At 41.7% G+C, this 57,671-nt stretch carries 65 protein-coding genes and 1 tRNA gene (1 of these 66 running past the window's edge); 34 read left to right on the plus strand and 32 right to left on the minus strand.

Annotation, left to right across the window (positions count from 1 at the left end; genetic code table 11):
- Positions 1-72: 72 nt before the first annotated feature.
- Genes QZZ23_RS07800 through QZZ23_RS07810 form a run of 3 tightly spaced genes read right to left on the minus strand, consistent with a single transcriptional unit; the run spans position 73 to position 2,918 of the window.
- Positions 73-435 (minus strand): response regulator, encoded by a 363-nt coding sequence (locus QZZ23_RS07800; RefSeq protein WP_292468561.1) that lies wholly within the window; start codon positions 433-435, stop codon positions 73-75.
- Positions 436-448: 13 nt separating this feature from the next.
- The gene (locus QZZ23_RS07805) at positions 449-895 is read right to left on the minus strand and encodes a response regulator (protein WP_292468564.1); all 447 of its coding nucleotides are present in this window, start codon (positions 893-895) and stop codon (positions 449-451) included.
- Positions 879-2,918: an ATP-binding protein gene (locus QZZ23_RS07810; protein ID WP_292468567.1), complete on the minus strand. Its 2,040-nt coding sequence runs from the start codon at positions 2,916-2,918 to the stop codon at positions 879-881. Before QZZ23_RS07810 ends, QZZ23_RS07805 begins: the two co-directional genes overlap by 17 nt.
- Before the next feature lie 408 nt (positions 2,919-3,326).
- Between QZZ23_RS07810 and QZZ23_RS07815 the strand changes: the two genes are divergently transcribed.
- Both QZZ23_RS07815 and cysS read left to right on the plus strand, forming a co-directional pair.
- A tRNA-Cys gene (locus tag QZZ23_RS07815) sits at positions 3,327-3,399 on the plus strand.
- Between the two features lie 24 nt (positions 3,400-3,423).
- The gene (cysS, locus tag QZZ23_RS07820; RefSeq protein WP_292468569.1) at positions 3,424-4,860 is read left to right on the plus strand and encodes a cysteine--tRNA ligase; all 1,437 of its coding nucleotides are present in this window, start codon (positions 3,424-3,426) and stop codon (positions 4,858-4,860) included.
- Positions 4,861-4,904: 44 nt separating this feature from the next.
- On the opposite strand, the gene QZZ23_RS07825 is transcribed toward cysS, so the two are convergent.
- Positions 4,905-5,108, minus strand: coding sequence for a hypothetical protein (locus QZZ23_RS07825; RefSeq protein ID WP_292468572.1), 204 nt, complete (start codon positions 5,106-5,108; stop codon positions 4,905-4,907).
- A 102-nt stretch (positions 5,109-5,210) separates the two neighbouring features.
- Positions 5,211-5,873, minus strand: coding sequence for a B12-binding domain-containing protein (locus QZZ23_RS07830; protein ID WP_292468574.1), 663 nt, complete (start codon positions 5,871-5,873; stop codon positions 5,211-5,213).
- Positions 5,874-6,289: 416 nt separating this feature from the next.
- Between QZZ23_RS07830 and arsM the strand changes: the two genes are divergently transcribed.
- Positions 6,290-7,324, plus strand: coding sequence for an arsenite methyltransferase (gene arsM / locus QZZ23_RS07835; RefSeq protein ID WP_292468578.1), 1,035 nt, complete (start codon positions 6,290-6,292; stop codon positions 7,322-7,324).
- A gap of 3 nt (positions 7,325-7,327) precedes the next feature.
- Positions 7,328-7,795, plus strand: coding sequence for a (2Fe-2S)-binding protein (locus QZZ23_RS07840; protein WP_292468580.1), 468 nt, complete (start codon positions 7,328-7,330; stop codon positions 7,793-7,795).
- A 36-nt stretch (positions 7,796-7,831) separates the two neighbouring features.
- Here QZZ23_RS07840 and QZZ23_RS07845 read toward each other — a convergent pair whose 3' ends face one another.
- The gene (locus tag QZZ23_RS07845) at positions 7,832-8,023 is read right to left on the minus strand and encodes a hypothetical protein (RefSeq protein WP_292468583.1); all 192 of its coding nucleotides are present in this window, start codon (positions 8,021-8,023) and stop codon (positions 7,832-7,834) included.
- A 5-nt stretch (positions 8,024-8,028) separates the two neighbouring features.
- On the opposite strand from QZZ23_RS07845, the gene QZZ23_RS07850 reads away from it, so the two are divergent.
- Positions 8,029-8,181 carry a transcriptional regulator FilR1 domain-containing protein gene (locus QZZ23_RS07850; RefSeq protein ID WP_292468726.1) on the plus strand — a complete coding sequence of 51 codons (153 nt, stop codon included), beginning with the start codon at positions 8,029-8,031 and terminating at the stop codon, positions 8,179-8,181.
- 48 nt (positions 8,182-8,229) lie between these two features.
- Here QZZ23_RS07850 and QZZ23_RS07855 read toward each other — a convergent pair whose 3' ends face one another.
- From QZZ23_RS07855 to mer, 3 genes are read right to left on the minus strand one after another with little or no spacing between them, the layout of a single operon-like run.
- The gene (locus QZZ23_RS07855) at positions 8,230-8,748 is read right to left on the minus strand and encodes a nicotinamide-nucleotide adenylyltransferase (protein WP_292468585.1); all 519 of its coding nucleotides are present in this window, start codon (positions 8,746-8,748) and stop codon (positions 8,230-8,232) included.
- Positions 8,749-8,760: 12 nt separating this feature from the next.
- Positions 8,761-9,789, minus strand: coding sequence for a F420H2 dehydrogenase subunit FpoF (fpoF, locus tag QZZ23_RS07860; protein ID WP_292468587.1), 1,029 nt, complete (start codon positions 9,787-9,789; stop codon positions 8,761-8,763).
- Positions 9,790-9,812: 23 nt separating this feature from the next.
- The gene (gene mer / locus QZZ23_RS07865) at positions 9,813-10,796 is read right to left on the minus strand and encodes a 5,10-methylenetetrahydromethanopterin reductase (protein ID WP_292468589.1); all 984 of its coding nucleotides are present in this window, start codon (positions 10,794-10,796) and stop codon (positions 9,813-9,815) included.
- Between the two features lie 378 nt (positions 10,797-11,174).
- Here mer and QZZ23_RS07870 point away from each other — a divergent pair, with 378 nt between their 5' ends.
- The 8 genes from QZZ23_RS07870 to afpA all read left to right on the plus strand — a co-directional run bounded on the left by QZZ23_RS07870 (position 11,175) and on the right by afpA (position 15,692).
- Entirely contained in the window at positions 11,175-11,414 is a 240-nt protein-coding gene (locus QZZ23_RS07870; RefSeq protein ID WP_292468591.1) for a DUF2180 family protein, read from the plus strand.
- Between the two features lie 8 nt (positions 11,415-11,422).
- Entirely contained in the window at positions 11,423-11,641 is a 219-nt protein-coding gene (locus QZZ23_RS07875) for a DUF2180 family protein (RefSeq protein WP_292468594.1), read from the plus strand.
- A 35-nt stretch (positions 11,642-11,676) separates the two neighbouring features.
- Entirely contained in the window at positions 11,677-12,051 is a 375-nt protein-coding gene (locus tag QZZ23_RS07880) for a carboxymuconolactone decarboxylase family protein (protein ID WP_292468596.1), read from the plus strand.
- Positions 12,052-12,138: 87 nt separating this feature from the next.
- The gene (locus tag QZZ23_RS07885) at positions 12,139-13,542 is read left to right on the plus strand and encodes a multiheme c-type cytochrome (RefSeq protein ID WP_292468598.1); all 1,404 of its coding nucleotides are present in this window, start codon (positions 12,139-12,141) and stop codon (positions 13,540-13,542) included.
- A 21-nt stretch (positions 13,543-13,563) separates the two neighbouring features.
- A complete protein-coding gene (locus QZZ23_RS07890; RefSeq protein WP_292468601.1) occupies positions 13,564-13,755 on the plus strand; it encodes a ferredoxin family protein in 192 nt (63 codons plus the stop codon).
- Positions 13,756-13,775: 20 nt separating this feature from the next.
- Entirely contained in the window at positions 13,776-14,396 is a 621-nt protein-coding gene (locus QZZ23_RS07895; protein WP_292468603.1) for a flavodoxin family protein, read from the plus strand.
- Positions 14,397-14,406: 10 nt separating this feature from the next.
- Positions 14,407-15,105, plus strand: coding sequence for an FAD-binding oxidoreductase (locus QZZ23_RS07900; RefSeq protein ID WP_292468606.1), 699 nt, complete (start codon positions 14,407-14,409; stop codon positions 15,103-15,105).
- 41 nt (positions 15,106-15,146) lie between these two features.
- Positions 15,147-15,692 (plus strand): archaeoflavoprotein AfpA, encoded by a 546-nt coding sequence (gene afpA, locus QZZ23_RS07905; RefSeq protein WP_292468608.1) that lies wholly within the window; start codon positions 15,147-15,149, stop codon positions 15,690-15,692.
- On the opposite strand, the gene QZZ23_RS07910 is transcribed toward afpA, so the two are convergent.
- Positions 15,689-16,516 (minus strand): hypothetical protein, encoded by an 828-nt coding sequence (locus QZZ23_RS07910; RefSeq protein ID WP_292468611.1) that lies wholly within the window; start codon positions 16,514-16,516, stop codon positions 15,689-15,691. The two genes, afpA and QZZ23_RS07910, sit on opposite strands and share 4 nt — an antisense overlap.
- 13 nt (positions 16,517-16,529) lie before the next feature.
- The gene (locus QZZ23_RS07915; protein ID WP_292468614.1) at positions 16,530-17,633 is read right to left on the minus strand and encodes an inositol-3-phosphate synthase; all 1,104 of its coding nucleotides are present in this window, start codon (positions 17,631-17,633) and stop codon (positions 16,530-16,532) included.
- Between the two features lie 273 nt (positions 17,634-17,906).
- Here QZZ23_RS07915 and QZZ23_RS07920 point away from each other — a divergent pair, with 273 nt between their 5' ends.
- The 11 genes from QZZ23_RS07920 to QZZ23_RS07970 all read left to right on the plus strand — a co-directional run bounded on the left by QZZ23_RS07920 (position 17,907) and on the right by QZZ23_RS07970 (position 28,291).
- On the plus strand, positions 17,907-18,395 hold the full coding sequence (locus tag QZZ23_RS07920; RefSeq protein WP_292468616.1) for a ferritin family protein: 489 nt from the start codon (positions 17,907-17,909) through the stop codon (positions 18,393-18,395).
- Between the two features lie 20 nt (positions 18,396-18,415).
- Positions 18,416-19,627: an FprA family A-type flavoprotein gene (locus QZZ23_RS07925; protein WP_292468618.1), complete on the plus strand. Its 1,212-nt coding sequence runs from the start codon at positions 18,416-18,418 to the stop codon at positions 19,625-19,627.
- A 44-nt stretch (positions 19,628-19,671) separates the two neighbouring features.
- Positions 19,672-19,947 carry a ferredoxin-thioredoxin reductase catalytic domain-containing protein gene (locus tag QZZ23_RS07930; protein ID WP_292468620.1) on the plus strand — a complete coding sequence of 92 codons (276 nt, stop codon included), beginning with the start codon at positions 19,672-19,674 and terminating at the stop codon, positions 19,945-19,947.
- Positions 19,948-20,034: 87 nt separating this feature from the next.
- Positions 20,035-20,553 (plus strand): CBS domain-containing protein, encoded by a 519-nt coding sequence (locus QZZ23_RS07935; RefSeq protein WP_292468622.1) that lies wholly within the window; start codon positions 20,035-20,037, stop codon positions 20,551-20,553.
- A gap of 6 nt (positions 20,554-20,559) precedes the next feature.
- Positions 20,560-21,732, plus strand: a complete 1,173-nt coding sequence (locus QZZ23_RS07940) for a cation:proton antiporter (protein ID WP_292468624.1) — start codon at positions 20,560-20,562, stop codon at positions 21,730-21,732.
- 65 nt (positions 21,733-21,797) lie between these two features.
- The gene (locus QZZ23_RS07945) at positions 21,798-22,328 is read left to right on the plus strand and encodes a PAS domain-containing protein (RefSeq protein WP_292468627.1); all 531 of its coding nucleotides are present in this window, start codon (positions 21,798-21,800) and stop codon (positions 22,326-22,328) included.
- 62 nt (positions 22,329-22,390) lie between these two features.
- Positions 22,391-23,269, plus strand: a complete 879-nt coding sequence (locus QZZ23_RS07950) for a PfkB family carbohydrate kinase (protein WP_292468728.1) — start codon at positions 22,391-22,393, stop codon at positions 23,267-23,269.
- A gap of 54 nt (positions 23,270-23,323) precedes the next feature.
- Complete coding sequence (locus tag QZZ23_RS07955) at positions 23,324-25,990, plus strand: cation-transporting P-type ATPase (RefSeq protein ID WP_292468629.1); 2,667 nt, start codon at positions 23,324-23,326, stop codon at positions 25,988-25,990.
- Positions 25,987-27,333, plus strand: coding sequence for a hypothetical protein (locus QZZ23_RS07960; RefSeq protein WP_292468631.1), 1,347 nt, complete (start codon positions 25,987-25,989; stop codon positions 27,331-27,333). The genes QZZ23_RS07955 and QZZ23_RS07960 overlap by 4 nt, the downstream gene beginning before the upstream one ends.
- A gap of 122 nt (positions 27,334-27,455) precedes the next feature.
- Positions 27,456-27,863, plus strand: coding sequence for a bacteriohemerythrin (locus QZZ23_RS07965; RefSeq protein ID WP_292468633.1), 408 nt, complete (start codon positions 27,456-27,458; stop codon positions 27,861-27,863).
- A 59-nt stretch (positions 27,864-27,922) separates the two neighbouring features.
- The gene (locus QZZ23_RS07970; RefSeq protein ID WP_292468635.1) at positions 27,923-28,291 is read left to right on the plus strand and encodes a metalloregulator ArsR/SmtB family transcription factor; all 369 of its coding nucleotides are present in this window, start codon (positions 27,923-27,925) and stop codon (positions 28,289-28,291) included.
- Between the two features lie 3 nt (positions 28,292-28,294).
- On the opposite strand, the gene nikR is transcribed toward QZZ23_RS07970, so the two are convergent.
- Complete coding sequence (gene nikR / locus QZZ23_RS07975; RefSeq protein WP_292468640.1) at positions 28,295-28,717, minus strand: nickel-responsive transcriptional regulator NikR; 423 nt, start codon at positions 28,715-28,717, stop codon at positions 28,295-28,297.
- Positions 28,718-28,868: 151 nt separating this feature from the next.
- Here nikR and purC point away from each other — a divergent pair, with 151 nt between their 5' ends.
- The gene (purC, locus tag QZZ23_RS07980) at positions 28,869-29,582 is read left to right on the plus strand and encodes a phosphoribosylaminoimidazolesuccinocarboxamide synthase (protein ID WP_292468642.1); all 714 of its coding nucleotides are present in this window, start codon (positions 28,869-28,871) and stop codon (positions 29,580-29,582) included.
- A gap of 31 nt (positions 29,583-29,613) precedes the next feature.
- Positions 29,614-31,062 carry an NAD(P)/FAD-dependent oxidoreductase gene (locus QZZ23_RS07985; RefSeq protein ID WP_292468730.1) on the plus strand — a complete coding sequence of 483 codons (1,449 nt, stop codon included), beginning with the start codon at positions 29,614-29,616 and terminating at the stop codon, positions 31,060-31,062.
- A 12-nt stretch (positions 31,063-31,074) separates the two neighbouring features.
- Here the strand turns inward: QZZ23_RS07985 and QZZ23_RS07990 are convergent, their stop codons facing one another.
- The 7 genes from QZZ23_RS07990 to yciH form a co-directional block, all read right to left on the minus strand.
- Positions 31,075-31,767: a TIGR00153 family protein gene (locus tag QZZ23_RS07990; protein ID WP_292468644.1), complete on the minus strand. Its 693-nt coding sequence runs from the start codon at positions 31,765-31,767 to the stop codon at positions 31,075-31,077.
- Positions 31,764-32,801 carry an inorganic phosphate transporter gene (locus tag QZZ23_RS07995; protein ID WP_292468647.1) on the minus strand — a complete coding sequence of 346 codons (1,038 nt, stop codon included), beginning with the start codon at positions 32,799-32,801 and terminating at the stop codon, positions 31,764-31,766. Before QZZ23_RS07995 ends, QZZ23_RS07990 begins: the two co-directional genes overlap by 4 nt.
- A gap of 105 nt (positions 32,802-32,906) precedes the next feature.
- Positions 32,907-34,130: an Nre family DNA repair protein gene (locus QZZ23_RS08000; RefSeq protein ID WP_292468649.1), complete on the minus strand. Its 1,224-nt coding sequence runs from the start codon at positions 34,128-34,130 to the stop codon at positions 32,907-32,909.
- A complete protein-coding gene (locus QZZ23_RS08005; protein WP_292468651.1) occupies positions 34,127-34,489 on the minus strand; it encodes a transcriptional regulator in 363 nt (120 codons plus the stop codon). The genes QZZ23_RS08000 and QZZ23_RS08005 overlap by 4 nt, the downstream gene beginning before the upstream one ends.
- 21 nt (positions 34,490-34,510) lie before the next feature.
- Entirely contained in the window at positions 34,511-34,864 is a 354-nt protein-coding gene (locus QZZ23_RS08010) for an iron-sulfur cluster assembly scaffold protein (RefSeq protein WP_366931330.1), read from the minus strand.
- 31 nt (positions 34,865-34,895) lie between these two features.
- On the minus strand, positions 34,896-36,053 hold the full coding sequence (gene nifS / locus QZZ23_RS08015) for a cysteine desulfurase NifS (protein WP_292468653.1): 1,158 nt from the start codon (positions 36,051-36,053) through the stop codon (positions 34,896-34,898).
- Positions 36,054-36,176: 123 nt separating this feature from the next.
- Complete coding sequence (gene yciH / locus QZZ23_RS08020) at positions 36,177-36,485, minus strand: stress response translation initiation inhibitor YciH (RefSeq protein ID WP_292468656.1); 309 nt, start codon at positions 36,483-36,485, stop codon at positions 36,177-36,179.
- 85 nt (positions 36,486-36,570) lie between these two features.
- Between yciH and QZZ23_RS08025 the strand changes: the two genes are divergently transcribed.
- Together QZZ23_RS08025 and purL are read left to right on the plus strand one after the other, a co-directional pair.
- Entirely contained in the window at positions 36,571-36,930 is a 360-nt protein-coding gene (locus tag QZZ23_RS08025) for a DUF192 domain-containing protein (protein WP_292468657.1), read from the plus strand.
- Positions 36,931-37,063: 133 nt separating this feature from the next.
- Complete coding sequence (gene purL / locus QZZ23_RS08030; protein WP_292468659.1) at positions 37,064-39,211, plus strand: phosphoribosylformylglycinamidine synthase subunit PurL; 2,148 nt, start codon at positions 37,064-37,066, stop codon at positions 39,209-39,211.
- Between the two features lie 47 nt (positions 39,212-39,258).
- Here the strand turns inward: purL and QZZ23_RS08035 are convergent, their stop codons facing one another.
- Positions 39,259-39,909 carry a flavodoxin family protein gene (locus QZZ23_RS08035; protein WP_292468661.1) on the minus strand — a complete coding sequence of 217 codons (651 nt, stop codon included), beginning with the start codon at positions 39,907-39,909 and terminating at the stop codon, positions 39,259-39,261.
- 126 nt (positions 39,910-40,035) lie between these two features.
- Positions 40,036-40,245, minus strand: coding sequence for a TRAM domain-containing protein (locus QZZ23_RS08040; RefSeq protein ID WP_292468663.1), 210 nt, complete (start codon positions 40,243-40,245; stop codon positions 40,036-40,038).
- A gap of 262 nt (positions 40,246-40,507) precedes the next feature.
- Between QZZ23_RS08040 and QZZ23_RS08045 the strand changes: the two genes are divergently transcribed.
- Both QZZ23_RS08045 and QZZ23_RS08050 read left to right on the plus strand, forming a co-directional pair.
- Positions 40,508-42,745, plus strand: a complete 2,238-nt coding sequence (locus QZZ23_RS08045) for a CDC48 family AAA ATPase (RefSeq protein WP_292468735.1) — start codon at positions 40,508-40,510, stop codon at positions 42,743-42,745.
- 48 nt (positions 42,746-42,793) lie between these two features.
- Positions 42,794-43,069 carry a PRC-barrel domain-containing protein gene (locus tag QZZ23_RS08050; RefSeq protein ID WP_292468665.1) on the plus strand — a complete coding sequence of 92 codons (276 nt, stop codon included), beginning with the start codon at positions 42,794-42,796 and terminating at the stop codon, positions 43,067-43,069.
- Positions 43,070-43,129: 60 nt separating this feature from the next.
- On the opposite strand, the gene QZZ23_RS08055 is transcribed toward QZZ23_RS08050, so the two are convergent.
- From QZZ23_RS08055 to radA, 3 genes are all read right to left on the minus strand, one after another.
- Positions 43,130-43,810 (minus strand): phosphoglycolate phosphatase, encoded by a 681-nt coding sequence (locus tag QZZ23_RS08055; RefSeq protein WP_292468667.1) that lies wholly within the window; start codon positions 43,808-43,810, stop codon positions 43,130-43,132.
- A 35-nt stretch (positions 43,811-43,845) separates the two neighbouring features.
- Complete coding sequence (locus tag QZZ23_RS08060; protein ID WP_292468669.1) at positions 43,846-44,853, minus strand: hypothetical protein; 1,008 nt, start codon at positions 44,851-44,853, stop codon at positions 43,846-43,848.
- Between the two features lie 139 nt (positions 44,854-44,992).
- Complete coding sequence (gene radA, locus QZZ23_RS08065) at positions 44,993-45,970, minus strand: DNA repair and recombination protein RadA (protein WP_292468671.1); 978 nt, start codon at positions 45,968-45,970, stop codon at positions 44,993-44,995.
- A gap of 147 nt (positions 45,971-46,117) precedes the next feature.
- Here radA and QZZ23_RS08070 point away from each other — a divergent pair, with 147 nt between their 5' ends.
- Genes QZZ23_RS08070 through QZZ23_RS08080 form a run of 3 tightly spaced genes read left to right on the plus strand, consistent with a single transcriptional unit; the run spans position 46,118 to position 47,788 of the window.
- Entirely contained in the window at positions 46,118-46,588 is a 471-nt protein-coding gene (locus QZZ23_RS08070) for a phosphopantetheine adenylyltransferase (protein ID WP_292468673.1), read from the plus strand.
- A gap of 31 nt (positions 46,589-46,619) precedes the next feature.
- Positions 46,620-46,952: a hypothetical protein gene (locus QZZ23_RS08075; RefSeq protein WP_292468675.1), complete on the plus strand. Its 333-nt coding sequence runs from the start codon at positions 46,620-46,622 to the stop codon at positions 46,950-46,952.
- On the plus strand, positions 46,952-47,788 hold the full coding sequence (locus tag QZZ23_RS08080; RefSeq protein ID WP_292468676.1) for a TIM barrel protein: 837 nt from the start codon (positions 46,952-46,954) through the stop codon (positions 47,786-47,788). The genes QZZ23_RS08075 and QZZ23_RS08080 overlap by 1 nt, the downstream gene beginning before the upstream one ends.
- A gap of 20 nt (positions 47,789-47,808) precedes the next feature.
- Here QZZ23_RS08080 and QZZ23_RS08085 read toward each other — a convergent pair whose 3' ends face one another.
- From QZZ23_RS08085 to mutL, 8 genes are all read right to left on the minus strand, one after another.
- Positions 47,809-48,495, minus strand: a complete 687-nt coding sequence (locus QZZ23_RS08085) for a sulfite exporter TauE/SafE family protein (protein WP_292468678.1) — start codon at positions 48,493-48,495, stop codon at positions 47,809-47,811.
- Positions 48,496-48,953: 458 nt separating this feature from the next.
- Entirely contained in the window at positions 48,954-50,291 is a 1,338-nt protein-coding gene (locus tag QZZ23_RS08090; RefSeq protein ID WP_292468737.1) for an ATP-binding cassette domain-containing protein, read from the minus strand.
- Positions 50,292-50,300: 9 nt separating this feature from the next.
- Positions 50,301-51,083: a cobalt ECF transporter T component CbiQ gene (cbiQ, locus tag QZZ23_RS08095; RefSeq protein ID WP_292468680.1), complete on the minus strand. Its 783-nt coding sequence runs from the start codon at positions 51,081-51,083 to the stop codon at positions 50,301-50,303.
- A gap of 281 nt (positions 51,084-51,364) precedes the next feature.
- Positions 51,365-51,661: an energy-coupling factor ABC transporter substrate-binding protein gene (locus tag QZZ23_RS08100; protein WP_292468683.1), complete on the minus strand. Its 297-nt coding sequence runs from the start codon at positions 51,659-51,661 to the stop codon at positions 51,365-51,367.
- Complete coding sequence (locus QZZ23_RS08105; RefSeq protein ID WP_292468684.1) at positions 51,658-52,353, minus strand: energy-coupling factor ABC transporter permease; 696 nt, start codon at positions 52,351-52,353, stop codon at positions 51,658-51,660. Before QZZ23_RS08105 ends, QZZ23_RS08100 begins: the two co-directional genes overlap by 4 nt.
- 303 nt (positions 52,354-52,656) lie before the next feature.
- The gene (locus QZZ23_RS08110) at positions 52,657-53,238 is read right to left on the minus strand and encodes a cobalt-precorrin-7 (C(5))-methyltransferase (protein WP_292468686.1); all 582 of its coding nucleotides are present in this window, start codon (positions 53,236-53,238) and stop codon (positions 52,657-52,659) included.
- A 2-nt stretch (positions 53,239-53,240) separates the two neighbouring features.
- On the minus strand, positions 53,241-54,251 hold the full coding sequence (locus tag QZZ23_RS08115) for a cobalt-precorrin-5B (C(1))-methyltransferase (RefSeq protein ID WP_292468688.1): 1,011 nt from the start codon (positions 54,249-54,251) through the stop codon (positions 53,241-53,243).
- Positions 54,252-54,292: 41 nt separating this feature from the next.
- Positions 54,293-56,305, minus strand: a complete 2,013-nt coding sequence (gene mutL, locus QZZ23_RS08120) for a DNA mismatch repair endonuclease MutL (RefSeq protein ID WP_292468690.1) — start codon at positions 56,303-56,305, stop codon at positions 54,293-54,295.
- A gap of 211 nt (positions 56,306-56,516) precedes the next feature.
- Between mutL and QZZ23_RS08125 the strand changes: the two genes are divergently transcribed.
- Positions 56,517-57,671: the 5' portion of a multidrug effflux MFS transporter gene (locus QZZ23_RS08125; protein ID WP_292468692.1), read on the plus strand. 27 nt of this gene lie beyond the right edge of the window; 1,155 of the gene's 1,182 nt are visible here — the first part of the coding sequence; it begins with the start codon at positions 56,517-56,519; the stop codon falls past the right edge of the window.

Here is a 57,671-nt window from a genome sequence, read left to right on the forward strand (position 1 = left end):
TTAAATTCAAAATATTAGTGCATAACCTTGACAGGTATGTCAAGGTTATGCTTGTCGTCAAAATGAGGTTTTCTACAGAGCCGAAAATGGAAGTCTTTTTATGCGGTCCTTGAGAACATAATCAGTAGCTCCTGCTTTCATACACGTTACTGCAGTTTCCTCATTCAGAGAACCGGTTAAAATTATAAAAGGTATGCTATCATCGAAATCAAGCAGTATCTTTAGTGCCTGCATACCATCGAATACGGGAAGACTATAGTCCGATATCACAATATCAGGAGAAAACTCTTCGAGCTGTTTTGAAAACTCCTCTATTGTTTCTACCCTCATGGATTCAAATTCTATATCCTGCTTGAAAAGTGCCCTTTCTGCCAACTCTGTATCAGATGGAATATCCTCAACAAACAAAATGCGCAGACCAGAATCTTTTACCATTGTATTTTGTCCTCTAGCAACTTTTGAATTCATTCATAAGCAACCAGTAGAAACCAATCTTGTTAATAGCTTCCACAAAATTATCAAAATCAACTGGTTTTACTATGTAACTGTTCACACCCAGACGATAGCTTTCCACAATATCACATTCCTGCTTTGAAGAAGTCAGCATAACAACCGGAATGGATTTTGTATTCATATCACTTTTTATTACTTTCAGGACTTCCAGACCATCTACCTTCGGAAGCTTCAGATCAAGAAGGATCAAACGAGGATGAGAGTTTATATCTCTGCCCTCATATTCCCCACGACAGTATATGAAATCAAGGGCCTTTTCACCATCCTCAAGGACAACTATACTGTTTGCAATGTTGTTCTTTTTCAAAGCCCTGAGAGCCAGTTCCACGTCATTTAGATTGTCTTCCACAAGTAATATTTCAACTTCATTCTCCGCACACATGCTCTTCCTCCTTTAATGGTAATGAAAAATAAAATGTAGCACCTTCGCCAAGCTTCCCTTCCGCCCATATCTTGCCACCATGCCTGTGAACAATACGCTGGACAATGGCAAGTCCCACGCCTGTTCCCTCAAATTCTTTTTCATTATGCAGGCGCTGGAAGATTCCAAAGAGTTTTTTGCTATACTTTGGATCAAAGCCCACACCATTATCCTTTATATAGTAGACATTCATACCGTTTTCAGCATATGCATCCACCTCGATTTTGCTATCTTCCCCTTTCATACTAAATTTTATAGCATTTGAAAGAAGATTTATCCATAACTGCCTGATTAAAGTAGAATCTGCACAAATATGCGGCAGATCAGCAACTGTAAATACGAAATTATTTTCCTCTTTGTACATCACAAGATCAATGAATATTGACCTAACCATAGAAGTCATATCAATCTCAACACAATTCATCTCATTCTTTCCAATCCTCGAAAGAGAGAGCAGATCTGTAATGAGTTTATCCATCTTTTTTGTGTTTGTCCTGATAATTTCAAAAAGGCGTTTGGCCTCATCATCAAAAACACTTTCATAGTCTTCTGTAAGGATCCGTGAAAAACCATCAATTGCACGTAGAGGAGCACGCAGGTCATGGGATACAGAATATGTAAAAGCTTCTAGTTCCTTGTTAGCTGCTTCTAGCTGAGAGGTACGCTCAATGACACGTTGCTCAAGTTCAGCATTAAGTTTGCGAATCTTTTCTTCAGCCTTTTTGAGTTCAGTTATATCCTGTATTGAACCGGTCAACTTCACAACCTTACCATTCTCAATTACAGGTTGACCAAGTGACCGTACCCATTTACGAACACCCTTTGCTGAAACAATTTCTAGTTCAAGGTCGTAAGGCATTCCATTATCGATGGCATTTCGGAAGGCTTTCTCGATAGTATGGCGGGAAGCAGGAAGATAGAAGTTCATACAGAATTCTACATTCGGATCAATATCCGGATCAACGTCATGAATCCGAGCCATCTCAGGTGTCCATGTACTCTTGCCGGAAGAGATATCAATATCCCAACCACCAATATGAGCAATACTGCTTACTTCATTGAGAGAAACTGTACGTTGTCGTACTTTGGATTTGAGAGAGCCGTAATGATTAAGGAGAATATAGACAAGTAGCGATAGTAGAAGTACAATTACAAATCCACCTTTTTGAAAGATACTTAATGGTTCCTTAATGGAAGCCGACCAACCAGCAGCAGGAACAGCAGCAAGTTCCAGGCTGCCTTCTGGCAGACCTATGTTGTAGGTCCTTGGTCCAATCTCAAAAGTATCACGAGAACCAACAAACATCTGACCGGAACTTGCACGTAAAGCAATATTCATATTTTCAGGAGTATCATACAATCCGGCATTCCTCAGCAAAGGCTGCATGTCAATGGCTATGACAGCAATACCCCATAGTGAATCCTCAATGTAAATAGCCTGCATGGCTACCAGAACAGTACCGCCTTCTTGAAGATCATATGGCCCGCTTATTGTTATTTGGCGCGTCTGAATGGCTCTCTGCACATCAGCACGAACCTTGAATCCTTCATTATTGATAAGATAATCATAACTATTTCCCATAAAAGACATATTATCGGAACCAGGATAGACATACACCTCATTAGATGTTGGAAACAGTTGTATGGAATAGATACTATGTGCACCGGAATACAAACCAAAAGCAAATAAATCAAAATCATTATATAAATGGTATTTCGAAGGGTTTTCCTGGACAAAAGTATCCACCCCTTCAAGATAAGTAATATCCTGACTTATGTGGTTTGTCAATGTATTTCCATAAGAGAACAATTGCATTTCAACCTGTGACTGCTGTTCTGCCATCAGATTATCCTGATATATAATACTGAATTGCCATAAAATCAACGTCAATATTGCAAAAGTTATCACTGCACCTAAAAATGCCATATAATTCTGCTTACCATAAGGCAAAATGTCCAGTGTCTGCCGAGGTCCAACATCCATCCCTAAATAACACTCCTGGAAAGCTTTTTGCGTTATACCCTTAACTTGAGACCATTAACCATGAGAAAAATGCCAATTAATATAATTCTGGAATTTATCTATGCTTTAGAATAACTCAAGTACTGAATATACAAACATCTGCCGTCCTTTCATCCGATATTAGAAATATTAAATCTCAATGAAAATTGATTTAGGAGATAGTATAAATAGATATCGGATTTATTGAAATGACCTTAAGAGGATATCTAATTAGCTCCAAAGCCATCATTTTCTAATTAGACAGTTCTACAGCCAATTGAGTGCAACACCCGAAAATAGCATCAATATTTGCCGCAAACACAGGTTTTTAAAGAGAACAGATAAATAAAGTAAGTAGAAGTACAAGTTACATCATTTTGCTTTCCTCATGCCGAGGTGACAGAGTGGCTAATGTGACCGCCTGCAGAGCGGTTTTTCGGGAGTTCGAATCTTCCCCTCGGCATCCTACCCATAAAGGAGTTTTACTGTGGCATTAAAAGTATACAATACATTGACAAGGGACATGGAGGATTTTGTCCCCTTCCAAGGGAAAAAAGTGAATATGTACGTTTGCGGTCCCACCGTATATGACCACTGCCACCTGGGACATGCCAGAAGCTACGTTTCTTTTGATGTGATAAGACGATATCTTATCTATAGAGGATATGATGTTAACTACACCTCCAATATAACTGATGTGGATGACAAGGTAATAAACCGGGCAAAAGAAATAGGAGAAGACCCTTTTATCCTGTCCCGTAAGTTCACGGAGTCATTCATAGAGGATATGGAAACTCTCGCGGTGTTGCCCCCGGATACCCGTCCAAAAGTCACGGAACACATTACCGAGATTATCCAAACCGTGGAAACACTGATAGAAAACAGTGCTGCTTACGTAACTCCTAAAGGCAATGTCTACTATGACCTCACAAGGTCCGAAGGTAGGATAGGCATACTGAGCCACCAGACCGTAGAAGGACTTCTTGAAGGCTCAGGAAACAGAGTCGAAGTAGAATACGATAAAAGATATCAGCTTGATTTCGTCCTCTGGAAATCTGCTCCAGAAGGCGAACCCGGATGGAATAGTCCATGGGGGTGGGGCCGCCCGGGCTGGCATATAGAGTGCTCCGTAATGTCAATGAAGTATAGTTCAGGACAACTTGACATTCACGGTGGCGGTATGGATCTGATCTTCCCACACCATGAAGCTGAAATACACCAGTCAGAAAGCTGCAGTGGAAAGCATCCGTTCAGTAAGTACTGGATGCACAACGGCTTCCTTACAATTGACAGAGAGAAAATGTCAAAGTCCCTTGGCAATTTCTTCACCATTAAAGAGGTTCTCGACAAATTTTCCCCCGGAACTATCAGATTCTTCATAGTCTATACACACTACAGGAGTACTATCGATTTCAGCGAGGAGACTCTGGAAGAAGCTGGCAAGGCAAGGAAGAGATTGTTGAATACGATCTCGAACGTAAAGCATGACATGAAGGAAGCCCATGAAGAGAGAAATGATTGCGGACTTACGGAATTGGTAACTGAGACCAGAGAGGCATTTATCAATTCAATGGATGATGATTTCAACACAAGAGAAGCGATTGGAAGTCTTTTTGTGTTCTCCCGTAAAGTAAATTCCATTATTTCCAGCGAAAAGCCCGGTCGTGGAGCACTTGAAAACGTACTGAGGTTCTTTTCAGAGATTAACGACGTACTTGGCATATTTGCTGAAGATGAAAGCAATGCTTCAGAAAATATGAACAATGGCCTGTCGGAGGAAAATATTATGGAAATAATAAGACTTCGGGAAAAGGCCCGTAAAGAGAAGGACTGGGCAAAAGCCGATTCCATTCGGGATGAGCTTAAAGAGAAAGGGATTGTGATCGAAGATGGGAAAGATGGAGTCAGATGGAAACGGATGTAAGACTTAAAAGAAAACCATAAGTTACAGAATCATATCACAAACAGTTAATCAGCCATATATTTTGACTTTTTACATGAACTGTAGTGATTTAACCGCCCTTTTTTCAGGAGAATCTCATTTTCCATAAATTTGATGTGGCGGATAATATCCGCGTACGCTTGAGATGTTTCATGCATCTTGAATTCCCGGGATATTTTTAATAACAGTGACAGGTTTTCAAGTAGTTCGGTCGATTCTATCAGAACCATTTTTTCAATACTATGTGAGATAATTTCATTTTAATTTGTATCAATCTTAAATTAACAGATAGAGAGGTGCTTTAGTACATCTCCAAAAACTCCCCTCTGTACTTAGAACGGCCTTCGTGTAAATAATGCAGTAATCTTATTCACAGCATCTCCTGAATTCTCTGCATAAATGTCGGCGCCGATTCTGTCAGCCCACTCCTGAGTTACAGGTGCACCACCAACCATCGTTATGACGTTGTGCCTGAAACCTGCTTCATTGAGTTGCTCCTCTATACGCATCTGATTAATCATCGTAATGGTCATGAGTGCTGACGAGGCTACTATATCTGCATTAACTTCCCTTGCCTTTTCTACATAGCTCTCGATGGGCACATCGCTTCCAAGATCAACTACATTATATCCTGCGATCCTGAGCGCTGTTGCAACAATATCCTTTCCTATGGAATGGATATCACCTTCAATTGTACCTATAACAACTGTGCCTCTTGATTTGGTTTGAGCACCCATCTGTTCCATTTCAGGTAAAAGTATTTTAATTGCTGCCTGCATTGCATCGACTGCTGCAATAACATGTGGAAGGAACAATGTACCTGCTGCAAACTGTTCACCCACAATTGCCATTGCCACTGTGAAGCCTTCCTCAATGAGCTCTGCAGGATCAATGCCTGCAGCAAGAGCATCGCTAGCAACCTTTTTTGCTGCATCATCATCAAATTCCATGACAGCTGCTTTTGCCTTGGCAATAATTTCTTGCTTTTTGAGCATTGGAATTTCCTTTTTACTTTAGTCCTGCAACCTTCTAATGAAGATGAATGTAAAAGTAATCAATAAAATTACTACAAAGATAAGCCATATAACATAAACCGAATACAATGTGTTTATTGCATTTGAATGCAGAAAAGATTAAGTAATATACAATTTTCTTTGCAATATTACAGTGCGCTTGTAATAATGCAGTTGGATTCTGTGCAGTGCCGATGAAAATGCTATTGTATGAGCAAATGATATGTTTGAATATTACAAAGGTATCTCAAAGCCATTGTTTGAAAAATAACACAGTTATACCCAAACTGCAAAGATAGTAACCGTTCTTGAGGGAAATCTACTGTCAGGATGAAGTTGTCAAACACAAATATGTCTTGCAATAGTATATATGCATAAATGCACATATATGCAAATATATGCAAGGGAATAAAGCAAAGTTCTTCAAAGCCCTGGGTGACAAAACACGACTTACTATCGTAGGATGCCTATTAAAGCAGGACCACTGTGCATGTGACTTCTCTACTACAACAGGAAAGGACCAGACTACCGTATCCCGACATCTGAAGATACTCTGTGAAGCAGGCATCCTGAGATATAAAAAGGATGGAAGATACGTAATTTACAGCATAAAGGATGATAAGATGAAAGAAACACTTGAGAAATGCGGAGTTGAAAAAGTTGATTCATGCTGTCCAGGAAGCGTAATGGATGCGAATACTAAGAAGAGTATCGTGAAAAATGGCTATACTAAGATTGCATTGGGTGTTGCACAATGTGGGTGTTGTGGAGACTTTACGAACGAAGAGCATGCAACGTCAATAGGATATTCACCTGAAGAAACGCAGTCATTCTCTGAAGCAAACCTGGGACTTGGATGCGGAAATCCTACGGCACTTGGCGAGATAAAAGAAGGCGATACTGTTGTTGACCTGGGTTCCGGGGCAGGATTTGACAGTTTCCTGGCTGTTAGGAAAGTAGGCAATCGCGGAAAAGTCATCGGCGTGGATATGACAGACGAAATGCTTGCAAAGGCCAGGAATAATGCTGAAAAGTATGGATATGAAAATGTAGAGTTCAGGAAAGGAGATATAGAAGACCTACCCGTGGAAAGCGATTCTATTGATGTTATCATAAGCAATTGCGTTATAAATCTGACACCTGACAAACCCCGGGTATTCAGGGAAGCATACAGAGTACTCAGAAAGGGTGGCAGGATGTTCATATCTGATATGGTCCTGTTGAAAGATCTCACGGAAGAGGAGAGGAATAATGAGGAACTCATCTGTGCCTGTGTTGGAGGAGCTTTACTAAAAGATGACTACCTGAACAAAATAAAGGAAGCAGGATTCTCAATCAAAATAATAGAAGAAGATACTGACATCAGTGAAAGACAATATTCAGGATACCCGATTGAAAGCCTTAAACTGGAACTGATAAAAACGGATGTATGAACAGTGAAGAATAAACAGATCACCGTTCTAGAAATCACAGCCGGTTTAATCGCATGTCCAGCCTGCAAAAAAATCGGAACTCCTGTAAAGAATATCACGGTAAGGCACATAGTCAAAAAAGAGCAGATGGAAAGAGTTGGAAAAGGAGACTATCATCTGTGCATGGACTCGGAGTGTGATGTTGCTTACTATGATGAGAAAGGTACGCTTTTTGATAAAATTGACATCAAAGTTCCATTATGGTTCAAAATAGATGCAAGTCCTAAATATGCATGTTACTGCAGTCACATAACAGAAAATGATGTTACCAAGGCGGTCCTTGAACACGGAATGCATGATATGGGAACCATAAGGAAATTCTATGACAAGGATGGAAAATGTCAGTGCAAAGTGAAAAACCCAACCGGTAACTGCTGCACAAAAGCATTCAACGAAGCCATCAGCAAAGGTCTCGAGTCAAAGAACAGTTAAAGGGCATGGATTTCCATGCCTCAAACTTCCTTTTCATTAAAGATTATTCTGGTCAGGTGTTACCCCATAGTAGTCTGTTCTTGCCTTGCCCCAGATACACCCATTCTTGCCCATTATTTTCAATTCAAGATTCTGTAATGCTTTGCATATGCCATTTCCAGCTCTTGCCCCATTACATATAACACAGTATTTTTCACAAAAGACCGGCGGTTTGTCTTTTTTAACCATAAATCATCTGTGATAATAAGATGGCTCTTATATTCTTCAATCAGAACGGCAAATATGACTATGAAGAACTTTTCAGTGCCGATGAAAATGCTATTGGCTGGGCAAGTGATCTTTTTGAATATTACAAAGGTATCTCAAAGCCTTTGTTTGAAAAATAATGCTATTGATAGATCACCAACAAAACCTAAAACAGGAATATGAAAATATCAATCAATATCCGTTTTTGATACGCTTTTAAGACGGTTTACACCATCTATATCATCAATTACATCAGCAACAGCTTCAGGAACAAGAGATCTCCAGTCCTCATCATTCAACATACGCCTTCTGGCCTCACTACCTGAGTAACCTTCCCTCTGATACATTGGGGGTTGTTCCACAGGAATGCCGGCTTCTTTGAAAAGACGCACAACAAGCGGATTATTAGAATAAACAACATCAAATGGTGGTGTCATAGAAATAATATGAGAGACCCACACAGCATTTCTTTGCAGGTCTTCCAGAGGTATGGCGTAATGTTTCACATTAGCATCTTCGAGAGAATGCCTGATCATCATTACGCGTTCACCTGCGGTAAATGGATTCTTAGGTTCGTGGCTTTTCTGCGCACTGCCTATACCAATTACTACCTCATCAACATCCCGGGCAATATTTTGTATGATGGAATAATGTCCGAGATGAAATGGTTGAAAGCGTCCGATGTAGAACGCTCTTTGCATGTGCATATTTGATAACCATCAGTGAATGCCACATTCATCGAATGTGAACTTCTCACACACTTCCAAGTAGTGTCCTGAGTTGTTATCGTGTTTCATTTTAGCAAGTTTCTGGATCAGGTCCATTCCTGGCTTTGGATCTACCATGAGTTCGACCTTGTCTTTGACGAGTTCAAACATCTGTTTGCCTACGTCTGTGCGTATGAGCACACAGTTCCAGCCATCCGGAGTACCGACTGAACCGAGTGAGATATCAGCGGATACTGAAGTATAGTCACAGCAGTGATGACATGGATTTCTTGCGTAATGAGCAACTTCAGGAATTTTCACACTGTGGGCTTCCCCATCTTTAGTGTAGTTCCAGAATTTACCCTTACCGAAGTCCATCTTTACGACATCGTCAAGGTTAAGTCCCATTACTTCAGGAACGATCTTCTCAGTCATAATATCATGATGGAAACTTTCCATGCATAAAAGACCAAGGATCACAACGATCTTATCACTTGCATTCTCAACAATAAGACGTGCACCATGTGCCTGACAAGGTACACCAATAACACCTATTTTGTCATATTTCTCGAAAGGTTCCTTGAGAGCTGAAAGAACTGAATCATAGGTATACTTTGTACCTGTCGTCCTGTCAACATCTTCCGGTTTGGTCATAACTATAAGCTCAGTACCCCATTTATCATCCTTAGCGATACCAACAATACAGTCTACCGTGCCGGTTTCCAGCAAAGCTTTTGCCAATATAGATGTGACACCACCATCCTGACCTTGGATAGTGCTCTTTGCTCCAAAGAACTCTTTTACATTTGCAAATTCATCTTCTACATATCCATCGATCACAGGACATAATCTTCCGCATGTAAGACATCCTTCACATACATCAGGTGCTGCTCCTTGGACATAGAATTCTAAATTATCAGGGTCACGGACTTCTGCACGCTTGTTCATAACAATAGCGCCAGCAGGGCATGTTGATACACATGCCCCACAAGCAGTACAGACGTCGTGCTCAATGACCTCTAATATTTTTGGATGGGCCATTAATTGCCTCCGACGTTCTTTTATTAGTTACCAATGATTTCTTTGCCGATGAGCTTGATAGCCTTCTCTTTGTCAGGTCCGATTGGGGAACCTGCAACGATCTGGGTTACACCGATGTCAAGCAGGTCATTGATCCTTGCTTTACAGTCGTCTGGTGTTCCGCAGATTGAGAATGCTTCCATCATGTCAGTTGTAACCATGCCGCCCATGAGCGCACCAAAGTCGCCCTTTGCGATTGCTCCACCGATGTCAGCCTTTACTGCTACATCGATTCCGTGGCGCTCAAGTACCATGTCAGGTGAACCTGCAACAATAAATGCAACTACGATCTGTGCTGCCTTTGATGCCTTTGCTGCGTCCTTGTCGATTGAGAAGCATGCATATGCTGCTACGTCAACTTCCTTAGGGTCACGGCCTGCCTTTGCTGCACCTGCTGCAATCTGCTTAACAGCTACTTCGAAGTCTTTTGGGTGTGATGCGTTGATAAGTACACCGTCTGCTACCTCTCCTGAGAGTTCAAGCATCTTTGGACCCTGTGCACCTATGTATATAGGCACATTGCCAGCCTTGAATGCCATCTTTGCACCGTTGAACTTAACCATTTCACCATCCAGGTTTACCTTCTCTCCTGCGATGAAACCACGGATAGCTGCAATGCTTTCCTTTGTTGTGGTGAGTGGCTTGTCCCATGATATGCCCATTGCATCAAAGGTTGCCTTGTCTCCAGGACCAAGACCGAGGATTGCACGGCCGCCTGATATCTCGTTGAGGGAAGCAATGCTTGATGCTGTGATAGCAGCGTTTCTTGTGTAGGGATTTGTGACACCTGTTCCGAGCTTAATGCTGTTTGTGCTCATTGCAAGCACGGATAAGGTTGAGTATACATCACGGTTGTTGTAGTGGTCGGTAATCCATACATTGTCAAAGCCCTGCTGTTCAGCAAGCTTTGCGTAGTGAGCGATTTTCAGTACTGGGTCACTTGGTACAAATTCTATTCCAAAAGTCATTTGAATCCTCCTCTAAAGAGTGTTGTTACTCAGGTATCTATACATATTTAAAACTTTGTTGGTTTGATTCTGGCAAAACATGTGAAAATGATGAGCAAATAACAAGCCAAAAGTAGATAGAGAAGTACGAATAATTAAACTAGAGTCATCATTATATAGAACTGCAGGATATTAACACTCTTCAAAAAACAGATATGTATTTACCGTTACAGATATATCCAGTAAATGTCAGAAGAAATATTGTTCATATTTGTAGGAGGTGACAATGTCAAGGGAGTTATTGAGTCATTGCCTTAAACGAGCATTTGCCTATCTGCAAGAATATGAATATATGGGAATAGCTTGTGAACAAACTAAATTTTGAATAGAGTGACCATCATGAAATGCTATGAATGTTCAAAAAATGATAAAGATAGCGATACTTTGGCTATCTGTATAATTTGTGGGAGAGGTGTTTGCAAGGAACACCTTGTCAGAGAAGAAACACCCGTATGGGAAGGGGAATACAGCATCAAACTGAAGTGCGGCATGGGAGTTGCCTGCGATTACAAAGATGTCCAGCACTGGAAGAAAATCCTCTGCATGCCTTGCCATAAGGCATTGGTGGAGAATTATTAGGTGATATCATGATGAAATGCTATGACTGTATGGAAGAAGGAAAAGACGCAGAAGCAACATGCGTCTGTATCGCTTGCGGAAAAGGGCTTTGCACTGACCACACGAAGGAACTCGAACTTCCGGTATCAGTCGGACAGCCACCACATGTCGAAAGGCTTTCAAATGGATTGCCAAGGATTCTGTGCCACTACTGTTTTGGCCAGACCATTGAAGACGGATTTGACTGATTATAATTGATTACGTAAAAATAGGAGGATAAATTATGTGCGGAGAAAATAAAGGAAAAGGATGTGGCGGACATAGAGAGATTATTGATGATATGTCCAATAAATTAGGATTCACGCCACAAATACTGGAAACGCTTGGAGAACTTGAACCTGAGTTCCTACATAAATACAACATGTGCAACAACAAGATACTCAGTGACGGAGCACTACCTGCTAAAACAAAGATACTGATGGCTCTTGCAGTAGTTGCATCAAAGCAATGTGAGCGTTGTGTTGCGTCACAAATGAAGAGTGCACTGAAGAACGGGGCAACAAAAGAAGAGATAATGGAGACAATGGATGTCATTTTCATCACATCCGGCGCTCCTGCGGTTGCTGCATGCAGAGATGCACTGAAGCTTCTCAAATAAAAATATTCGTTGGAGGAGCCACCTGGCTCCTTTGAACAAATCTAATCGGTTCATATTGTTCATATTATACTACTGAGAGGGGAGGAGATGAAGGAGAGAGTTGTAAAGGGGAGCCTGTTTTTCATAGTAGCTGTCGTTTTAGTATCTTTGTTCAGTGGCTTTGCAGTTGCAACAGAGGCTACACAATTCGGAGAATATTCTGCTGATGGTTTTACATATGAAAGCAGATGCCGACAATGCCATGCCATCATTTACGGGGAATGGGAAGGTACAATGCACTTCAATGCATATCTGGACCCTTTCTATCTGGAAGAAGTAAAAGTTGCAAGTGCTGACACTGAAGGGCTGGTAGACGAATTCTGCTCCCGATGCCACACCCCCATAGGCGTTGTGTCAGGCGAAATACCACCCATAGATGGCTCAGAAATGAGTGACATATCAAAGCTTGGAGTGCAATGTGATTTCTGCCATGTAGTATCTGGAAGTAACGGAACAGGCAATGCGCCATTCACAGTAACTCCGGGAGATACAAAATGGGGACCTTTCGATGACTCAAAGTCTGCCTATCATGACTCAGAGTACCTTGAACTCTATACCCAGTCCGAATATTGTGGCATGTGCCATGAAGTTATACATCCTGTTAACGGACTTGTCATAGACGATACTTACCCAACATGGAAAAACAGTCAGTACGCTGAGGACAACGTGATATGTCAGGATTGCCATATGACAGAAGGCATCACAGAATTCAAGGCAAACCCCGGACGTGCAGGATCAGGTGCACCCAAAAGAGAACACATTTCATCCCATGATATTGTAGGTGCAAACGCATTCATCCCTGTAATGTTCGGTGCTGAAAACGTTGCAGATATGGCCATTGAAAGACTTCAAAATGCTGCTACACTGGAGATAACTGTACCTGAGATTGCAGCCAGTGGTGAAGAGGTCACCATCGAGGCAGCGATCACAAATTCAGGAGCAGGGCACAATATACCAACCGGTGTTTCCGAGATCAGGCAAATATGGCTTGAAGTAATGGTCACTGACAGCGAAGGTGAAGAGCTCTACAGTGCCGGAACCCTTGATACTAATGGGAACATAGAATCTGCAAAGATAATATACAATAATGTTCTGGGTGACAATAGCGGGAATGCCACAGATAGTTTCTGGCTTGCCGACAGGGTACTGGAAGACAACCGTATAGGACCAAAAGAGACAGTAATAGAAGAACACACATTCATCCTTCCCGACGATATTGTTTATCCACTTAAAGTGGAAACAAACCTCAATTACAGATCAGCTCCTCAGTATACGATCGACCACCTGTTTGGTGAGGGAATGTATGAGGTACCTGTGATAAGTATGAATGAAGCGTCCAATACAATATATGACCCCGCCATGCCTCCGGAAGATAGAAAGGAATCAACGCCAGGTTTTAGCATATTTGCAGCTTGTATGGCTTTTATACTAATGATGTACATATTCAAATGAAAATAATCGGAGGAACTAATAATGCCACCAAAAGTAGACAAGAATAAATGTGAAGGAATTGGCGCATGTGCAGAATCATGCCCTACTGATGTTATAGATATTGAAGCAGACGAGAACGGAAACCTCAAATCCGTAATTGCAAGGCCAGATGACTGTGTAGAATGTGGCAACTGCATTGATGCCTGTCCCACAGAATCAATAACCTTAGATTAAAAACAAAAAGGAGTGCCATAATGTCCGATGACACATGCATTAGATTACTGGGAATCTCAGGCAGCCCCCGGAAGAAATCCACAGACTATGTTATCAATGAAGCCCTGAGATACGCACAGGAGAAATACGGTGCAGAAATAGAGTACTTTTCCGCCAGTGGCAAGAATATGAAGTTCTGCATCCACTGCGATTACTGTGTCCGAAAAAAGGAAGGATGCATTCACAAGGATGACCTTGTGGACCTCTATGATAAAATGCTCTGGGCTGATGCATGGATAATTGGCACTCCGGTATATCAAGGTACATTGAGTGCCCAGACAAAAACAATAATGGACAGGTGTCGCGCAGTCGTTGCTCGTGACCCAAAAGCCTTTATGAACAAAGTCGGTGCCGCAGCTGCAGTTGGCGGGGACAGGATAGGCGGACAGGAGCCAGCCATACAGAATATTTTGAACTTCTATATCATCAGTGAGATGATACCCGTTGCAGGCGGTTCTTTTGGATCGAACCTTGGTGGAACATTCTGGTCAAAGGACAAGGGTGCTGAAGGTGTTGCTGAAGATTCGGAAGGAATCAGAAGTCTTCACAGGACCGTCAACAAACTGATGAAGACTGCCACCGCAATGAAGACTCTCAAATAGAGGTGCAAAGTTGAAATTCGAAGAACCTGTGATCGAGATTATCAAAAGAGCATACAATGTGAAAAGTTTCAGGTTCAAAAAACCAGAGGCTTTTGATTACAAAGCCGGTCAGTACATCACAGTGACGCTTAATTCAAATGGGAAGAAGCTTAGCAAGGCGTTCACCCTTTCAAGCAGCCCTACGGAAAAAGACCATATTGAATTTACAAAGAAACTTACAGGACATGAGTATTCCAATATATTGGATGTCATTAAAGTCGGAGATAATGCACTTATAAGTGGTCCCTTCGGAAAAATGACATTTGAAGGTGAATACGAAAAAATAGCACTCCTAGGCGGTGGAATCGGGATTACTCCTATGATTAGTATCTGTAAGTATTCCACTGACATGAAGCTGAGTACAGATATCATGTTGATATGCAGCGACAAGACAGAACAGGACATGATATTTGCGGAAGAGCTTGAAGAGATGAAAAGGCAAAACCCGAATCTTGCCGTATTCAATACGCTCACAAGAGCTTCAGAAAACTGGACAGGATGCAGAGAACGCATATGTGACAGCCTAATCCTGAGAGAACTGCCCGATTATGCCGAGAGGGTATTCTATGTCTGCGGACCACCACCTATGGTGGATTCTATGATGGAAATGCTCCATAATATGAAAATACCTGACAGCATGATACACAAGGAATCATTGATAGGATATTGAAGCAAGTTTAAGGAATTAGCGGAGAGGAGGCATTAATAATCATGAAGAGGATAGCATGGGGAATTACAGGGTCAGGAGACTTGATCAAAGAAACGTATGATGTAATGGTCGATATCAAGAATAAGAGCAATATTGAGATAATGGTCTTTCTGTCAAAGGAAGGTGAAACCGTTATGAAATGGTATCACATGTGGAATGATATACAGAAGGATTTCCCTAATTTCAAGACAGAAGGTGGACCAAATTCACCATTTCTTGCAGGGCCGCTGCAGGTTGGATATTACGATGCCCTTATTATCGCCCCTACAACATCAAACACTGTAGCCAAGATAGTATACGGGATATCTGATTCCCTTGTCGCAAATGTTGTTGCACAGACCGCAAAAGGAAGCACACCCATCTATATCCTTCCAGTGGACAGAGAAAGAGGCACTGTGGAAACAACGTCTCCGGAAGGCCGTGTAATGGTACTGAAAATGCGTGAGGTGGATGTAACCAATACGGAAAAACTTGCGCAGATGGAGAATATAACAGTAATCAACAGTCCTGATGCCATCTACGATATTCTTGGAATCAGTAAGGATTAGAAGAATGTATAGCCTTCCCGGAGATAGATGTCAGGCAACTTGCCAATAACATCATCCAGTATTCTGACAGACCTAAATGTGGCATAGGCTGCAATAAAACTGTCCAGGCCATCTCCATCCTTATTGTCTATTATTTTTTTCCGGATCTCGTCAGTAACGGTTATTCCTTTATGTAGCATTTCATCAAGGATATATTCCCTTGTATTCTTCTCTTTTTCCGACTTGCCCTTATAGGTGATGTATAAGTCTTCACTCTTCAGTGTTGATGCCGGACATATTTCCATAAGCCATGGTTTATCTTCCTGTGGTTCCTGAATTGGAAGTGCACATACCTTTTTAGATGTCACAAGGGGATGCACAACATCACGAATTCCGTAGTATGTCTGCTTGTATACCCAGAGATTATAGATGCTAAATGGGGCTTTAACCTCGACATCAGTAAGACGCTTAAGTTCAGTATTCCCCCCGGCAATCTGCATTGCCCTTCGAAATTCGTCCGCAGAGTGATATTCATGAGGAAAATCAGATACAAAAGAATACCAGTCCTTCCCGGACATCAGTTGCTGGGGAAGACTGAAAGGGAAATCCATCCCGAAAACAGAGTTCTTGTTTGAAATTATCAGTTCTCGCAAAGCAGAAAGACAAACATCACGTCCCTTTAACTTACCCGGAACAAGGTCGTATGCCGGATAGCATTTGAGAAGGATAAGTTTTCCCCTTTCTGCAACGCCCTCACTTATCCAGATCTTGCGACCTGCATCTTTTGCACCACTGAAATCAACACCATATATCTTGCGTTTCCTTCCAGTGGCGGCAAATGTCATGTATAATTCCGATTCAGTTATCCCGCAGACCCCTGATGAACTCGTCTGTCATCATGTAGGCCTCATCATCTGTGAACTGCTTTGGCGGATGCTTCATGAAATAGGATGATGGAGAGTGCAGGATACCGCCTACACCTCTTTCAAGGGCAAGCTTGCAGCATCTTATGGCGTCAATGACCACTCCTGCGGAGTTAGGGGAATCCTCCACCGAGAGGCGAAGCTCTATATTCATTGGAACATCACCAAAGAGCTTTCCTTCCATTCTCAGGAAGCAGACCTTGTTATCATTCTGCCATGGAACATAGTCGCTTGGACCAACGTGGATGTTATCATCATCCATCCTCTGACCAACTACGGATTGAACAGCTTCTGTTTTAGATTCTTTCTTTGAAGCAAGCCTGTTCCTGTTAAGCATGTTAAGGAAATCAGTGTTACCTCCGGTATTGAGCTGATAGGTCCTCTCCAGTTTCACACCGCGTTTGCGGAAGAGATCTACAAGGGTCCTGTGGGTGATTGTAGCCCCAAGCTGGGCTTTTACATCATCACCAATGATCGGAATACCTTTCTCCTCGAACTTCGCTGCCCATTCAGGGTTGCTCACGATAAAAACAGGCATGTTGTTAATGTATGCAACTCCTGCCTCAAGGGCACACTCAGCATAGAAACGGACGGCTTCTTCAGAACCCACCGGGAGATAGTTAAGTAATATCTCTGCTCCTGAGTCCTTTAATTCTTTCACTACCTGTTCTTTATCAGCTTCTTTTTCAGTGGAAGGAATAAATCTCCTGTTATCACTGTAATTTACCATATGTTCGGAAACACCGTCAAGAATATGCCCCATTTTGACAATTACACCGGTTTTTGGAAGCTCAGGGCAGAATACTGCCGTGCAGTTGGGTGGCGCAAAAATAGCCTCAGATACATCCCTACCAACTTTCCTTTCATCAATGTCAAATGCAGCAACTACTTCAATATCAAATGGCCTGTAGCCACCAATATCCCAGTGCATAAGGCCGATAGCATCGTTTTCTTCTTTGTTTTTGTAATACTCAATGCCTTGAATAAGAGAGCTTGCACAATTGCCAATACCTGCAATTGCGATCTTGATTTTGTCCATTCAACTACCTCTATAAAAGTGATTTTTGAAAGTAAATGACATATAAAATATAACCAGATTAATGTATTGTTACAAATAAAAAGTTTTCTAAATAGAGAGGTGTTGCCAACTTTTTTCAGAGATACTATGGCCGACAGATGAAACTAAGCTCGAAAGGTATATTAAGCCAGAATTAGATAGGATTTGATACAGTGGGTTTTGCCTTCGTTCGAGTATCGAGCATTGGCGCTTTAAGTTTAATAGTTAACATATTGCTCTAAGGGAGATTTTGAAATGAAAGATATACTACATGAGATTGCAGAAGAACTGGATCAACTAAAATCAATGGACCAGGCAATTGGTCTGGCAATAGAACTTGAAGAAGAGGGAATGGAGTATTACAGCGAAAAGGCATCTGTAATGAAGAACGAGACTGCCAGCAAACTATACGTTTTCCTTGCAGGTGAGGAAAAAAAGCATGCTGAATACCTGAAGCAATTCAGGGAAAGCAAGCATATTCCTGAAGTAGAATTTAGTTTTCCGAAATTCAAGGCATCTTTCACAGAAGAGTTCTCCGATGAAAAACTCGAAGAGATAGGCATCCTTCTTGCAGCCCTGAGGTTCGAACACAAAAGCGAGTATTTCTATATCGAGCTTGCAGATAGAGCAGATAACGATGAGCAGCGCGTGTTCTTTGAAAAGATAGCTGCCGCGGAGAGGGGACACTACCAGATAATTGATGAATTGCTTGGTGCAGCAACTGAGTTCAGGATGCAGACATAAGGACAGGAGAGAGATTTTAAATGGATGATTACAAACCACTCGAACTGACCAAAGGAATATACTGGGTAGGCGTGGTTGACTGGAACCTGCGCGACTTCCATGGATACGAAACCCCAAAAGGTGGAAGTTATAACGCATACCTTGTGGTCGATGAGAAAATTGCACTTATAGACACTGTAAAAGCGCCATTTGCAGGAGAAATGCTTAAGCGTATAAGCCAGATAGTCGATCCAGCAAAAATTGACTATGTTATTTCCAACCATGTCGAAATGGACCATTCCAGTTCCATATCAACTATCATGGACATCGCACCCAACGCAAAGTTGTTTGCATCATCCAAAGGACAAACTGGGCTTTCCGAGTACTACAAAGAGGAAGGCTTTGACAAATGGGACCTTGAGGTTGTTAAGACAGGAGATGAACTGAGCCTTGGAAAAAAGACTTTGATGTTCATAGAGGCCACAATGCTACACTGGCCTGACAGCATGCAGACCTATGTGAAAGAAGACAGGATACTATTTTCAAATGATGCTTTCGGACAACATTTAGCAACTTCAAAGCGCTTTGATGACGAGGTTGATGATGTAATGGAAGACGCGGGCATATATTATGCCAATATCCTGCTGCCATTCGGGTCGCAGGTACTCAAATATGTTGAAAAACTGAAAGAGCTGGAAGTCAATCCTGAGATAATAGCTCCGGCACATGGGATCATCTGGAGAAAGAACGTATCAAGAATAATCGAGGAATATGGAAAGTGGGCAACAGGACATTCTCTGCCCAAGCTGGTTGTCATCTATGACACCATGTGGGGAAGCACCGAGAAAATGGCAATGGAACTCGTTGAAGGAGCAAGGGCATCGGGCGTGGAAGTGCGCCTGAGACACCTGCGCAAGAACGATTGGAGTCTGACCATGAAAGAACTGATGGATGCATCGGTTGTTGCAATTGGCTCACCCACAATGAACAATGGAATGTTCTTTACAATATCCGGTTTCCTCACTTACATGAAAGGACTGCACCCAAAAGGTAAGAAGTACTTCCTGTTCGGTTCTTATGGATGGGGTGGCGGAGCAGTCAAAGGAATGGAAAAAGAACTGGAAAGCGGAAAATTCGAACTTGCCATGAAAAGTATGCAGGTAAAATTCAGACCTTATGAAGAAGATAAGAAAGCTTGCAGAGAGATAGGGTACAAGCTTGGTGAAATGGCAAAAGAGAATGCAAACTCTTAAATTAATGAAAATGAATGTTCAAATGAAATAACGAGAGTGTTACAATGAGATTCGAAAATGACCTGGAAGCTGAATTCTACGAAATGTCCAAAAAAAATGCAGAAACAACCGGTTACAAGCTCAACACTGACTGGGATGTTATCACAACTGCTGTAAAAGGTATTTGCAACAACAAGAAAGAATATGGAGAATGGTACTGCTTCTGCCAGAAGAGGACCGAAGATAAAGAGCAGGACAAAAAGATAATCTGCCCTTGTGCTGCAAGAGTAAGAGATATTGAAATGCGCGGCGCATGCAAGTGCGGACTTTACATAAAGTAAACATAAATATCCTTAATTTTAACCTTTGAAACTGGAGTTGCAAATACTCCATAACATTCTTTTTTCCATATACAATATCCTATCCATATGATCGAAAAGGAAGAGGAAAACCTGGATAAAGCAGAAGATGGAAAGAACATAGAAGATACCCCAAGAGACAGGGTCAGGTTGTCTGACATTTGTGCTGATGTTAAGATCAGCCAGATAATGTCAAAAGAAACTACTGTTGTAAAGGACACTGAGCCTATCGAAGCCATCGTAGAACTCATGACAACGACACCGTACCACAGTTTTCCTGTTCTTAATTCCGATGATGAACTGGTGGGTGTTATTGGTCAGGACAATATACTTGAATTACTTTTTTTTGAAAGAAGTCATCGAAATCATTACACTCATTTGATGGCGATAAAAGCATTGAGTGAAGAGGCAGCCACCCTTATGGTCCACCATCCCGTCACCATATCCCACGATGCCACCCTCTGTGAAGCTGCAGATCTCATGATAAAACACCATATTGATCGCATGTGTGTCGTTGATGACAAGAAACTGGTGGGTGTCATTTCAAAATCGGACCTGATCAAAAAGATATACGAGTTGCGGGGCTAATGATCAATGGATGCTCTTCTCCAGATAATGGTCATACTGTTTCTGGCAAGAGTACTCAGTGAACTCAGTGAAAGATCCGGACTGCCCGGTATAATCGGAGAGATAGGAGCCGGATTTATCTTTGCCCTTGCCTTCAGACCGGATGACATTGAAACTTTCGCATTCTTTGCAGAACTTGGAGCCATATTCCTGCTGTTTACCGCAGGCTACAAAGAAGTCCACATAAAAGAACTGAAAGCCGCATCAGCAAGCGCACTTATTCCTACAATATCACAGATATGTGTAGCATTTGGTTTTGGATTCATTCTTGGGGAGATGTTTGGTTTTGGTTTTACAGAGAGTCTTTTCATGGCGGTTGCCTTCAGCCCCACAAGCATAAGTGTTGTTGTAAAAACATTGATTGATACTGATTACCTTTCAAGCAAACCTGGTTCAATGATGCTCACATCTGCAATATTCGATGATATCATAGGTATATTCCTGCTGTCCCTTGTGGTCTCTATTGCAACACTCAACCAATTCCCTTCAGGCATTCACATACTTGGAATCTTAGGAGAAATACTGACATTTATATTCATCATGGGCTTTTTGGGATGGAAAATTCTTCCACGCCTCTTTGAGTATATACAAAAAATGCACACAAAAGAATCACTGTTCTCCTTTGTGATACTCATTGCACTGTTCTCTGCATACCTGTCAGAAAGATTCGGACTCCATGCTGTGATTGGTGCTTTTTTCGGTGGTGTGATTCTTTCAGATCTTCCAATTGCAAAGATAGAGGCCGTACAGAAAAAGGTAAGTGGCATTGCATATGGATTTTTCACTCCTCTTTTCTTTGCTTTCATCGGACTTTCGGTAGAGACCGAAGTATTGTTCACTGCAGGCACCTTTGCCACCCTTGTTATCATACTTGCCCTTTCGGGAAAACTTATCGGAGGATTTATTGGTACAAAACTGGTGGGTTTCAGTTCCATGGATAGCCTGATATTCGGAATAGGCATGATGCCGCGCGCAGGAGTGGAGCTTGTGGTCATTGCCATCGGTAAGGAACTTGGGATAATTAGCAATGAAGTCTTTTCCGCCATTGTACTGATGGTTGTTGTGTCTATCATTGTATCTCCCATATTACTGGAAATGTCTATCAGGTACAAAGAGAGAGGAGTTACAGTATCCAAATAGAAAATATCCAGGACAACAATTACTTAAATTAATGAATGAGATTATTTATTGGACCAGATAATTAATTGATATTATCATCCGAAACCGGAGGGGTTACTATCAGTCAGAATACAGAATTTAGCAGGTTTGGCAATAATGACAGAAAGGAAGACAGCCTGAAAGAAGACAGCAATCATGATAATGTGTGCGATACCGAATTAATTGACGTACAGAAAAAGATGGAACTTCGCATTAAAGCACTTGAAGGACTTGTGAACAATACCAGAGTAATAGCATTTCTTCGCAGCCCGAAGGAAAATGCACCGGTGGAATTCATTTCCGAGGGAATAGGATCTTTCGGTTACAAAGTAGATGATTTCACTTCAGGCAAAGTAATATTCAAAGACCTTATCCACCCGGATGATTTTGACCGTGTACACCTTGAACTCACAGAAAATGCGCTGGAAGGTGCAAGTGAGTTCAGACAGACATACAGGATCATAACCAAAAAAGGCCATGTAAGGATTGTAGAGGAAAGAACTGCCATCATGAGAAATGAAAATGGAAAGGTCATCTATTATCAGGGAGTTCTGGAAGATATAACCGATAAGCAATAGCGTGAAAACTGGCAGGTGTCATCATATCCCGCATCTTTGCAATTAGTGAAACATTCTACGACATTCTTTTCAATAAGGGTAAGCCGGTTTCTGCCTTGCCGGGAGGAGCTATGCTCAATAGTTCCATCTCACTTGGGCGCACAGGTGTTCCGGTTTCATTCATCAGTGAGTTTGCCCGTGATAATGTTGGAAATATAATAAAAGAATTCCTCAAAGAGAACAACGTATCAACAGAGTATCTTCACCTGTATGAAGGAAACTCACCGCTTTCACTTGCTTTTTTAAACGACAGGAACGATGCAACGTATGAGTTCTACGCAGACTTTCCTCAAGAGCGTCTCATGATAAGCATTCCATGCTTTGATCCGGACGATGTTGTAATGTTCGGATCCATACTGGCTGTGACAAAGGAAGCCAGAACCATACTTGAAGACCTACTCAATTCTGCAAAGAATGACGGTTCCACCATTCTTTACGACCCGAATTTCCGATTATCACAGCTTCCATTCCTTGAAAATATAAAACCCCTCATATCCGAAAACATAGCATATTCAGACATTGTAAGAGCCTCTGATGAAGATATGAGGATGATACATGGGTGCAGGAACTCAGATGAAGCATATGATTTTATCAGGATGAATGGCTGCAAATTCCTGATATATACTTCCAGTTCCGATGGTGTATACCTGAAGACACCTTCTTTTTCAAAATACTACAAAGTCCCTGTTATAGAAACAGTTAGCACCGTTGGAGCAGGTGACAGTTTCAATGCGGGCATTGCTTACATGTTTTATTCAAGGAAGATCAGAGATATAGACAGTGTTCCGGAACAGTTGTGGGATGAAATAATCTGGAAGGCCATTGAATTTGCATCAAAGGTCTGCATGAGCACTGAGAATTATATATCCAATGATTTTGCCAGCGGATTAAAAAAGATATAAGACCAATACTGATAATTCAATTATATTGACAAAGTGGACTGGGAGAACGTACTCGTGGGAATCGAAGAAATATTCATAGACCTTGAAAGCTCCAAAACAGGACTTTCCAACCAAGAAGCCATTGAAAGGTTACAGAAATACGGAAAGAACGAGCTTGAGGAGAAGGAAAGAACAACGGCATTGAAGGTATTTGCCGGACAATTTGTGAACCTAATCGTCTGGGTGCTCGTGGCTGCGGCTGTTATTTCCCTGATAGTCGATGAGATCATTGATTTCTGGGTGATAATGTTCACAATTGCTGTTGTTATAGTACTTGGTTTCATTCAGGAATACAGAGCCGAAAAGGCAATGGAAGCCCTCAAAAGTATAGTACAGCCCGAAACAACCGTCATCCGGGACAGGAAACTTCGAAAAATACTCACAACTGAGGTAGTCCCCGGAGACGTGCTGGTTTTGGAAACCGGAGACAAGGTCCCTGCAGATGCTGTCCTTTTTGATACTATTGCCCTGAGACTGGATGAATCTGCCCTGACCGGGGAAAGTGTTCCAGTCGGAAAAACAGAGAAAGAGAGTATCTTTGCCGGTACCCAGTTAGTACATGGAAAATGTAAGGCACTGGTCACAGCTACCGGAATGCAGACAAAGATCGGGCAGATTGCCAGTCTCATACAGACAAAAAGCGAGGATACACCCCTGCAGGTGAAGATAACAAAATTGTCCCTGACACTTGCAATACTCGCAATACTTGCCTCTGCAATCACTTTTGTAATGGGTCTTGCCATCGGAGCACCATTTGGCGATATGCTTTTAATCTCCCTTGCACTTGCCGTGGCAGCAGTGCCTGAAGGATTGCCGCTAACACTTACGATAACCCTTGCCTATGGTATGAAAAAAATGGCAGGACACAACGCCATTATCAGAAAGATGCTTGCGGTTGAGACACTTGGCTCCACAACAGTCATATGTACTGATAAAACAGGCACCCTTACCAAGAATGAGATGACCGTGGAAAAGATATTTGTCAGCGGAAACGCGCTTGAGCTGACAGGGGCAGGGTACGTGCCAAAAGGAGATTTTCAGAAAAGAGGTGACAGGGTTGATGTGACAGAAGAAGAGACATCCATAAAACTTCTGAAAGCTATTGCGCTGTGCAATAATTCTGCCATCGAGAAAAGACAGGATAAATGGGAAGTTATCGGAGACCCTACAGAAATAGCACTTACTGTTGCCGCTGCAAAAGCAGACCTGTGGAAGGATGAACTGGAAAAAGACTATGATATGGCCGAGGAGATAGTTTTCACTTCAGAGAGGAAACTCATGACAACCATCCACAGCAACGGAAGCGGAACGATCTCATTCACAAAAGGAGCACCGGAGTTTGTTCTCCCAAAATGTAGCAGCATTGAAAAGAACGGGCAATTGTACACAATTACCCAAATGGACAGGGAAACGATACTTGAAAAGAACCTTGAATTTGCAAGTTCAGCTTATCGTGTTCTTGCAGTTGCATGCAAAGAAGTTCAAGGGCATAAACTTGATGGAGAATTTGAAAATGATATGACTTTCCTCGGGCTTGTTGCCATGATAGACCCCCCACGTGAAGAAGTAAAAGATGCAGTGGAAATGTGTAGAAAAGCCGGCATTCAGGTCATCATGATAACCGGAGATAACCAGGAGACTGCAAAAGCCATCGGCAGAAGTATCGGACTCTTTACAGACAAACATGGATGTGGAGTATATAACGATGAGAAACTTCAGCGCATAGCAGCTGACTGTGCAGTGACCGGAGATGAACTCAACGAACTGAGTGATGAAGAATTCTCAATTATAGTTGAGGACATCAATGTGTATGCCAGAACAATGCCGGAACAGAAACTCAGGATTGTTGATGCACTACAGAAAAAAGGACATATCGTTGCCATGACAGGTGACGGGGTCAATGACGCACCAGCACTTAAAAAAGCGGATATCGGCATTGCCATGGGAATAAAGGGCACTGATGTTGCAAAAGAATCCAGTGTCATGATACTTCAGGATGATAATTTTGCCACCATTGTGGAGGCTATCAAGGGCGGACGAACAATCTATAACAACATAGAAAAATTCATAACATACCTCATATCAAGGAACTTAACCCTGGTAATTCTCATCATGGCAGGTATTGGTATACTTGGTTTTGACCTCATACCCCTGCTGGCATTGCAGATACTTTTCATCAATATGTTCAATGAGATTATGCCTGCTATCTCACTGGGACTGGACCCTGCAGCAGACGGGATCATGAAAAAACCGCCCCGTGACCCTAATGATAATTTTCTGAAAAAAAGAAATCTGCTTCTGGTCATCACTCTGGCATTCATTATGGGGATAGCATCTTTCCTCGTCTTTGCACTGAGTAACCCCGCAAGCGACACGGTCATGGCAAGGACACTCACGTTTGCAACCGTAGTCAGCATGATACTTTTCATACCACTGGCGTTCAGGTCACTTGAGCGTTCTGTGTTGAGTATAGGGATTTTCACTAACAAGTTAATGATAGCAGGTGTCACTGCTACTTTCTTTGCCACCATGTCAGTCATGTATATTCCCCGCCTGAACGAAGCATTCGGGTTACTGCCACTATCTCCCGGAGAATGGATTATGCCTATAGGAGTTGCTTTCATTACTTTCCTCTGTGCAGAGGGACTAAAATACATCACAAGGAGTGTAAAAATCACATGATAGCTGAAAACAGGAACATAATGTTCATACTTCTTGGAATGCTTGCGGTCATAGCTCTCATTGCCATAGCAATGAATGGTACCCAGGATACTCAAGAAGAGGTCATAATACCTGAAGAGATACTTGACTGTGATTACTGCACCTTCAATTACAGAACACTTTTTACACTTGCATATACGTACCTGCAGCCGGATGGGAACAGAGTGGTGGAGGGTAAACTTGACATTCAAAATGCAGAGCACATCGAAGTCGAGCTTGAAGGTGAACCTGAATGGGTGCTTGCCGCACCTTCTGATAAAGGGAGCATATGGGCTGTCGTGATGGATGATGGAGCAGTACAGGCATTTGATTTTTCTGATGGAAAACTGGAAGCGACAAACATAAGTCCTTCAAGAATTCATGCAGACAGCCCTCCAGTACTTATGATCAAAGATAATGAGCCATTCATACTTGCGCCGGGAATCTGGAATGAGTCACTATTAAGTCATCCGATAATCCTTGCAAGTTCAGGAAGAACGGTGTTCATTGACAATACAGGCGACCTTGTGTTCCGGGTAAATGAAAAGGAATTTGCACGCTTTGAAGTCAATGCCCTTCCTGATGCCCGGCTGCTGATCGATGAGAACGAAAGAATACTTTTACTCACAGGTCCCACTGAAGAATACGGACACGGTGCTCTGGGAGATAGTATAGAGGCTTCAAGCATCACAATTGTAGATACTGCAGGTGTGCCTAACATCAGCAAAGTAATCGATATCCCAGGGGGAGATGTCGTCGAGGGAATTGCACCGATATGGACTGACCTGAACAATGACGGAGATAGGGAGATCATCGTAACTTTGAGCAATTCAAAAGAAGGAGCGAGACTTGTTGTGTTCGATGAGGAAGGGAATATCGTTGCAGATGGACCGGACACAGGAACCGGATACAAATGGAGGCATCAGGTAGCTATTGCACCACTTGGACCTGATGGGGAAAACGAGATCGTTGATGTGCTTACACCACATATTGGAGGAATTGTTGAATTCTACCGATGGGAAGGTGATGAACTTAAAGTGGTAACAAGTCTTGCGGGATATAGTTCGCATCTTGCCGGTTCACGGAATCTGGATATGGCACTCGCTGGTGACTTTGATGAGGATGAAGATCTGGAGGTGCTTGTACCTTTGCAGAACCATCTGGAATTGGCTGTTCTGGAACACACAAATGATAGAGTAAAAGTAGTAGCCGACATAGAGCTTACAGGTAGCCTCAGCACCAATATTGCAGCGATGAACTATGAGAACGAAAAATTTGCCATAGGGATTGGAACTAGCAATGATGTCCTTCATATATGGTATTGAACGAATAATGGTAAGAAGGGTCTAAATCAACATCATGTCCCTGCAAAGTTCTCTCAAAATACATTATTTTACGCGGATGATATAAAAATATAATATATGAGTATAATTTGCAGGTGATGATAATGGCATTAGTCACATGGTCCGATAAATTCAGCATGCAAATAAAAGAGATAGATGACCAGCATAAAGTACTGGTCAGAATGATCAATGAACTTCACGACGCAATGAAACAGGCAAAGGGCAAGGAAGCTTCTATAAAAATAATCGACAAAATGGCAGAATACATGCAATTCCACTTTTCAACTGAAGAAAAGTACATGCAGCGTTTTGCATATCCGGATTACATGGCACACAAGCAAGAACACGTGAAGTTCGTGGAACAGGGGGTCCAGTTCAGACAGGACTTCGATGCCGGGAAAGCAGGTCTCAGCTATGATGTTATGAACTTCCTTATGGACTGGCTTGTCAATCACATACAGGAATCAGACAAGAAATATGCACCACCTTTCATTGAAAATGGCGTAAATTAAGCTTTTTTCTATTCATATTCCAAAACCTATTAATCATTTTAGCTGGTAACTATCAGCAGATGAAAATACAGGAAACTGAAAAAAAGCAGGAACCTTATATCATTCCGAATGCTACAACCCTTAAAGTTCATTCTGCAATGAATGAAAATGTTGACCATCTGGTATCTCTTTTTAAAGTGCTTTCTGATCCTGTAAGGATACATATTCTTAAAGCTCTTCAGATCAATGAGCTGTGTGTCTGCGTGTTGGTGGAAATTACCGATTACAAGCATTCCGCACTTTCATACCACCTGAAGTTACTCAAAGATGCAGACCTCATAGATTCCAGACGGGACAAGAATTTCCAGATATATTATCTCACAGAACCCGGGGGAAAAATGTTGAGGAACATCGAATCCTCATTCAAAAAAGATATCGGAATTAAATAAGAGTTATATTTTTTCTGTTGGAAGAGCTGTATTGAGTTTGACGTAATTGACACCTTTGAGTGCCATTGTCCTTTCAGCAACCGCTTTTACTTCTTCCCCTTCGCCATCCAGTATGATGACTTCCAGACAGTTGTCATGGTCGAGATGGATGTGGACGGAAGACTTAATAATATGAGAGTAATCATGCTGTATTTCAGTGAGAGCACTTGAAAGGCCACGTTTTGTATGGTCATATATCAACGTAATAGTACCTACACGCCTGCCTTTTACATCACTCATCCATTCATAATGGGTTATATAATTCCTGATGGAATCCCTAATACCCTCTGAACGGGAAGAATATCCCCTCTGTTCAATGATCGAGTCAAATTTGGTAAGAAGATTTTCGGGAAGTGAAACCCCAATACGCATAAGTTCCTGTTCCATATGATTCACCTATAATAATCAATTTTGTGTTATAATAACATTAAGTATGTAGTAATAATACATTAATGATACATAAATTAAGACATAAATAATTATAGAACATCCGGTATAAAGATAATCAAACAATATCAAAGACTAAAGGACGATGTAAATGAAAAAAGAAGAATTATACTCAGGAAAAGCAAAAACCATCTACAAGACAAATGACCCAAAAAAACTCATCTCAGAGTTCAGGGACAGTCTTACAGCATTTGATGGAAAAAAGAAGAGTGAAGCAAAGAACAAAGGATATTACAATGCCCAGATATCTAAAAAGATCTTTGAAATGCTTGAAGAGGAAGGGATTCCTACACACTATATAGAAATGGTGTCTGACACAGAGATGCTTGTGAAGGCTGTTGAAATAATACTGATAGAAGTAATTCCACGTAACATTGCTGCTGGTTCCATCACACGCAAATACCCAATAAAAGAGGGTACAGTATTCAAAACCCCTGTACTTGTAATGGACTACAAGAGCGATGAACACGGAGACCCGATGATGAACGAAGATATAGCTGTTGCAATGGGAATTGCCACCTATGAAGAGATTGCACAAATCCGTTCAATGGCACTTAAGATCAATGATATACTTGTAAAATATCTTGATAAAAAGGGATTCTTGCTTCCTGATTTCAAACTTGAGTTTGGAAGGGTTGATGGCAAGATCGTTGTGGCTGATGAAATTTCATGCGACACATGCAGATTCTGGGACAAGAGCACAGGCCAGTCAATGGACAAAGATATTTTCCGTTTTGACAAGGGAGATCTTTCAAAGACATATGAAGAAGTTGCAAAGCGTATTGTACCTGAAATATTTGAATAACTACGTGTTTTTATCGTAATGAGGGCATATGATGGAAGATTACGATGTAATAGTTGTGGGTGCAGGTATAAGCGGACTTTTGTCCGCACTCACCCTTTCCAAACATGGAAATAAAGTACTGGTACTTGAAAAAAGCAAATTTGTAGGCGGCAACTGTAACAGCTACATGGTTGATGGTTTCCAGGTGGACACAGGTGCCCACGCGATCACGCATCTTGAAGTCGGGCCTCTGCGCAGGCTAATGGATACCTATTTTGATTACATTCCGGTCTTTGAGGATTACGGAAGCTACTATGTAAGAACTGAAGAGAATTTTATGAAAGTTCCTTCCAATATCAAGGAATTTGTCACTTTCGATGTCCTCCCCCGTAAGGATAGGATTATTATAACACAGGCTATCACAAAAGCACTCACACTTTCCACATTCGGAACAGACCTGTCCAAACAGTCAGTCTATGAATTCATGCCAAGCAACCTGTCGGCAGACACCTATGATTTTATAGATACAATCTGCCACTTTCTTTCTGGCAAGGATATGAAACAGACATCTGCCCAGAGAATACTTGCAGGCAGTAGTTTTGTTCGTGACAGTGTACCGGAAGAACAGCTTGAAACCATTATGAAATCTAATGAAAAGATGGCTGTAGAACCGGTTCCACGGACGATACTTCCTCCAAACCTCCATGCTTCATTATATATGAGACTCAACAGAGTATCCAATCCTTTTACATCCCTTGGAAGACTGGCATCTAACAAAGTCAGCTACTCCCAAGGTTACCCGAGGAAAGGCTTAAAAGCCCTTCTTAATGCCCTTTTGTCTTCACTTCCAAAAAGTGTGGAAATTAAGACGGGATGCGAAGTAAAGAAAATACTGACAGAAAAAGGCAAGATAACCGGAGTAGAAGCCGATGAGGTATACAATGCCAGCAAGGTTATTTATACAGGATTTGTAACTGAGCTGCCATCCATGATAGAAAGTCTCCCAAACTCTTACAACCAGGATCTAAAAGGTGTCGTGCATAGCAAGAGCCTGACTGTGTGGACAGGACTGGATCATGTTATGGAAGAATTCAATTATATTGGTTCTGAAATATGGTTTAAGGATTCACCTTACTGGGCCATGCCCATCAGCAATTATGATGCCTCGCTGGCGCCAAAAGGAAAACAGCTTGTTGGTTTCTCATTCATAATTGATGATGAGAAGAATGAGGATGAGCAGATAAAGAAAGCATACGAAACAATCTATCATGCAATCCCAGGAACAGAAGACCACATTGAAATGAAACACAACCAGATAACTATACCTGAAAAAGCCGCAGTTACAATAGACGGATTTTTCGCTGATGTGAGAACACCAATCAGTGGACTTTATGTAGCAGGGACAGATACTGACAAAAGAAGTATGGGAATAACCCGTGCAGCTTATTCAGTTATTGAATTGCTTAAAAAGATGAACGAAGACGGATGCCTTCACAGATAATATGAGAAGGAATTACCTTCTCAGGACCATTGTCCTTAACCTGTCTGCTGCATGCTCAGACTTGTCTGCGATATCACCAATGCCCCTTACAAGACGGGCAAGATGATACACACCAACTGCACCAATCTTATCTTCGTTCCTGAAGATCTGCTTCACCAGGTCTTTTTCAATAACATCGACCTGATGTTCCATTTCTTCTACTTTTGTAACGAATTGAAGAGTATCTTCAACATCCCTTTTGCTAAAAGAAGTTTCCAGCAGTTCACCAAGAGTGGAAACAAGTTCTTCATACATTTCAACCGTTGCAAGGGTTTTTGCCATGAGTTCCCTGAACCCATTACGAATCTCATCAGGACCTTCGAACTTTCTTAGAGTGAGCCAGAATGCCACATCCTGGGCATCATCTGATATGGAATCCTGAGGTTTGAGGAAATTTAGCAGGTCGTCGGTATGCACAGGAAGCATAATAGATGATGACAGCTCTGAACGGATGGTCTGCTTTATTACATCAGCTTCGTGTTCAATAACATCGATCTGACTGCTCAGTTCCTCTACTATCTCCATATTACCGTCACAGTATGCCATTATGGACTCATTGAGTTTCCTGACACAATCCCCTCCTTTGTTGGCATGCATCACCAGTGGTTTGAAAGGAGAACTTGCAAATATGTTCAACACAGAACGGATATACTCTTTCTTTATCAAAATCCAACCCCCATTAGTCCTGCAAATATAAGGGCAGATGTAAGTGCCGCTGCAGGCACAGTAACTACCCAGGAAACAACTATCTTTCCAATAACACTTAAATCAACCGCCGCAAGACCTCCAGCAAGGCCAACTCCTATAACTGAGCCCACAAGCGTGTGTGTGGTCGATATTGGCAGGGAACTGTAACTATGCAGGACCACCACAGAAGCTGTGGCAAATTCTGCTGAAAAACCTCTCGTTGGAGTAAGTTCGGTTATGCGGGTACCGATTGTCTCAATTACACGGTACCCCCAGGTAGCAAGTCCTATGACCATCCCAATACCTCCAAGAGCCATTACCCATAGAGGAATTGCAAGGCCTGCCATCTCAAGTGAATGCAATCCAGCATAAAGAGGACCTATAGCATTGGCAACATCGTTGGAACCATGTGCAAAGGCAATGTAACATGCAGTCATTGTCTGGAGAATGACAAATTTCTTCTCGACATTGTAAGGATCATCTGCCTTTTGAAGTATGAAATACCGGATAAGTGAAAATATAAGATAGGCAAACAGTGCACCAAGCAGTGGAGAGACCAACCAGCTACCCACTATTTTGCCAAGTACTGCCCATTTAATCTCCTCAAAACCTATAATCCCATAATATGCTGCCATCAACCCAAAACCAAGAACTGCACCGACTATTGAATGTGTTGTGGATACTGGGAGATTATAAAATGTGGCAAGCGTGATCCAGAAACCTGCCGCAAGGATAGCTGCAAGCATTCCGATGGCCACAAGATGCGGATCGACGAGACTGATAGAATCAACAGGAATAATTCCCTTTGCAATTGTGGATGTAACTCTTTTTCCAAAAAGTACGGCGCCTGCAAACTCAAAAAAACCTGCAATGATAATTACTTGTTTGATAGACAGTGCCCCACTGCCTACTGACGTTCCCATGGCATTTGCAAGATCATTGGCACCAATGTTCCATGCCATATACAGACCTGCTGCAATTAACAACAATACGAGAGGATCAAAAAGACTCATCGACAATATTCTCCACTATATAGATATAGTATGGCAAGGGGAAAACATAGTCATAAATGTGAGTACCATATACTATATAGTAATAAATAAACTATATATAAATAATTAGAAGAAAGAGTCCAATGTCTGCTGGAAGCGTACATCTGGCAATAAAGCTGCTTTTGGCATCCATTGAGAAGAAGAAGTATTCAGACGAGTTGAAATATCTACAAGTGCAAGGTCTACAGACTCAAACTTTTCAGGTTCACCTTCAAAGGCTTTCCTGACACCTTCCCTGACTACCCATACACCAAGAGGAGCCCAGTATTTAGGCCGGATCTCTCTTACCATGAATACAGTTGCCTGCCTACGAATGGAATGGAGATATTCAAGAGCACCAAGGCGAGCTGCATAGTAGCCGCCTGCAAGATTAGAATATTTATTTTTACCACCAAAGTCCTCATGGTCTGACTCTATCCAGGTGCTTCCGCCGGACCAAACAGTACGCGGCATCCATACTTCAATCAACTCGAATGAGAACATACGGGGAATAAGGACTATCTCAAAGTGATTCCCAAATACCCCTCCACTGAGGACTGTAACTTCACTTAGTTGCTGGTAGTCCCGTATTCCTTGCAGAAGATCCTTTCCAACCATGTCGTCAACTGCGGTTATGGACCAGCGGGTCGGGACAAGTTTTCTTTCTTGACCTAGAAGACCGATGGAAAGAAGACGGGATATATGTTCCGCAGGTATATTGCCACACCATAATTCGGATATTGCATCCTTCGCCAGCGCATCGTCATCATAAACCAGCGAATCCACTTTTTTTGGAACTTTGGGATTTTCAGTTATATCGAACTTTTTCAGGTCTCCGGATGGACCCATGGGAGTCAGAACATTGTCAAATTTGAGCTTGTTACTAATGGGCTTATTAAACCATGCCTCTGTATCAACAGGTGTTTTTGAAAGTGCCAGCTCCTGAGAACGTTCTATCAAAGGATTATCAGGAGAACGGGCTTTCTTTACATTGATACCAGTATTCGCCCTTACAAGCTGGGAACGGGAGGATATTATATCCTGTATACTCATCTTCAGCAGGGCTTTGGGATCTTCAAGCAACATTGCCTCATCGCCCTCAAGCTGAGGTGGTATCATAGGACCTGCCTTCACATCAGGATAATTGTATCTGCCTACAAATACCGATGGTGGAGATGCCCCGAAAATCGAAGTTTCACCTGAAGAATTAGGAATAACAGATTCAATAGACCTGAACTTTTCCAGTATAGGGCATCTTGGTCGCCCACAAAGACCTTTGCCCTTACATTTTATACAGAGATTGGAGGTCAATGATCTTCGTTGTCTCCACAAAGAATACAATAGCCGACTTCAGGTTCATTTTTATTAAGCCAGCCGGAACGCTGTACAAATTTACAGACATTACACATCCCAGCAACCTGTTCCCTGGTGGCCATTCCTTGAATCAGTTTGGCTGCAAAATCCTGTATCTCCTGCTGGGCATCTCCTGAGAAATCAACTTCTGCACCACGTTTATCATTAAGATATTGAGAAACAGCTGCCCTTGAAAGAGCCAGTATCTCGGCAACTTCCTGCTGGTTTTTTCCATGCTCAATAATCATACATCTCGCAAGCTCTGCACGTATAGCAGGCAGTACCCGCTGAACCATTATTTCACACGTTGTTTTCACAGGAAATCACCTTTTTAATTATCATTTGTTCTTTTTCTGGTAATCTTCGATTGCCAGTTTAAGGGCATCAAGGGCAAACCCTGAACACCTGTCCTTCCCTTCAGGAAGCCCATCTAATGCCGTAAGAATATCATCATTGCTCAATGAAAGAGCCTCTTCAACTGTTTTTCCCTTTGCAAGTCTTGTAACAGCACTTGAAGTGGAAATGGCAACAACACACCCGAATGTTTTGAATTTTACATCCTCAAGTATATTGTTTGTTACCTTGATAGAGATGTTAATTATATCCCCATCTACTGTACTTCCAATCTCACCCACACCATCAGCATTTTCTATAACACCCACGTTATGAGGATTGCTGAATTCCTCAATCACTTTCTTTGAATACAGACCTACTCCTCCTGTTTTATTGACTGGATAGCGGGGACATTTCCCTCAGCTTCAAGACTGTTTCCTTCAGACTCTCAACCACATAATCTATGTCTTCCATGGTGTTTTCCCTTCCAAGACTTATCCGCAGGGAACCATGTATGTAATCATCCTCTAAATTGAGAGAACTTAGCACATGGGATGCCTTCAAGGATTTAGACGAACATGCAGAACCAGTGGATACTGCAATGCCTTTCATATCCAGTAACATGAGCATGGATTCTCCTTCAACATACTTGAAACTTAAGTTTATGTTATTCGGTAGGCGCTGTACAGGATGCCCGTTCAGGCGAACATCGGGAATAATATCAAATATTCTACTTATAAGGGAGTCGCGCATTTCTTGCATGTGCTTAGAGTCAGCATTTAACCGTTGCTGAGCAAGGGACATGGCCTTAGCAAGGCCCACTATACCCGGGATATTCTCTGTTCCCGAACGCATACCATTTTCATGGTTTCCACCAAAAATAATTGGTTCAATAGCTGTACCCTTACGAATATACAACGCTCCAACACCTTTTGGACCATGGATCTTATGCGAAGATATTGAAAGCATATCGACGTCGAGCTCATCTACGTTAACAGGAATCTTTCCCACTGTCTGTACTGCATCGGTATGGAAATAAATATCATGCTTCTTTGCTATTTGTGCAATCTCCTTTATAGGCTGGATGGTACCTACTTCATTGTTTGCATGCATTATACTTATAAGAACCGTGTCCTTACGGACTGATTCTTCCAACTTCCGGATATCTACAATACCCTCTGTATCAACGGGGACATATGTCACTTCATGACCCATGCTTTCAAGGAAAGAGCATGTATTAAGTACTGCAGGATGCTCAATGACTGAAGTAATTATGTGCTTTTTGCTGGTATTATAAGGAATAACTCCCCTTATTGCAAGGTTATCGGATTCTGTTCCTCCTGAAGTGAAAATAATCTCTTCCGGCAGAGCGCCTATTGCCTCTGCAACCTGTTTGCGTGCCATTGAAAGAGCTTCAGCAGCCTCCCCGCCAAATGAATGCAGGCTGGAGGAATTGCCAAATATCTCAGTAAAATAAGGTATCATGGCATCCACCACAAGTTGATCCACTGGGGTGGTTGCACTATGGTCCATATAAATCTGCTTCATAGTAGTAGATATTAGAGAATACTTTCAATAAATAAATATCCTTCAACATGGAGATTATGAATAAAGCAGCATAAAATATTCTGCAAGAAAATGTGTGGACCACCCACACATACAAAAATCGAATTAATTTTTGATCTGATCTGGAGAAAATCCTTTTTCAATAAGAACGTCCTTCATACGGCTCAGGTGGTTGCCTTGCAATTCTACTGAATTACCCTTTACTGTACCACCGCATGCAAATTTAGACTTTAGGTAAGTTGAAAGTTCATGAAGATCAATTTCATGGGCATCAAGGCCATCTACAACCGTTACTTCCTTACCGTATCTTCGTCTGTTTACTTTTACAGTGATTCTTTGCTGCTCTTTTGCCACTTCTTCGCATATACAAAGCTCTCTTGGCAATCCGCATACCGAACACATTTCAGAACTCATCTTGTGGTATTTCCTCCGACATTATTATCTATTTTAAATACTCCATATGCATTTAACTAAAATAGATGAATAGAGTAGAACTTCGATGATATTAAAATCTAATGGTAAAGAGATAGCAACGGACGTTGATTTTGCCTGCAGCCTACTAATGCAAATCAAGGGGCTCATGTTCAGCAAGAGGATACATGATAACTATGCACTTGTATTCGTCATGAGAAAAAAGCAAAATGTGTCATTGCACATGCTCTTTGTCAATTTTCCCATTGATGCAATATACCTTGACGAAAACAAGAGAGTCATGAAGACATGCAGTCTTCGGTCATGGATAGGCAAATGTTCCTGCAAGGAAAAAGCAAAGTATATTATAGAAACATCCTACGGTAAAGCAGAGAAAATGGGAATCAAAACCGGAGACAAAATTGATTTTGAAAACCAATGCCAATAGCCTTAACTGTTTCAATGAACATGATATGGATATACCATAAACCGGTTCAAAGAAATGTTTATTACATTCCGGGTTCTTTAAAGCCCTGATAGAATCATCATATTATAATAATCTACTAACATGAGGCACATAAATGTTACCTGAAGAGGATTTAAAGATCATAACAGAGAAGATGGGAAGGGAGCCAAACCTTGTAGAGCAGGGTTGTTTCCTTAACCTGTGGAGTGAGCACTGCTCATACCGCTCAAGTGCACCACTGCTTAAGACATTCACAACTACCGGAGATAAGGTTATAATCGGTCCCGGAGATGACGCAGCAATCATCAGTTTTGGAAACGGATGGGTACTGGCAATTGGAATGGAGAGTCACAATCACCCATCATATGTAGACCCATATAATGGCTCAGCCACTGGTGTGGGAGGTATCGTGCGTGATATTATATCTATGGGAGCAAGGCCTATAGCACTCATGGATCCACTCTACTTTGGACCACTTAATAATCCCAAGAACCTCTATCTTTTCGAACACATCATCGAGGGAATTGCAGGATATGGAAACTGTATAGGAGTACCTGTAGTACGTGGTGAAGCATTCTTTGACAAATCATACAGTGGAAACCCTCTTGTAAATGTTGTGGCAGTAGGACTTGCACGTGAAAAAGACATTGTGACAGCCTGCGCACAAACTGCTGGCAACAAGCTAGTACTTATGGGTTCCACAACCGGAAGGGACGGACTTGGTGGTGCATCTTTCGCATCAAGGGACCTTTCAGAGGATTCCGAAGCAGAAGACAGACCAAGTATCCAGATAGGCGATCCTTTCACTGAAAAGCTAGTGATAGAAGCAACACTGGAAGCTATTGGAAAAGGATATGTGAAGTCATGCAGAGACCTTGGTGCAGCAGGACTTGCAGGTGCAAGTTCAGAAATGGCATCCAAAGGTGATCTTGGAATGAGGATCATTGCTGACAATGTTATCCTGCGTGAAACTGGCATGACACCTTATGAGATTCTTATTGCAGAATCACAGGAACGCATGCTCCTTGAAGTTGAACCGGAAAACGTAGATGCAGTACTGGATATTGCAAAGAAGTACGACCTCAACGGCAGCATGATAGGTGAACTTACAGACGTAATGAATTACACTGTTGAGTTCAAGGGAGAAGTTGTTGCTGACATACCGATCAAGGAATTAACAGAAGGTGCACCAACTTTCGAGCGTCCTTCAAAGGCTCCTGAATCACGCGATATAGGAGAGAAACCAGACATACCAGCTGACCTCAAACGGACAGTCATTAACTTGCTGTCATCCCACAATGTAGCCTCAAAGAGATGGATATACAGGCAATATGACCATGAAGTCCAGGTGCGTACAGTTACAAAGCCAGGAGATGACGCAGGAATACTGCGTATTGATGGAAATGAAGGAATAGCACTTTCCTGCGGATGTAACCCCAGACATACACTGCTTGACCCATACATTGGTGGAAAAGGAACTGTCATTGAGAACGCCATGAACCTTGCAGTAAAAGGTGCACGTGGAATCGCTATTGTAGATTGCCTGAACTTTGGGAACCCCGAAAGACCAGACATATACTGGCAGTTCAAGCATGCAATACTGGGACTTGGAGATGCAGCAAGAGACCTTACAATACCAGTAGTTGGCGGAAACGTATCTCTTTACAATGAGAGTGGCGAATTTAAGACAGCAATTGCCCCAACTCCATCCATTGGCCTTGTAGGGCACATTGAAGATGTCAGTATGGCACCTGCCGGAATATTCACAAATGAAGGCGATACCATAATCCTTGTAGGAACAACAGGTGACGAGTTAGGTGGTTCTGAATACTACAACATAATCGGAAAGGAAATGGATGGGAACGTTCCACAACCACCAGAGAATTACACGGTAATTATCGATACGCTCATAGACCTTGCGAAAAGTGGAAAGCTCACAGCATCACATGATGTATCACTTGGAGGAATTGCAGCTTCAATTTGTGAAATGTGTGAGAAATATGGCGCAGATATTGACCTGAGCAATATAGGAAATGACCTCCGTGCAGATGACATCCTGTTCTCTGAGTCCTATGCAAGGGCACTTTTAGTTACATCAGAGCCTGATGTTGTTGCAGAGATGCTTAAGGACATACCACACGCAGTAATAGGAAAAGTTGGCGGAAACGCATTGAACATACAAATTGGAAATTCAAAAATACAACTGTCCCTTGACGAAATAAAAGAAGCAAGAGACAGCCTTATGACATTGATGATGGAATAACATCATCAATTCATTACTTTTTTTGTTCACAATTGTTATAAAAGCAACTATTCGCTTTCCTTCAGCGCATCCTCGTAAAGTTTGTTGATATTTGTTGGAATAGGATTGTCCTTCAATAATTTAGCAAAATATGTGAGATTATTAACCATGTATCTCACTGTTTTGTTCGTGTAAAGATGCTTTTCCCCTCCTGCAGCAATATAACTTGGACCCGGACCGGCAGGACCTACCCAATAACTATCCACATTTGGCGGAACAGTACAGCCAAGATGAGTCAGATTAAATAAGGAATTTGCTGCAACATCATGCGCTCCATCCTCGTTACCTGTGATAATCACACCACCTACTTTGCCGTAAAGAGGGAACTGACCTGTTTTGGGGTCGCTTTCCTCATAAGTACCGTCAAGTCTCTCAAAAACCATCTGCGCTACAGAAGAACGGACACCAAACCATATAGGAGACCCTATTACAAGAATGTCACATGCTTTGACCTTTTCCAGGATCATTGGCCACTCGTCACCTTCGCCCTCATCTGATGAAACACCAAACATGACATTGTAATCTGTAACCCTCACAACTTCACTTTCAACACCAAGTTCCCCAAAAAGTCTTACAGCCTTATCAATAAGAACTCTGGTATTTGAAATATCAGGAGAACGTTTCAAAGTGCAGTTCAAAAATAATGCTTTTAGCCCCATAAAAAAACATGTGATGTAGTCACATAAATAGGTTTCCCAAAATATAAGTTAAAGAAAATTAAAGATCCACTAAAAGAACACAAAAGAGTTAGTAAGAATGGTCAATGACCATTCTCAGAAGAATTATTATTCTTTCTCTCCAAAAGCAAATTTACGCAATACTCTTGTGATTTTGATGTTTACAGTATCGCCGACCTGGGTCTGTGGTACAAAGATTACAAATCCTTCTACTCTAGCGATTCCATCTCCTTCTCTTGCGATATCTTCAATCGTTACTTCGTAGGTCTCTCCAACATCTACAGGAGCTGTTGATTCTCTGTCATTGTTATTAAACAAAATAATGCACGTCCTTTAATCGAAATTAAGACTAAATCCATACTGAAAAACGCCGTAGATAAAAAAATCCAATCAAACTGAGTCTCAGAATAGCATTAAATCTTACACCATAAGTATACACAACAGATATTTAAATCTTCTTGACAGGAATCATATAGGAAAGAATACCGGAGACCATATCTTATTTATTCTTTAGAATAAAATAGGTAGATATAAATTACACTTATACTATTGATTCAATGTAATTTTTGGGATGAAAATAATGGATGAAGTACAGATCAAAGTAGAAAAGGCACACCCTAATGACTTTGGGAGAGGGATCATACGCCTGGACCCAACCACACTATTGAGCCTGCAACTCTCACCTGGCGACATTGTCGAAATAGAAGGGAAGAGAAAAACTGCCGCTAAGGTATGGAGAGCTGAAAGACAGGACTGGGGACAGGGAATTGCCAGGATTGACGGTTTTATCAGGCAAAATGCGGGCGTTGGTATTGGCGAAAGAATAACCATCCGGAAAGCCGATGTTGTGACTGCAACCAAAGTTGTGCTGGCACCACCCGAAGGTGTCACTATGGAGTACGGAGACCATATAAGCGAGATAATCAAGCGCAATATTATGAAGCGTCCCCTTGTCGAAGGAGACATAATTCCTATTATAAGTTCAATGACACAACCCATGACATCACAGATGGGTGGAGGGCAGGCAATCCCCCTGGTAGCTGTTGAGACCGAGCCTGATGACGAAATTCTGATAATAGGAGAATTTACCGAAATCGAACTTCGCCAGAAGCCTGTCCGTGGCTATGATGGTGCAACCAGAGGTGTTACGTATGAAGATATCGGAGGCCTTGGAACTGAAATACAGCGAGTAAGGGAGATGATAGAACTTCCGTTAAAGCATCCTGAACTGTTCCAGAGACTTAACATCGAACCTCCAAAAGGAATCATACTTTACGGTCCACCAGGTACTGGAAAAACATTGATTGCAAAAGCTGTTGCAAATGAGTCCAGGGCAAACTTCCTCTACATTGCAGGTCCTGAAATAATGGGCAAGTATTACGGAGAAAGTGAAGAACGCATACGTAAAATCTTTGAAGATGCAGAAGAAGATGCCCCATCCATTGTGTTTATAGATGAGATCGATTCCATTGCACCAAAGAGAGAGAACGTTACAGGTGAGGTTGAGCGCAGGGTTGTCGCCCAGTTGCTCACAATGATGGACGGTCTTGAGGAAAGAGGACAGGTAGTAGTAATAGGTGCCACAAACCGTCTGGATGCAATTGACCCGGCACTTCGCAGGCCTGGAAGATTTGACAGGGAAATAGAGATAGGTGTCCCTGATACAGATGACCGTCTGGAGATAATGCAGATTCACACCAGAGGCGTTCCGCTTGCTGAAGACGTGGATGAGGAGTTTCTGGATTACATTGCAAAACATACACAGGCATTCGTAGGTGCAGATCTGCTTGCCCTTGTACAAGAAGCTGCAATGCGCTCCTTGAGGCGTGCTTTACCTGATATCAATCTTGAAGATGAGGACATACCACAGGAGATACTTGAGACTATTACAGTGTGCAAAGATGACTTTGAAAATGCACTCCGGGAAATAGAGCCTTCAGCAATGAGGGAAGTACTCGTAGAAGTCCCTAACGTGAGATGGGAGGATGTGGGAGGACTTGACAAGGTCAAACAGGAAATAAGGGAAGCTGTGGAATGGCCACTCACAAGACCGGAAAAATTCGTAGAAATGGGTATTAAACCACCGAAGGGTGTTTTGCTCTTTGGACCGCCAGGGACAGGTAAAACACTGATCGCACAGGCTGTTGCGAATGAGTCTAATGCAAATTTCATCAGTGTAAAAGGACCACAGATGCTTTCAAAATGGGTCGGAGAATCGGAGAAAGCTATCCGAGAGACATTCAAGAAGGCAAAACAGGTGGCTCCATGTATAGTTTTCTTTGATGAAATCGATTCCATTGCACCAATGAGAAGTGCTGCTTCGGAAGATTCTAAAGTATCCGAAAGAATTGTCAATCAGCTTTTGACTGAACTTGATGGCCTTGAACCGTTAAAAGAAATTATAGTTGTTGCCGCAACCAACCGTCCGGACATTATAGACCCAGCTCTTTTGAGATCCGGAAGGTTTGACAGGATGGTACTTGTTGGACAATCCACTTATTCAGGCAGAAAGGACATTTTCAGAATACATACTAAAAATATACCCCTTGATGATGATGTCACAATAGATGACCTTGCAGGCATAACTGAAGGTTTTGTAGGAGCTGACATCGAAGCAGTATGTAGAGAAGCTGTAATGCTTGCGTTGAGAGATGATTTCGATGTGCAAAAAGTTACTATGAAGTATTTCAAAGAAGCTCTGAACAAAGTAAGACCAACACTATCTGAGAACATGATGGAGTATTATGAAAGAATACAGGCACAGTTTAAGGGTGGCATCAAGAAAGAAGAAGCAAGTTCTTATATAGGATACAGATAAATATATGAAAAATTCAGATGTTATTATTATACAAAGGGGCGAATGAAAATGGCAAACGTCTTTGCAAAGAACCTTTCGAGCAAGCAGGTAATGGCAACAGATGGTACAGAGATAGGCATCCTGTTCAATATTGTAATGGATATCAAAACAGGAGACCTTATTGACCTGATAGTTAAACCAGACATGAGTCTTGACACTTCAAGATACAAGGTAGATGAACAGTACATATTATTACCCTTTGAATCTGTCAGGGCAATAAAAGACTATATAGTCGTTGACAAGAACATGGCACGAGGAATCGTTAGCGAGCCATTTAACCTGTAAATGACCAGACTGCAAGGGTACAGTCCATCTTTGCAGTCCTACTTTCTCTTTATATTATATTTAGATCATACCTCTTGATAGCAGGAAATCTATAGCCTCAACTGTACCATCACCATACGTCGCTTCGCTTACGTAGTCAGCAACATCTTTTAAAAAACCATCCGCGTTTCCCACTGCAATTGCAAAGCCTGCTTCTTCAAGCATTTCAAGATCATTGACTGAATCGCCAATGGCAACAAAATCGGATGTTTCAAGCCCCATCAATTCCGCCATTCTTAAAAGTCCTGTACCTTTGCTGATTTTCCTGCTTTTTATATGGATAGCAAAATGAGTATCAATAATCTCAACACCGGGAAAATGTGAATTTAGTAACCCACGGGCCTCATCAACATCAAAAGTATTCCTCAGGACAATTTCCGTAGTCCTGTGTACAGAATCAAGTTTTTCCATGTCATATTTGGTGGAAAGAAACTCATATGCTTCTTCACACTCATGAATAACATCTGAAACAATTGGCTCATTATCAAACCCATCAATTATGACGCCACCATTCTCAGCTATGATGTTACAACATACACCCACAAGTTTTGCTACAGCCTTGGCATAACAGAGGACGTTTCCTGTTGCTATCACCACAGGAATATCAAGCGAACGCAATTTTGCGGCTGCCCTGAGGCTAAGCTTGCGATCCATATGAGTGATAGTGCCATCGATGTCAATTACAAGAGCCTTGTATTTCATAAGCAATAGATGATAAGAGAGGGATAAAAGTGTTTTCAATGCTTTTCAATGCTTTTCAATGCCCTTATATTTTTAATTCCTTTGAGAAAAACTGCCAGGAACAGAACAATACCTGCAAATACCATTGAAAAATAAGTCATTCCCAACACTGTAGTACTTACTGAAGGGACAAGACAGGCAAAATTCACTGCCAGAACCAATAATAAAGAATATCTGGCGAGATCTTTTACAGAATATGAATTATCTGGTAATTCTACCAGACATATATCAGATATTTCAGATTTGGAGATCACTATCAAGGGAATAGCATAGAAGAGAAGTACTGAAATATACGGAGTGAGTGTAACCGGAATCCTCTCCGGCAGGAAAAGCACGAATGTTACGATATACAGGACAATCAAATAGATAACTATCAACCGGAGATACACTTTTTTGAAATGTAACGACATTATATCCCGGTCTTTTGAGACCCTGTATACTAAAAAGACAAGAAGCAAAGTACCTAAAACTGAAATATTTGCAGATATGAAATTAAAAGAATTTCCATTCGCAATGAAGGTACTAAACAGTAGAATGCATACAAAGAGAATAGATGAACTCTTGCGTGTTTTTCGCAAATAGTCTGCATGCCCGGGAAATATTTTCCCGGTAAGTACCTGGAAGACAAGGATTGGAACTATGAAAGACATAATCGGATGCCATAATAAAGAGAGAACTGAAAACTCAGCCAGCCCCACACCAAATATAGTACCAAGTCCGGGACCTGCAGAATCCATGTAACCTGCCCAGAGGACTTTAGTCACCCATGCCTCATACAGGGCAAAGATGATACCGAACAGATATAACTGATGAATGTTGGTCTTTTTGTATTCAATTGCAATCCATAAGAAAAATAGTACATGGAACAGGTAAAGCGGGAATATGATAAGGATACCCCATAAATCAAGAAACCACATGTTGGAAGCTCCTGAAAATATTTCTGCAAAGAGCATTGAGAGCAAACCTATCAGGAATAAGGGATAAAGTGGGTAAAATCTTTTCATGCTTTCTTAATATACACTATACACATATAAAACAATTAACAAAAAACAGGCAACCAAATTTTAAACTACCACAAATAAATAGAAAGAAGAGGAGAGAGAAAAATCTCCTTTCAGAAAGGCACTGATTGATTATCTATTATTATGGATCGCGAAGACCTGGTGTGGTTACAGAGATTATTGCTTCCCCATCAGGCAAATTAGGAGAATCTACAAGTTTAACAATCCTTTTGTCACCTTTGGATTTACGCAAATAGAGCCTGAAAGTTGATGTGTGTCCTACTATGTGACCTCCAATTGGTCTTGTAGGATCACCGAAGAAAGCATCTGGCTTGGACATGACCTGGTTTGTGACTACGACACATGCATTATAGAGATCACCACATTTTTGCAAGCCATGAAGATGTTTATTGAGTTTTTGTTGCCTGTCAGCAAGTGTGCCCCTGCCTATATACTCGGCCCTGAAATGAGCAGTAAGGGAATCAACAATAAAAAGCTTCACTGGCATATCAGTGTCTTTTAATTCATTAGCAAGCTCCATTGCCGAATCTACAAGGAGTATCTGGTGGTTGGAATTGTAAGCACGTGCTACATGTATATGCTTGAGAAACTCTTCAGAGTCGTATTCCTGACCATATATTTCGGACAGGCCATCTACCATCTGTTTTATCCTCTCAGGCCTGAAGGTGTTCTCAGTGTCAATAATAATGACAGAGCCACTAAGTCCGCCCTGTTCCCTTGGCAACTGCACATTTACAGCAAGCTGATGTGCAACCTGTGTTTTGCCAGAACCAAATTCACCATAGAGTTCAGTAATTGCCTGAGTGTCTATGCCACCGCCCATCATTTCATTGAATTCGATACAACCTGTGCTTAGCTTACCCACAAGTTTCCTGCGCTCTAACACGATATCACCCGTCTCAAAACCTCCTATATCAGCAGACTGGCGGGCTGCAAGGATTATCTTTGAAGCAGTAGATTCGCCTATTTCAGCTGCAGTTGCAAGTTCTGCCGGAGAGGAAACGGCAATTGCCTCAATCGTCGTAAATCCTGCGTCTTTCAATTTCTGCGCGGTTGCCGGACCAACATGATCCAGATCTTCCAATAACACTTCTGACATTTATCTTAACTCCTGGGTGCACATGTTTTCTTCTGGTGCACAGTTCGATTATCTAATTGATTTGTGAGTATATATACCTAAAGAGAGCAGGGTGAAAGTATTATTTATAACACAAGACTTATCATCGAAAGCACATATTAAGGAGCAATGGCCAGAGTAGTAGTAGGCGGAACATTCGAATGCCTCCATGACGGACACAAGAAACTTTTAAAAAAAGCATTTGAGCTTGCTGAAAATGGAGAAGTGGACATCGGCCTGACATCCGATGAGATGGCAAACAAACGTCCGCGTAATGTCCCAGACTATGAAACCCGAAAAGAGAGACTACTTGAATACATTGATAAGATAACAAAAGGTCAGGAATATACAATTATAGAACTCAATGACCCCTATGGAAAAACACTTGTCCAGAATTATGACTACATAGTGGTTTCTCCTGAGACATATCCTGTTGCATTAAAGATCAACAAACTCAGGAATGAGAAGAGTATGAAGGAGATAAAAGTTATCAAAGTAGAATATGTACTTGCAGATGATAAAAAGCCAATCTCATCAACCAGAATTGCCCGTGGGGAAATAGATATTCACGGACATTTAAAATTCCATCCCGAAACATAATTTTATAAACTATTTTTTACAACTAAGGTCCATGGGCAGAATATTCAACGATATGGACAATCAGATATTCAGTAAGCTTGCACCGGAACTTAGCGGAAATACTATGTCAAAGGCAGGACACAACTATCCTTTTATCCTTCGACCCCTGTCACACAAAATAGCTGAGGACGGAGAAGATTTCAGAAACAGAATGAACAAACTTGACATTGAAGAGATGGAATACCTTTTCCAGCTTGCCATGGAAGGGAAAGAAGACATCAGGTCACTTGAAGAGGATGATGTCGACACCTTCCTCGAGCTTGTTGAAGAGAAGCTTTCAACTGAAAAACTGAAGGAACTCAAGGCAAAACTCGGCATGGCATAATGAAACCTGAAAAACTGCTTTTTGGAACTGCAGGGACACCAAAAAACTCAAAAAAAAGAAACAGCATTTCAGGCATTGAAAGAGTTCATGAGCTTGAACTTGGCTGCATGGAACTGGAATTTGTCCGTGGGGTCAAAATGGGTGAAGCCACTGCAGGAGATGTTCACGAGAAGGCCAAAAAAGAAGTGATTTCCCTGAGTGTACACGCCCCATATTACATCAATCTCAACTCATCCGAGCCGGAAAAAGTAGATGCCAGCATCGAAAGGATATACACCTCTGCAAGAATAGGAAGCATTTGTGGTGCAAGGAACATCGTGTTCCATCCTGCATATTACCAGAAAGATGCTCCGGAAAAGGTTTATGGCAGAGTGTTCGAACTGCTGAAAATGCTTACTTCCCAACTGGAAGACGAGGGTATCGAAGTGATCCTTCGCCCGGAAACCACTGGCAAGGGAACACAATTCGGAAGCCTTAATGAGAATGTAAGGCTTGGCTGCGAAATAGATGATGTGCTCCCCTGTATTGATTTTGCTCACCTTCATGCGAGAAGCAACGGAGCAGAAAATAGCTATGAAGAGTTCGCTTCCACACTTGAACTGGTTGAGAATGAGCTTGGAAGGGAAGGACTTGATGATATGCATATGCATGTATCAGGAATTGAATATGGTGAAAAAGGAGAGAAAAATCATCTGAATCTTAATGATTCCGACCTTGAATACATCGAACTCATGAGAGCTTTGAAGGATTTTAAAGTAAAAGGCCTTTTGATATGTGAAAGTCCGGATAATGAAGGGGATGCTCTTCTTTTAAAAAGAACTTTTGAGAGCTTATAAATGATAAGCTCCCACCATTCTTAAATGTGCAGAGCAGGCACCACACGCTCCAGCAGAGGATGAAGCAATGTGAATAGACCTATAACGACAATAACCGACCCGCTTACAAGCGGAAGTTTGTTTATCTTTGTGCTGCTCACATAACTCTCAATAAAGCCTTTTCCTTTTACAAACACCACTGACAGTGACGTGATAGCTAGCGCCAGGCCAGCACTGAATATCAGTACATAGATAAGACCATTGTATACCTGATTATTTGCAATGCTGTAAAGCAATACTGCAAGTGCTGCAGGACATGGAATAAGTCCTGTGGAAAGCCCTATTGCAATTACACTTTTCTTCGTATCGATGGCATGTTCATGAGGACGATAGAATTTCCTTAATATCCATACCCCCACTACTATCAGAATTATTCCCCCAACCACACTCATTATATCATGAGTCATATCAACATTCAATATATCTACCAGATAGATGGATGCTACACCCAATGCTAGTACAACCACGACGTGAGACACAACTATTGTGAGCCCCAGAAGAAGTGCATCTTTCATATCCGCATCCGTACCCATAACAAAAACAGCCATTATAGATTTCCCATGTCCTGGCTCGAGCGCATGCAACGCACCAAACAGAAAAGCCGATATGGCAATCAAAAAACTAAGATCTGAAGACAATACATCTGCACCAAATGATAGTAATTCCATGATATTTGACCCCTTATATAATTGAACTCCTATATGCAAATAGATATTAGTCGTTATTAGTAATACTAAATTAGGTTGACTATATAAATAGATTATGAAATAATATGTCACATTATACTACATTCGTGTTACTTTATTTATAAATAGTTCCAGATAACTTGATATACAGCACATAGGACATCAATCAAAAAGATACACAGGTACAATTTAATCAGAAAACATACGTCTTCAGAGATTATAAAATATTTATCAAATAATCATATCATGCATGAAAATGAAAAATCATGTAATAAATACAGAGGCATTAAATATGTAAAACGTGTGATTAATTACAACATTTATGTTACAAAACAATAATTAGTTAAATGTAAAGGTATTTTGGATAGGGAGACGTCACCTTGCTGACTGGATGCATTCCGGACTAAAAAAGCTAAATGATCATTTAAGCTCCCACACAATCAACATGATCCTTCGCTTTCACCCTTTCCAGAGTCACCGTTCACAACCCCTACATGAAGGTTTATGCCACTCTTTTCGATATACCCATTTATCCTATCAAGAGCATGGTCCACCATGCCACCGTGTGTAAGTATAAGACAACGTTGACCTGAAAGCGCATTTAAGATTGATCTGTCAATAACACCTGAAGTCACATCAAGATAGATCTCATCTCTTTCAGCAACTATCTTGCTTTTCTTGCCCATGGCACCAACACACTCAACACCATCCCTTTTCATGATATTCAAAAGTTCTTCATTGTCATACCTGGAAGTATCATAAATCCCTATAGAACCTGCCCTCAAGGCCTTCCTGCCCATTTCGACTATTGCAAGGCCATCATTATGAATATGGAGGACTTTGCAATTTGCTGCTTCGTACATGGAATCCTGAGCAAACTCACCGTAAAGGATTCCCATGTTTATGGTTTCGCCTTCCTTTACCTCAGGCGGGACATCAACCCACATCAGATTTTGTGGCCTTAAGGTGTGCACAAGATCTGGAATATCACGAGGGGGCCTTGAAGCGCGAGCAATCCCCCTTTTTCGAATCTCATCGTATATCTCAAGAGTAATCGGTCTTTTAAGGTATGCCTCCTTGAGCTTCTCAGTCTGCCTGAATATTTCTTCGGGCGTTCCTTCACTGATAACCTTGCGGTCATTCATAAGGAAAACATAATCCGCCCACCCGTATGCGAGATCAACATCGTGGGTTGAAATGATAATAGTTTTACCGAAGTAGTTCAATTCGTTAAGGAGATCCATTACCTCATCAGCACCAACTGGATCCAGATTAGAAAGTGGTTCATCAAGAACTATAACCTCAGGATCCATGGCTACTACGCCTGCTATGGCAACCCTCTTTTTCTGTCCGCCACTTAAATGATGAGGAGGCTTATCTTTTATGTGAGTCAAACCCACATATTCCAGAGTATCGTGGACTATCTTTGCAACCTTATCTTTTGGATAATCAAGATTGGTAGGACCAAATGCAACATCCTGATAAATAGTTGGTGCAAATATCTGATCATCCGAATTCTGGAAAACAATACCTACGCTTTTCCTTATTTCCCGGAGAGACTTTGAATCGTATTTCAGAGGTTTACCATGGAAGAACACCTCTCCTTTCTGTGGACGATGAGTACCATTAAGTGCCATGAAGAGAGTAGATTTCCCCGAACCATTACGACCAACGAAGGCTATTTTCTTTCCCTTCCCAATATTTATATTGATGCCCTCAAGAGCCAGAGTACCATCAGGATAAGAGTAGCTGAGATCTTTTGTTTCTAAAATATCCACCATTTCACCTCAAATAAATGACATTCCCCTTGTAAAATAGAAGACTGTAAGCACAATCGCAAAATATACCCCGGTCAACAATAATTCAGGCATCTTCACAGGCCTTTTTTCATCATACATTATTAATTTACCGTCATAACACCTTGAATTCATGGACAGGTAGAGTTTTTCACCTTGCTCCCAGGATCTTATGAAAAGATTGGCACCGAGCATCACCATAGACCTGAATGATGTTTTGAAATCATGATACCCAAGGCGGACTGTCTGTGCATATTTAATTCCCATTGCAACATCAAGGAAGACAAAAATATAGCGATACATCATCATTGAGATTTCTACAAAAGAATCGGGCAGTTTTGCCGTCTTTAGAACCGAGAACAATTCTATCATTGGTGTTGTCAGTGACAGGAAGAACAGGCAAGACATACCACCAATTGTTCTTGCAAGAATTAGCAGAGCCATGTTCAGACCCTGTGAACTCACACCAAGCGTATATCCGAAAACATCAAACTCGAAAAGATTGCCACCTTCTCCAAAAAAGAAGGCAATAATGACAATACTCACAAGTACAAAACCTGCAGGGACTGCCAATATCTTAAAATAGAATTTTGCAGGGATCTTTCCGAAATTAATGGTTGCAAAACTCATACACAATGCTATAGTAAATGGAACAAGAGGTGATGAAGATGAGACACCTGCCAGGATTCCAAAACCTACAATAGCTAATTTGAGCCAGTTATTCTTGGATCTCAATGGACTTAATATTGCATAATCATCCAGAATGTATGTCATTTTTCAACCACGTTATTAAATGTAATATTAAATAAATTTAACTTTATTTAATGTTGATTACAATTGTTAGGAAATAAGAGACGATACTTTATACATAAACATGTCGTTATAAACCGTAATCAATAAGAACTATATTTATCCAATCAAATGAAATATCGGACTTGTTTATTAATTCCTGAAATCTATTCTTTTGGAAAGAATAAGAAAAATTAATTGATTTACAACAAACAATACAAAAAAGAAGAGAAAAATGGAGACGATCATGTCCATCGGGACACACGTTATTTATTGCTCTCACCCTTTCCCCTATAATATCCAATTGTGTACCCTATTACAATTGCACCAAATGCAGCCTGAAGTGCGAAGAGCAGACTTTCGGTTTCTCCGCCAGGAGGCTCAAAGAGATACTTTTGAAACCATGGTTCTGCAGGCTCATAACCAGGAGAAATCTCTGAAACCAAATCACCAGCTGCACCGTCTGCACCACCAAATTCAGAGTCAGGGTTTGCTAACACCCCATAGAAGAACTGACCAGCGAAAAGTAACACAATAACAGCTACAATGTACTCAAGTTTCACTGCATTGCCTCCTTGAGTTTTGTAACTGCTGTAGTAGTAAGGACATTAAGGTCGACCAGTACATCACTTTTGATCTGAACTACATATTTCATGATAAGTGCTGTAAGGGCACCTTCCAGTATTGCAAGTGGCACCTGTGTTGTTGCAAATATTCCAGCGAATGCAGCGAATGACGCCAATACACCACCACTCGCCGAAGGGAAGGCCAGCGCCAGTTGCAGAGAAGTTACAACATAAGTCACCCAATCTGCAATTGCAGTTGCAAGAAAAACATTCAAGTAAAAGTTCATTCCTGCTTTGGATGCTGCTTTATAGAACAGATAAGCAACCAAAGGACCAATTACTGCCATAGATGCAGCATTTGCACCAAGGGTTGTTATACCACCATGTGCGAGGAAAATTGCCTGATAGATAAGAACGATTACACCTAGAACAGCCGTGATTGCCGGTCCAAATAGAATGGCTGCCATTCCGGTCCCGGTAGGATGAGAAGAACTTCCGGTAACGGAAGGAAGTTTCAAGGATGAAAGAACGAATATAAATGCTCCGGCTACTGCCAGCAGAGGTACAACCTCTCGCCTTTCACTTACAAGTTTATTCATCTTATACATACCATACAATATCACAGGAATAGATATTGCAAACCATGCCTGCCACCAGGGAGATGGTAGAAAGCCCTCAAATATATGCATTAATTGTCACCTTCCATTTTTGTTCACCATACACAATCAATTAGAGTACCAGTTGAAATCAACCAAATTTGTTTTATATACTGGATGTAATATGTTATGGTACATAAATATAACGATTCATGATTTGGATTACTATCATTTACATGATAGATAACAAACGTACAATTAATGCGAAAGACACATATGAATATAGACAAAGTGATATCACTCAAGACGAATTGAATAAACTGAATGAATGGCAAACAGACATAAACAGAATAAGTTGTTCTATTACATAAAAATAAAATTCAATTGAAAAAATGTCTACCGCACAATAACAATACAATACATATTTGAATGATTTTCAGGTGGTTCCAACACGGTACCGCATATTACACGCTCATGAGGATAACCGATGTCTTCGTAGATACAGATACGGGCGTCAACATTCATGTCCTGGAGAAACGCTGCAACTTCTACCGGGCCAAAACTGTCAGCAGGCAACAGAAAAATGTTTTTGCCCAGACCAATTTCCCTGATAAGAGCTTCTTTTGCAGGAGCAGGATCCCTTCCATGTGCCGTTATAAGAGCCAGATTTGACATCTCCACATGGAAACGCGCACATGCGGCCTGTATTGAAGATACGCCAGTAACAACCCGATCATTTTCAGTGGCAAACTTACCAAGACCGGAGAACATTGGATCCCCTGTAGATAAAATAACAGCATCCTCAGGTAAAAGATGAAGGCTCTTGTAATCCTTGATCAGATGAGTCTCGCATTTGATGAACTCTTCAGCAAGTTCAATGGAGCGTTTGGAACCATAAACAACAGGAGCATTACTGATAACTTCTATTGCTTCCTGGGTGAGCATTTTAGGCCCAACACCGACACCCACTATAATCATATTTATTCCCCGCTGTCCATCAACACGGTACCATCCCTGTCAACAACAACGATACGGGCACCATTACCTTTTTCCACAGACATGTCAAATGCCTGTTTAAGGAGCTCATTCTGAGGATCAAGATCAAGCATCTCAACAACTGTGGCAAAACCGCTATCCTTTAACATGTCAGGGTTACCCCATTTAAGCACAAGGCCGGGAAGTCCGCAAATAACCACATCTCCATGAGCTGCAGAGAGAGCTTCGGAGATACGGCTTCCGGCAAGTACAACAGTGTGATTAGGGAAAAGCATGGTAGAATATCTGATACCGATCCTTCCGGTTGTAAGCACTACCTTGTCAGAACATCTGATGAGATCTCCTTTCATTTCACCCAGGTGATCATTCCAAGGCTCCACAAATCCGGTTGTTCCAAGAATAGATATTCCATCTATGACACCAATACGACTGTTCAGCGTCTGCTTTGCAATTTCCTTGCCACGTGGCAGATAAATAGTAACTTCAGCCCCCTTCAAACCAAGTTCTTCAACAGCTTCGGCAATAGATGCCTTTATTTGTTCCATTGGCCGTGGGTTTATAGCAGGATGTCCTTTTTTAGATTCAAGGCCGCTACGGGTGACAATTCCTATACCTTCGCCTGCGTAAACAGTAATGCCTTCTGCCTCTCTGGCATCGGCGACAAACTCAAGACCCCTGGTAATATCAGATTCGTGATCGTTATTCATTTTCACTGCAACAGCGTGTCCTTTACTGCCCTTGACATCCAGTTCTGCACGAAGGCCTACCGGTGTTGGTACAGAAACATGTGTCACCTCTCCTGCAAGAGATAGAACTGATGCTTTTGCAGCCAGAGCTGCAGTGGTCCCGGTAGTATACCCTCTTTTTAGCACAGAACCATCACTTAAAACTACAAGAGTTCCATTTTTTATACTTTCTTCCAGCTCTTCACGTTGCATTTTAGAGCGATCCAGCCATTCTTCTGGGATCTTGGATTTATTTACCGGGTCGATCATCTCAGGTCAATTGTAATTAATACTTTTAAAATCTACCGACTCTACCCAGTCCTTTTGAAGAGCTTTGCCAGTTCATCCTTCGTAAAAGAAATCATTGCCGGACGACCATGCGGGCATGTATAGGGATTACTGCAGCGCATTAACTGGCGTATGAGGTCTTCCATCTGTTTAGTGTTGCACACAGCACCTGCCTTGATGGCTGCCCTGCATGCCATTGTACTGCAAAGAAGATCATATCTCTCAGTATCCTCCTTCACCCTGCCCACGGACAGAAGATCTGAGATGATATCATGAATGACATCCGTATCCTCAAGCTTCCCGAAGATACTTGGAACCGTAGTCACCACATAACTCTTAGGACCAAATTCCGATACAGAAAAACCCATCTCTTCCAGTTGAGGAATGAATTCCTCAATAATTGCTTTCTCCTTCTGGCTTAAGTCAAGTGTTACAGGCGTGATAAGCTCCTGCCAGCCCATATCCCGAACCTTCAGCACCTGCTCATACATTACCCGCTCATGTGCAGCATGCTGGTCAATAAGTATAAGCTTGCCATCCATTTCACATATTATGTAAAGATCGGCATATTGCCCGTAAACCTTCACATTCAACGGACTGAAAGATGCATTTAATTCTGCTACTTCATCTGACGTAACAATCATCTGCAGCCTCTCACTTCTTTTCAGACGGCGCTGGGTGTCTTTTGCAGGGTAGTGATAAGGTTCTTTCTCTTCTTTTATAACATTTGGTCTTGATCTTTCAATCTGTGCTGAATCTGGAATTATGATTGGAGCAGCAGTTTCCGAATTAAGACCCGGTTGATCGTCATTGGAATAAGGAATAATTAGAACTGATTCATGTGAATCAGCCAATCCAACCGATTCAAGAGCTTCTGTAGGCTCAGCCAGTTTTACTGACTCAGTTGCTTTGTAAGCATTTGATTTTTCCGAAGAGGAGGTGTCTTTTTCGGACTTCGGAGTATACAACTGTGACTGGACAGGAACATCTTTCTTCTTCAACTGCACTTCAGGAACAAGTGACCCCCTAGCAAGGGCTTTCTCTACAGCCGATACGATTATGACACTAATCTCTTTCTCGTGACTCAGCCTAACTTCCCTTTTTGCAGGATGCACGTTTACATCCACATTTAGAGGGTCAATATTGAAATTAAGAAAAGCTGCAGGATAGCGACCCTTAGGAAGCAGGGTGTAGTATCCAAGCCTGACAGCATTGCTGATCTGATTGGAAAAAATAGACCTTCCATTTATGAAAAAAACCTGAAGGTCCTTTCCACTCCTTGTGAGTTCAGGCTTTGAGATATAACCGGATATAGTAAGCAGGTCAGACTCGTATTCCAGGGGAACAAGGGAACGTGCAACATCAGCACCATAAAGGTGAACGATGCTGTCCAGCATTTTAGCCGATGAAGGTGACCTTAGAGTAACCTTGCCATCTATAAGAAGAGTGAATGAAACATCTGGGTGGGAAAGACAGTTTCGTGAAACAACATCAACAATGTGTGCAAGCTCCGTCCGTGTACTCTTTAGATATTTCTTGCGGGCAGGTGTGCTGTAGAACAGATCGTTGACAAGTATGCTTGTACCCACAGCCGTACCTGCGGAAGTTATACTCCTGATACCACTGCTGTCAACAACAACTTTGGTTCCCTCGATGCTGTCCTCCTGACGAGTGATAAGCTCCACCCTCGCAACTGAAGCAATGGACGCCAGAGCCTCCCCCCTAAACCCCATCGTGAGGATACGGTCGAGGTCCTCGATAGTGTTTATTTTGCTGGTGGCATGTTTCTTAAAGGCAAAGGAAGCATCCGTATGGCTCATTCCGATACCATTGTCCACGACCAGAATACTTTTCGTGCCATACCCCCCTATTTCCACTCGAACTTCGGATGCATACCCATCAAGGGAGTTCTCAATAAGCTCCTTTACCACGGAAGCCGGACGCTCAATCACTTCACCCGCTGCTATTTTATTGATGGTGGACTCATCCAGCAATTTTATTCTGGAACCTTTGATATCACATGCTTTATCCGTCATTTTTCACTTCCTGTCCACAATAAGTATATTTATGCGCTCTGACCTTTCAAAGCGAAAATATCTGGTTGTTAGTATTTTTGTGTTTGCATTAGAAACATTTCTTTTAATGCATCCTCAAGCCAAGTCCCACTAAAGATTAAGAAGAATCTATGCCCAACACAATTATAAATATTCATGCTATTAGAGGCAACATAAAATTAGAAGGTTCACGATGGATAATCCTGAAAAACTAAAAAACATTGTACCTTTGTTAGCTCTTTTGACAGCCTTTCCAGCTTTTTCCACAGATATGATACTGCCTGCGATTCCATCCCTTGCCCGAATGTGGAATGAGCCACTGGCAGTGGTCAATTTGATCCTCATTTGTTTTTTCATTACTTACGGGTTCTTCCTGCTTTTCTACGGGCCGATTTCAGACAGGTACGGACGCAAGAAACCATTGATAGTCGGTATTTCACTGTACATATTTGCCAGTTTACTCTGCGCCATGGCTGACAGTGCAGCCACATTGATAGCATTTCGTATACTACAAGCTGCAGGTGCTGCCGCCAGTGCATCCCTTTCAATGGCCATGACAAAAGACATATTTTCAGGAATGGAAAGACAGAGGATACTTGCCTATATAGCCATAATTATGGCGCTTGCCCCCATGTTTGCTCCAATCATAGGAGGATGGCTATTAACATACCTTACATGGCACTGGATATTCGTTGCCCAGGGAATAATGGGTGCCATAGGCCTTCTGGGTGTCCTCAAAAAACCGGAAACATTGAAACAAAATTCAGAAACACCCCTGTCAAAGGTTATGCATTCTTATGGCAATCTATTACTTAACAAGAATTATGTAATAATGGTCCTTGTGATGTCTGTGAGCCTTTTACCGTTATACAGTTTCATTGCCGGCTCTTCAGCCATTTACATCAATGTATTTGGCCTGAACGAACAGAATTTCAGCTACTTCTTCGCCTTCAATGCCCTGGCCCTGATGGCAGGATCAATGTCATGCCTGAAACTTACAGACAGAATGAACTCCAAACACCTGATGACTGCCGGTTTTACAGGAATAACACTTGGAGCGGTACTTATTCTCATAATTGGTCAGCGCGGACCCTGGAGCTTTGCAATTCCCATGGCATTGATAACGTATTCCATAGGAATCAGCAGACCTCCGAGTAACCACCTGGTACTTGAACAGGTACACAAAGATGCAGGCTCTGCTTCGTCTTTATTGATATTCACCTACTTCACACTTGGAGCTGTTGGAATGTGGATCGTGTCTCAGGAATGGATGGAGCGCATGCAGATTTTAGGAAGTATCACTTTGCTTTGCGGTGCTCTGACCCTGGTTGCCTGGATGATATTACAA

The sequence above is a fragment of the Methanolobus sp. genome (assembly GCF_016278385.1).
Classification (GTDB): domain Archaea; phylum Halobacteriota; class Methanosarcinia; order Methanosarcinales; family Methanosarcinaceae; genus Methanolobus.

Coding starts and splice junctions, on each gene's coding strand:
- QZZ23_RS07940 (WP_292468624.1), top strand. CDS start 20,560: ATGGATGCTCTTCTCCAGATAATGGTCATACTGTTTCTGGCAAGAGTA.
- QZZ23_RS07930 (WP_292468620.1), top strand. CDS start 19,672: ATGAGATTCGAAAATGACCTGGAAGCTGAATTCTACGAAATGTCCAAA.
- QZZ23_RS07910 (WP_292468611.1), bottom strand. CDS start 16,516: ATGACATTTGCCGCCACTGGAAGGAAACGCAAGATATATGGTGTTGAT.
- QZZ23_RS07960 (WP_292468631.1), top strand. CDS start 25,987: ATGATAGCTGAAAACAGGAACATAATGTTCATACTTCTTGGAATGCTT.
- fpoF (WP_292468587.1), bottom strand. CDS start 9,789: ATGGCCCATCCAAAAATATTAGAGGTCATTGAGCACGACGTCTGTACT.
- QZZ23_RS08085 (WP_292468678.1), bottom strand. CDS start 48,495: ATGGAATTACTATCATTTGGTGCAGATGTATTGTCTTCAGATCTTAGT.
- afpA (WP_292468608.1), top strand. CDS start 15,147: ATGAAGAGGATAGCATGGGGAATTACAGGGTCAGGAGACTTGATCAAA.
- QZZ23_RS08070 (WP_292468673.1), top strand. CDS start 46,118: ATGGCCAGAGTAGTAGTAGGCGGAACATTCGAATGCCTCCATGACGGA.
- QZZ23_RS07870 (WP_292468591.1), top strand. CDS start 11,175: ATGAAATGCTATGAATGTTCAAAAAATGATAAAGATAGCGATACTTTG.
- QZZ23_RS08110 (WP_292468686.1), bottom strand. CDS start 53,238: ATGATTATAGTGGGTGTCGGTGTTGGGCCTAAAATGCTCACCCAGGAA.
- QZZ23_RS07825 (WP_292468572.1), bottom strand. CDS start 5,108: ATGGTTCTGATAGAATCGACCGAACTACTTGAAAACCTGTCACTGTTA.
- QZZ23_RS08060 (WP_292468669.1), bottom strand. CDS start 44,853: ATGAAAAGATTTTACCCACTTTATCCCTTATTCCTGATAGGTTTGCTC.
- QZZ23_RS07985 (WP_292468730.1), top strand. CDS start 29,614: ATGGAAGATTACGATGTAATAGTTGTGGGTGCAGGTATAAGCGGACTT.
- QZZ23_RS08105 (WP_292468684.1), bottom strand. CDS start 52,353: ATGCATATATTTGAGGGCTTTCTACCATCTCCCTGGTGGCAGGCATGG.
- QZZ23_RS07800 (WP_292468561.1), bottom strand. CDS start 435: ATGGTAAAAGATTCTGGTCTGCGCATTTTGTTTGTTGAGGATATTCCA.
- QZZ23_RS07995 (WP_292468647.1), bottom strand. CDS start 32,801: ATGAGTCTTTTTGATCCTCTCGTATTGTTGTTAATTGCAGCAGGTCTG.
- QZZ23_RS07895 (WP_292468603.1), top strand. CDS start 13,776: ATGTCCGATGACACATGCATTAGATTACTGGGAATCTCAGGCAGCCCC.
- QZZ23_RS08055 (WP_292468667.1), bottom strand. CDS start 43,810: ATGAAATACAAGGCTCTTGTAATTGACATCGATGGCACTATCACTCAT.
- nikR (WP_292468640.1), bottom strand. CDS start 28,717: ATGGAACAGGAACTTATGCGTATTGGGGTTTCACTTCCCGAAAATCTT.
- cbiQ (WP_292468680.1), bottom strand. CDS start 51,083: ATGACATACATTCTGGATGATTATGCAATATTAAGTCCATTGAGATCC.
- purL (WP_292468659.1), top strand. CDS start 37,064: ATGTTACCTGAAGAGGATTTAAAGATCATAACAGAGAAGATGGGAAGG.
- QZZ23_RS07875 (WP_292468594.1), top strand. CDS start 11,423: ATGATGAAATGCTATGACTGTATGGAAGAAGGAAAAGACGCAGAAGCA.
- QZZ23_RS07810 (WP_292468567.1), bottom strand. CDS start 2,918: ATGGATGTTGGACCTCGGCAGACACTGGACATTTTGCCTTATGGTAAG.
- QZZ23_RS08080 (WP_292468676.1), top strand. CDS start 46,952: ATGAAACCTGAAAAACTGCTTTTTGGAACTGCAGGGACACCAAAAAAC.
- QZZ23_RS07830 (WP_292468574.1), bottom strand. CDS start 5,873: ATGCTCAAAAAGCAAGAAATTATTGCCAAGGCAAAAGCAGCTGTCATG.
- yciH (WP_292468656.1), bottom strand. CDS start 36,485: ATGAGTTCTGAAATGTGTTCGGTATGCGGATTGCCAAGAGAGCTTTGT.
- QZZ23_RS08075 (WP_292468675.1), top strand. CDS start 46,620: ATGGGCAGAATATTCAACGATATGGACAATCAGATATTCAGTAAGCTT.
- QZZ23_RS07935 (WP_292468622.1), top strand. CDS start 20,035: ATGATCGAAAAGGAAGAGGAAAACCTGGATAAAGCAGAAGATGGAAAG.
- nifS (WP_292468653.1), bottom strand. CDS start 36,053: ATGAAGCAGATTTATATGGACCATAGTGCAACCACCCCAGTGGATCAA.
- QZZ23_RS07965 (WP_292468633.1), top strand. CDS start 27,456: ATGGCATTAGTCACATGGTCCGATAAATTCAGCATGCAAATAAAAGAG.
- mer (WP_292468589.1), bottom strand. CDS start 10,796: ATGACTTTTGGAATAGAATTTGTACCAAGTGACCCAGTACTGAAAATC.
- QZZ23_RS07970 (WP_292468635.1), top strand. CDS start 27,923: ATGAAAATACAGGAAACTGAAAAAAAGCAGGAACCTTATATCATTCCG.
- QZZ23_RS07805 (WP_292468564.1), bottom strand. CDS start 895: ATGTGTGCGGAGAATGAAGTTGAAATATTACTTGTGGAAGACAATCTA.
- QZZ23_RS07845 (WP_292468583.1), bottom strand. CDS start 8,023: ATGGTTAAAAAAGACAAACCGCCGGTCTTTTGTGAAAAATACTGTGTT.
- QZZ23_RS07920 (WP_292468616.1), top strand. CDS start 17,907: ATGAAAGATATACTACATGAGATTGCAGAAGAACTGGATCAACTAAAA.
- QZZ23_RS07890 (WP_292468601.1), top strand. CDS start 13,564: ATGCCACCAAAAGTAGACAAGAATAAATGTGAAGGAATTGGCGCATGT.
- mutL (WP_292468690.1), bottom strand. CDS start 56,305: ATGACGGATAAAGCATGTGATATCAAAGGTTCCAGAATAAAATTGCTG.
- QZZ23_RS07915 (WP_292468614.1), bottom strand. CDS start 17,633: ATGGACAAAATCAAGATCGCAATTGCAGGTATTGGCAATTGTGCAAGC.
- QZZ23_RS08115 (WP_292468688.1), bottom strand. CDS start 54,251: ATGATCGACCCGGTAAATAAATCCAAGATCCCAGAAGAATGGCTGGAT.
- QZZ23_RS07925 (WP_292468618.1), top strand. CDS start 18,416: ATGGATGATTACAAACCACTCGAACTGACCAAAGGAATATACTGGGTA.
- QZZ23_RS07880 (WP_292468596.1), top strand. CDS start 11,677: ATGTGCGGAGAAAATAAAGGAAAAGGATGTGGCGGACATAGAGAGATT.
- radA (WP_292468671.1), bottom strand. CDS start 45,970: ATGTCAGAAGTGTTATTGGAAGATCTGGATCATGTTGGTCCGGCAACC.
- purC (WP_292468642.1), top strand. CDS start 28,869: ATGAAAAAAGAAGAATTATACTCAGGAAAAGCAAAAACCATCTACAAG.
- QZZ23_RS08050 (WP_292468665.1), top strand. CDS start 42,794: ATGGCAAACGTCTTTGCAAAGAACCTTTCGAGCAAGCAGGTAATGGCA.
- QZZ23_RS07885 (WP_292468598.1), top strand. CDS start 12,139: ATGAAGGAGAGAGTTGTAAAGGGGAGCCTGTTTTTCATAGTAGCTGTC.
- QZZ23_RS08045 (WP_292468735.1), top strand. CDS start 40,508: ATGGATGAAGTACAGATCAAAGTAGAAAAGGCACACCCTAATGACTTT.
- QZZ23_RS07855 (WP_292468585.1), bottom strand. CDS start 8,748: ATGCACATGCAAAGAGCGTTCTACATCGGACGCTTTCAACCATTTCAT.
- QZZ23_RS08025 (WP_292468657.1), top strand. CDS start 36,571: ATGATATTAAAATCTAATGGTAAAGAGATAGCAACGGACGTTGATTTT.
- arsM (WP_292468578.1), top strand. CDS start 6,290: ATGCAAGGGAATAAAGCAAAGTTCTTCAAAGCCCTGGGTGACAAAACA.
- QZZ23_RS08035 (WP_292468661.1), bottom strand. CDS start 39,909: ATGGGGCTAAAAGCATTATTTTTGAACTGCACTTTGAAACGTTCTCCT.